The organism is Shewanella sp. 5S214 (assembly GCF_041439795.1).
GTDB classification, from domain to species: domain Bacteria; phylum Pseudomonadota; class Gammaproteobacteria; order Enterobacterales; family Shewanellaceae; genus Shewanella; species Shewanella vesiculosa.
Genome location: NZ_JBGOOV010000004.1, coordinates 1 through 57,671, shown reverse-complemented (window position 1 = coordinate 57,671; position 57,671 = coordinate 1). Strand labels below are relative to the sequence as shown.

At 42.1% G+C, this 57,671-nt stretch carries 48 protein-coding genes; 16 read left to right on the top strand and 32 right to left on the bottom strand.

Features of this window, described 5'->3' with window-relative positions; translation table 11 throughout:
• Positions 1-97 precede the first annotated feature (97 nt).
• Positions 98-745, bottom strand: a complete 648-nt coding sequence (locus tag ACED29_RS03620) for an FxsA family protein (protein WP_124015248.1) — start codon at positions 743-745, stop codon at positions 98-100.
• A gap of 202 nt (positions 746-947) precedes the next feature.
• On the opposite strand from ACED29_RS03620, the gene cutA reads away from it, so the two are divergent.
• The 6 genes from cutA (at position 948) to ACED29_RS03590 (ending at position 7,906) form a co-directional block, all read left to right on the top strand.
• Entirely contained in the window at positions 948-1,274 is a 327-nt protein-coding gene (gene cutA / locus ACED29_RS03615) for a divalent-cation tolerance protein CutA (RefSeq protein WP_124015249.1), read from the top strand.
• Entirely contained in the window at positions 1,271-3,139 is a 1,869-nt protein-coding gene (locus ACED29_RS03610; protein WP_371697056.1) for a protein-disulfide reductase DsbD, read from the top strand. The genes cutA and ACED29_RS03610 overlap by 4 nt, the downstream gene beginning before the upstream one ends.
• A 306-nt stretch (positions 3,140-3,445) precedes the next feature.
• On the top strand, positions 3,446-5,116 hold the full coding sequence (locus ACED29_RS03605; protein WP_182723628.1) for a cation:proton antiporter family protein: 1,671 nt from the start codon (positions 3,446-3,448) through the stop codon (positions 5,114-5,116).
• Between the two features lie 184 nt (positions 5,117-5,300).
• The gene (gene galK / locus ACED29_RS03600; protein WP_182723629.1) at positions 5,301-6,443 is read left to right on the top strand and encodes a galactokinase; all 1,143 of its coding nucleotides are present in this window, start codon (positions 5,301-5,303) and stop codon (positions 6,441-6,443) included.
• Between the two features lie 25 nt (positions 6,444-6,468).
• Positions 6,469-7,503 carry an aldose epimerase family protein gene (locus ACED29_RS03595; protein ID WP_371697055.1) on the top strand — a complete coding sequence of 345 codons (1,035 nt, stop codon included), beginning with the start codon at positions 6,469-6,471 and terminating at the stop codon, positions 7,501-7,503.
• On the top strand, positions 7,493-7,906 hold the full coding sequence (locus tag ACED29_RS03590) for a DUF2391 family protein (protein ID WP_124015254.1): 414 nt from the start codon (positions 7,493-7,495) through the stop codon (positions 7,904-7,906). Before ACED29_RS03595 ends, ACED29_RS03590 begins: the two co-directional genes overlap by 11 nt.
• 118 nt (positions 7,907-8,024) lie before the next feature.
• On the opposite strand, the gene ACED29_RS03585 is transcribed toward ACED29_RS03590, so the two are convergent.
• Positions 8,025-8,462: a hypothetical protein gene (locus tag ACED29_RS03585; protein WP_182723631.1), complete on the bottom strand. Its 438-nt coding sequence runs from the start codon at positions 8,460-8,462 to the stop codon at positions 8,025-8,027.
• Positions 8,463-8,834: 372 nt separating this feature from the next.
• Positions 8,835-9,839, bottom strand: coding sequence for an NAD(P)H-quinone oxidoreductase (locus ACED29_RS03580; RefSeq protein WP_371697054.1), 1,005 nt, complete (start codon positions 9,837-9,839; stop codon positions 8,835-8,837).
• 196 nt (positions 9,840-10,035) lie between these two features.
• On the opposite strand from ACED29_RS03580, the gene ACED29_RS03575 reads away from it, so the two are divergent.
• From ACED29_RS03575 to ACED29_RS03565, 3 genes are all read left to right on the top strand, one after another.
• Positions 10,036-10,827 carry an ABC transporter substrate-binding protein gene (locus ACED29_RS03575; protein WP_182696852.1) on the top strand — a complete coding sequence of 264 codons (792 nt, stop codon included), beginning with the start codon at positions 10,036-10,038 and terminating at the stop codon, positions 10,825-10,827.
• Between the two features lie 169 nt (positions 10,828-10,996).
• Complete coding sequence (locus ACED29_RS03570) at positions 10,997-13,453, top strand: M1 family metallopeptidase (protein ID WP_371697053.1); 2,457 nt, start codon at positions 10,997-10,999, stop codon at positions 13,451-13,453.
• Entirely contained in the window at positions 13,453-13,968 is a 516-nt protein-coding gene (locus ACED29_RS03565; RefSeq protein WP_124015259.1) for a DUF6702 family protein, read from the top strand. The genes ACED29_RS03570 and ACED29_RS03565 overlap by 1 nt, the downstream gene beginning before the upstream one ends.
• A gap of 63 nt (positions 13,969-14,031) precedes the next feature.
• Here ACED29_RS03565 and dauA read toward each other — a convergent pair whose 3' ends face one another.
• The 12 genes from dauA to ACED29_RS03505 all read right to left on the bottom strand — a co-directional run bounded on the left by dauA (position 14,032) and on the right by ACED29_RS03505 (position 31,381).
• Positions 14,032-15,753 (bottom strand): C4-dicarboxylic acid transporter DauA, encoded by a 1,722-nt coding sequence (gene dauA, locus ACED29_RS03560; protein WP_124015260.1) that lies wholly within the window; start codon positions 15,751-15,753, stop codon positions 14,032-14,034.
• Positions 15,754-16,023: 270 nt separating this feature from the next.
• Positions 16,024-17,280: a histidine kinase dimerization/phospho-acceptor domain-containing protein gene (locus tag ACED29_RS03555; protein ID WP_371697052.1), complete on the bottom strand. Its 1,257-nt coding sequence runs from the start codon at positions 17,278-17,280 to the stop codon at positions 16,024-16,026.
• A 12-nt stretch (positions 17,281-17,292) separates the two neighbouring features.
• Entirely contained in the window at positions 17,293-17,976 is a 684-nt protein-coding gene (locus ACED29_RS03550) for a response regulator transcription factor (RefSeq protein WP_182755505.1), read from the bottom strand.
• 17 nt (positions 17,977-17,993) lie between these two features.
• Positions 17,994-21,155 (bottom strand): efflux RND transporter permease subunit, encoded by a 3,162-nt coding sequence (locus tag ACED29_RS03545; protein ID WP_371697051.1) that lies wholly within the window; start codon positions 21,153-21,155, stop codon positions 17,994-17,996.
• A gap of 3 nt (positions 21,156-21,158) precedes the next feature.
• Entirely contained in the window at positions 21,159-22,367 is a 1,209-nt protein-coding gene (locus ACED29_RS03540) for an efflux RND transporter periplasmic adaptor subunit (RefSeq protein WP_371697050.1), read from the bottom strand.
• On the bottom strand, positions 22,357-23,760 hold the full coding sequence (locus tag ACED29_RS03535; RefSeq protein WP_371697049.1) for a TolC family protein: 1,404 nt from the start codon (positions 23,758-23,760) through the stop codon (positions 22,357-22,359). Before ACED29_RS03535 ends, ACED29_RS03540 begins: the two co-directional genes overlap by 11 nt.
• 200 nt (positions 23,761-23,960) lie before the next feature.
• Complete coding sequence (locus ACED29_RS03530; RefSeq protein WP_182696858.1) at positions 23,961-24,413, bottom strand: hypothetical protein; 453 nt, start codon at positions 24,411-24,413, stop codon at positions 23,961-23,963.
• Between the two features lie 10 nt (positions 24,414-24,423).
• The gene (locus tag ACED29_RS03525; protein WP_371697048.1) at positions 24,424-25,080 is read right to left on the bottom strand and encodes a molecular chaperone; all 657 of its coding nucleotides are present in this window, start codon (positions 25,078-25,080) and stop codon (positions 24,424-24,426) included.
• Between the two features lie 75 nt (positions 25,081-25,155).
• A complete protein-coding gene (locus tag ACED29_RS03520) occupies positions 25,156-25,833 on the bottom strand; it encodes a DMSO/selenate family reductase complex B subunit (protein ID WP_162024027.1) in 678 nt (225 codons plus the stop codon).
• A 15-nt stretch (positions 25,834-25,848) separates the two neighbouring features.
• On the bottom strand, positions 25,849-28,395 hold the full coding sequence (locus ACED29_RS03515) for a DMSO/selenate family reductase complex A subunit (RefSeq protein ID WP_182696860.1): 2,547 nt from the start codon (positions 28,393-28,395) through the stop codon (positions 25,849-25,851).
• 32 nt (positions 28,396-28,427) lie between these two features.
• Positions 28,428-30,422 carry an MtrB/PioB family decaheme-associated outer membrane protein gene (locus tag ACED29_RS03510; RefSeq protein ID WP_371697047.1) on the bottom strand — a complete coding sequence of 665 codons (1,995 nt, stop codon included), beginning with the start codon at positions 30,420-30,422 and terminating at the stop codon, positions 28,428-28,430.
• A gap of 14 nt (positions 30,423-30,436) precedes the next feature.
• The gene (locus tag ACED29_RS03505) at positions 30,437-31,381 is read right to left on the bottom strand and encodes a DmsE family decaheme c-type cytochrome (RefSeq protein WP_371697046.1); all 945 of its coding nucleotides are present in this window, start codon (positions 31,379-31,381) and stop codon (positions 30,437-30,439) included.
• 454 nt (positions 31,382-31,835) lie between these two features.
• Here ACED29_RS03505 and ACED29_RS03500 point away from each other — a divergent pair, with 454 nt between their 5' ends.
• Positions 31,836-32,630: a Crp/Fnr family transcriptional regulator gene (locus ACED29_RS03500; protein WP_182696863.1), complete on the top strand. Its 795-nt coding sequence runs from the start codon at positions 31,836-31,838 to the stop codon at positions 32,628-32,630.
• Between the two features lie 130 nt (positions 32,631-32,760).
• Here ACED29_RS03500 and ACED29_RS03495 read toward each other — a convergent pair whose 3' ends face one another.
• The gene (locus tag ACED29_RS03495) at positions 32,761-34,140 is read right to left on the bottom strand and encodes a sigma-54-dependent transcriptional regulator (RefSeq protein WP_371697045.1); all 1,380 of its coding nucleotides are present in this window, start codon (positions 34,138-34,140) and stop codon (positions 32,761-32,763) included.
• Positions 34,137-36,104: an ATP-binding protein gene (locus tag ACED29_RS03490; protein WP_371697044.1), complete on the bottom strand. Its 1,968-nt coding sequence runs from the start codon at positions 36,102-36,104 to the stop codon at positions 34,137-34,139. Before ACED29_RS03490 ends, ACED29_RS03495 begins: the two co-directional genes overlap by 4 nt.
• Positions 36,105-36,505: 401 nt before the next feature.
• Here ACED29_RS03490 and ACED29_RS03485 point away from each other — a divergent pair, with 401 nt between their 5' ends.
• The gene (locus ACED29_RS03485; RefSeq protein WP_124015267.1) at positions 36,506-38,296 is read left to right on the top strand and encodes a flavocytochrome c; all 1,791 of its coding nucleotides are present in this window, start codon (positions 36,506-36,508) and stop codon (positions 38,294-38,296) included.
• Positions 38,297-38,585: 289 nt separating this feature from the next.
• Entirely contained in the window at positions 38,586-38,993 is a 408-nt protein-coding gene (locus ACED29_RS03480) for a VOC family protein (protein ID WP_124015268.1), read from the top strand.
• Between the two features lie 204 nt (positions 38,994-39,197).
• On the opposite strand, the gene ACED29_RS03475 is transcribed toward ACED29_RS03480, so the two are convergent.
• The 3 genes from ACED29_RS03475 to ACED29_RS03465 all read right to left on the bottom strand — a co-directional run bounded on the left by ACED29_RS03475 (position 39,198) and on the right by ACED29_RS03465 (position 42,620).
• Complete coding sequence (locus ACED29_RS03475) at positions 39,198-40,451, bottom strand: OprD family outer membrane porin (protein WP_371697043.1); 1,254 nt, start codon at positions 40,449-40,451, stop codon at positions 39,198-39,200.
• Positions 40,452-40,516: 65 nt separating this feature from the next.
• A complete protein-coding gene (locus tag ACED29_RS03470) occupies positions 40,517-40,873 on the bottom strand; it encodes a cytochrome c3 family protein (protein WP_124015270.1) in 357 nt (118 codons plus the stop codon).
• Between the two features lie 67 nt (positions 40,874-40,940).
• Positions 40,941-42,620, bottom strand: a complete 1,680-nt coding sequence (locus ACED29_RS03465) for an FAD-binding protein (protein ID WP_371697042.1) — start codon at positions 42,618-42,620, stop codon at positions 40,941-40,943.
• Between the two features lie 481 nt (positions 42,621-43,101).
• Here ACED29_RS03465 and ACED29_RS03460 point away from each other — a divergent pair, with 481 nt between their 5' ends.
• A complete protein-coding gene (locus ACED29_RS03460; RefSeq protein ID WP_310736175.1) occupies positions 43,102-43,821 on the top strand; it encodes a FadR/GntR family transcriptional regulator in 720 nt (239 codons plus the stop codon).
• A gap of 335 nt (positions 43,822-44,156) precedes the next feature.
• Entirely contained in the window at positions 44,157-45,893 is a 1,737-nt protein-coding gene (locus tag ACED29_RS03455; RefSeq protein ID WP_182723517.1) for a tannase/feruloyl esterase family alpha/beta hydrolase, read from the top strand.
• Between the two features lie 145 nt (positions 45,894-46,038).
• Here the strand turns inward: ACED29_RS03455 and ACED29_RS03450 are convergent, their stop codons facing one another.
• Positions 46,039-46,785 carry a DUF1499 domain-containing protein gene (locus ACED29_RS03450; RefSeq protein WP_347690354.1) on the bottom strand — a complete coding sequence of 249 codons (747 nt, stop codon included), beginning with the start codon at positions 46,783-46,785 and terminating at the stop codon, positions 46,039-46,041.
• A gap of 149 nt (positions 46,786-46,934) precedes the next feature.
• Positions 46,935-48,515: a nitric oxide reductase transcriptional regulator NorR gene (norR, locus tag ACED29_RS03445; protein ID WP_371697041.1), complete on the bottom strand. Its 1,581-nt coding sequence runs from the start codon at positions 48,513-48,515 to the stop codon at positions 46,935-46,937.
• 186 nt (positions 48,516-48,701) lie between these two features.
• On the opposite strand from norR, the gene hmpA reads away from it, so the two are divergent.
• Positions 48,702-49,883: an NO-inducible flavohemoprotein gene (hmpA, locus tag ACED29_RS03440; protein ID WP_371697040.1), complete on the top strand. Its 1,182-nt coding sequence runs from the start codon at positions 48,702-48,704 to the stop codon at positions 49,881-49,883.
• Between the two features lie 157 nt (positions 49,884-50,040).
• On the opposite strand, the gene ACED29_RS03435 is transcribed toward hmpA, so the two are convergent.
• The 9 genes from ACED29_RS03435 to ACED29_RS03395 form a co-directional block, all read right to left on the bottom strand.
• The gene (locus tag ACED29_RS03435; RefSeq protein WP_182696870.1) at positions 50,041-51,198 is read right to left on the bottom strand and encodes a PP2C family protein-serine/threonine phosphatase; all 1,158 of its coding nucleotides are present in this window, start codon (positions 51,196-51,198) and stop codon (positions 50,041-50,043) included.
• A gap of 10 nt (positions 51,199-51,208) precedes the next feature.
• A complete protein-coding gene (locus ACED29_RS03430; protein ID WP_182723520.1) occupies positions 51,209-51,784 on the bottom strand; it encodes a phospholipid-binding protein MlaC in 576 nt (191 codons plus the stop codon).
• On the bottom strand, positions 51,784-52,233 hold the full coding sequence (gene mlaD / locus ACED29_RS03425; RefSeq protein WP_182723521.1) for an outer membrane lipid asymmetry maintenance protein MlaD: 450 nt from the start codon (positions 52,231-52,233) through the stop codon (positions 51,784-51,786). The genes ACED29_RS03430 and mlaD overlap by 1 nt, the downstream gene beginning before the upstream one ends.
• A 12-nt stretch (positions 52,234-52,245) precedes the next feature.
• Entirely contained in the window at positions 52,246-53,040 is a 795-nt protein-coding gene (locus tag ACED29_RS03420; RefSeq protein ID WP_182696872.1) for an ABC transporter permease, read from the bottom strand.
• A complete protein-coding gene (locus tag ACED29_RS03415; protein WP_182723522.1) occupies positions 53,040-53,837 on the bottom strand; it encodes an ABC transporter ATP-binding protein in 798 nt (265 codons plus the stop codon). Before ACED29_RS03415 ends, ACED29_RS03420 begins: the two co-directional genes overlap by 1 nt.
• Positions 53,830-54,159, bottom strand: a complete 330-nt coding sequence (locus tag ACED29_RS03410) for an STAS domain-containing protein (protein ID WP_124015282.1) — start codon at positions 54,157-54,159, stop codon at positions 53,830-53,832. Before ACED29_RS03410 ends, ACED29_RS03415 begins: the two co-directional genes overlap by 8 nt.
• A 6-nt stretch (positions 54,160-54,165) precedes the next feature.
• Positions 54,166-54,567, bottom strand: coding sequence for an ATP-binding protein (locus tag ACED29_RS03405; protein ID WP_124015283.1), 402 nt, complete (start codon positions 54,565-54,567; stop codon positions 54,166-54,168).
• Positions 54,568-54,570: 3 nt separating this feature from the next.
• The gene (locus tag ACED29_RS03400) at positions 54,571-55,344 is read right to left on the bottom strand and encodes a VacJ family lipoprotein (protein WP_182696874.1); all 774 of its coding nucleotides are present in this window, start codon (positions 55,342-55,344) and stop codon (positions 54,571-54,573) included.
• Between the two features lie 294 nt (positions 55,345-55,638).
• Positions 55,639-55,857, bottom strand: a complete 219-nt coding sequence (locus tag ACED29_RS03395; protein ID WP_124015285.1) for a DUF6500 family protein — start codon at positions 55,855-55,857, stop codon at positions 55,639-55,641.
• 317 nt (positions 55,858-56,174) lie between these two features.
• Between ACED29_RS03395 and ACED29_RS03390 the strand changes: the two genes are divergently transcribed.
• Positions 56,175-56,921 (top strand): phosphatase, encoded by a 747-nt coding sequence (locus ACED29_RS03390; protein ID WP_182741185.1) that lies wholly within the window; start codon positions 56,175-56,177, stop codon positions 56,919-56,921.
• A 136-nt stretch (positions 56,922-57,057) separates the two neighbouring features.
• Here ACED29_RS03390 and ssb read toward each other — a convergent pair.
• The coding region (ssb, locus tag ACED29_RS03385; protein WP_371697039.1) for a single-stranded DNA-binding protein at positions 57,058-57,671 on the bottom strand (614 nt) is incomplete at its 5' end.

The following is a 57,671-nucleotide window of genomic DNA, read 5'->3' as shown; positions in this document are numbered from 1 at the left end:
CAATCGGCTGCTTATTCTTATCTGTCATCAAAACGCGGTATTCCGTCAACCAACACTGCAGATAACGTTGATCAAAAATTAAATTCGCTTAGTGCGATTAAGACGGTTTATGGTCGTCTTTTGGCTTAATCGGCTCAACATCAATAATATCGTCATCCTGATTGTGATCCGTTTTGGCATGCTTATCTTGAGGCGGGTTTTCACTCACATCAACATCATGTTGCTCATGCTCAATTTGATGGCTACGTGGGCGATCATTTTTATGCTCAAAATCACCGTCGAAGGTATTACCCTGTTGATCAAATGGCTTTTGCCCCGCAAAAGGACCCGATTGTCCGAAAGGACTTTGGCCACCAAAACCAGGTTTAAAACCACCATTGGCGACCACACGCAATTGCATACGCTTATATAAAAACGCGGCAATGGGAGAGCGGGTTAATGGGGTTAATAGAATTAAACCAATAAAGTCGGTCACAAAACCTGGAATAAGCAATAACACCCCGGCGGCGGCAAGCATCATGCCTTCAACAATTTCTTGTCCGGGTGCTTCACCACGAGCTAATTTTTGTTGCACGCTCATTAACGTGCTTAACCCTTGGCTACGTACCAATGACACACCAACAACGGCAGTAAAAAGTACCAAGGCGACGGTAGTCCATGAGCCAATTGAACTGGCAACTTCAATGAGTACATTGAGCTCTATAACGGGTACTAAAACAAATATTAACAATAAAATAAAAAACATATTGGCCTCTAATGATCGCTTTTTGATAGAGTGGCGACCGATAAAATAACTGTTGCCGATGAAACTTAAATGGGGGTGAACGGGTCTATTTTCAAGACGCGTCACGAATATCATCTCAGTTTAATGAAAATGATGCTAAAACATCGTACTGTAATGCGTTGCAGTATAACGCCTTTAACTTAAGTAAACTTTAAGACAACTTATGTATAAACCTGAACAGCTACTTATTTTAACCTCTTGCCCAAATGCTGAGGTTGCTGCAGGTATTGCGACAAAATTAGTCGAAGCGAAATTGGCAGCATGCGTACAAATAGGCCAAGCCGTTGAGTCAATTTATCGCTGGGACAATAAAATTTGTCAGTCAAATGAAGTACCAATACAAATAAAATGTATGGCATCTGATTATCATTCAATTGAACAACTCGTGATCAAAATGCATCCTTATGAAGTACCAGAATTCATTGCCACTCCGATTATCGGTGGTTTTGGCCCTTATTTACAATGGATAAAAGACAACTCACCATCATGAAAAAAATCGTCGCACTATGCCTAACATCTCTGTTACTGATGTCATCAATCCTCCTCGCGCCAGTGGCACACAGCGCGAATGCCCTGGGGAATAAATTCAGCTTTTTAAGCAGTGAACCTGAATTAATGAAGGTCAACGATGCTTTTGTGTTTGACTACCAGCAACAAGGTAATCAGCTCAAAATCAACTTTGTGATTGCTGAGGGTTATTATCTATACCGCGACAAGCTGCAGTTTTCTGTCGATGGTGCAGTTATTGGTGATGTTGAATTACCTCATGGTAAAAACCACCATGACGAATATTTTGGCGACCAAGAGGTGTTTTACTCGTTCGTTGAAATTCCGATTGCATTTAAAGAAGCCCAAGAAGGTGCGGTGTTTCATGTCACCTTTATGGGTTGTGCTGAAGGTACTTTGTGTTACCCACCGACCAAGCGTGATGTGACCTTATCAGCCATTGAAGCGAATGATGGCAAGATAGTCAGCAAAAAAGTGATTGGCGCCCCTGATGACACGCAATCAGCAAAGGTAACCAATGCAACTGATGCTCCAGCAACCCCTATCACTGAGCAAGACACGTTAAACCAAATGCTGCAAAACGATAGCCTGTTGTGGACCTTAGTGATTTTCTTTGGTTTAGGTATCGGCTTAGCATTAACACCATGCGTGTTCCCTATGTACCCTATTTTATCGGGCATTATTGTTGGCCAAGGCCAAAAATTGTCAACGGCCAAAGCCTTCACCCTCTCTATGGCCTATGTACAAGGCATGGCGATTACTTACTCCTTACTCGGACTAGTTGTTGCCTCTGCTGGACTTAAGTTTCAAGCAGCCTTGCAACACCCTGCAATTTTGATTTTCTTAGCAGTGATGTTTGTATTGCTGAGTTTGTCGATGTTTGGCATGTACGATTTAAAACTGCCATCTAAATGGCAGGAAAAAATGAACTCAATGTCGAACAACCAAAAAGGTGGCAACCTGATTGGCGTGTTCATGATGGGCGTGATTTCAGGCTTAGTCGCCTCACCTTGCACCACAGCGCCATTATCTGGCGTGCTTATTTACGTGGCGCAGTCTGGCGACCTACTACAAGGCTTTTTAGCCCTATATGTCCTGAGTATGGGCATGGGCTTACCGTTATTAGTTATTGGCACTTCCGGTGGTAAAATTTTACCTCGCGCAGGGGCTTGGATGGACATTATTAAAACCATCTTTGGCTTCTTGCTGATTTCAGTGTCTATCGTGATGATTGGCCGTATTTGGCCAGGTTTAGTATCCGATTTACTCTGGTCTGTATGGGCAATCAGCTTAATTGCTTACTTAATGCATCAAAATAGATTGTCAGAGTTTAACTGGAAACAAAGCACCCGTGGAGTACTGCTATTGTTGGCGTTAATGGCAAGCTTCTCTTATGGTTTCCAAGCAATGATGGCTGGCTTTGGCCATACCTCTGTGCAGATGAACCAAGCGGGTGTTGAAGGTAAAACCAAAACCGAAGCGAATCACTTTATCCGCATTAAATCGCTAGACGATTTAGAAGTAGAATTAGATAAAGCCAGTATTAGCGGCAAAACGGTAATGTTAGATTTATATGCCGACTGGTGTGTGGCTTGTAAAGAGTTTGAAGCTATTACCTTTAAAAATGCTGATGTAGAAGCACGGATGAAGCAAATGGTGTTATTACAAGCGGACGTGACTGCCAGTGATGATATTGATATTGAGCTGCTAGAGCATTATGGCGTATTGGGTTTACCGACATTATTAATGTTCAATACCGACGGCAAACAACGTGAAGATTTACGGGTAACCGGATTTATGGGACCAAAAGACTTTGCAGCCCATTTAGATATCCTTTTAGCAAAATAAATCGCCTGAGTAATATCGCGCATTAACGCAATGTGCGATATCTACACGGCAAATATAATGCATTCACTTTATTGACTAAATAAGTTACCTAACAGGCTATGTTGCTCATCATACTTAGCTGTAAGTAGGGTATTAAGTGCAGTTATAAAGATAATCTGTTAGTAAAATCTTTGCCTAGAACACAATATAAAACAGTATCTTTAATCACTAAAGATGCTGTTTTTTGCTTTTGTGGTATTAAAGTCACCGTAAGTTAACCTTTTTCTTATACAATATAATTTTTATATTCCTCATCTAAGGAGTTTTATGGAACCCGCTATCCTTATTATCACTCTGCTTTGCGGTATGTTGGTTAGCCGTGTTGGTTTACCGCCACTCATAGGTTATCTTGCTGCTGGTTTTGTATTATTTACCTTAGGAATTAAAGACACTAGCTTGCCTATTTTGCAACAGCTTGCCGACCTAGGCGTTACCTTACTGCTGTTTTCCATTGGCCTTAAACTTGATCTAAAGAGTCTTTTTAAAGCCGAAGTATGGGCTGGTTCAAGTTTGCATTTAATCGGTTCAATTCTGTTTTTTGTGCCTGTACTTAAGGTATTAGGCTTTTTAGGCATTGAGCAACTAGATGGGTTTAGCTTTAATCAACTGATGCTAGTTGCGTTTGCTCTGAGTTTTTCAAGTACTGTATTTGCGGTAAAAGTACTTGAAGACAGCGGTGATATGCAGTCTCTATATGGTCGAGTAGCGATTGGTATCTTAATTATGCAAGATATCTTCGCGGTAATATTTTTAACCATTTCCAAAGGTAACATTCCATCTGTTTGGGCCTTTGCCTTGTTGTTACTCCCATTAGCAAAGCCACTGATATACAAAGTGTTTGACCGAGTAGGCCACGGTGAAATGTTAGTGTTATTTGGCCTAGTCATGGCCTTAGTTGTGGGCGCATGGCTATTTGAAGCCGTAGGTTTAAAGCCAGATTTAGGCGCTCTAATTGTGGGGATTTTACTCGCAGGACATGCTAAATCATCTGAATTAGCTAAATCGATTTATTTCTTTAAAGAGCTATTCTTAGTCGCATTTTTCTTAACCATTGGTTTAAACGGTTTGCCGACACTGGCAGATATCGGCTTAGCCGCTATTTTAGTGGTGTTAATCCCGGTTAAGATTGTTATGTTTATCTACTTGCTAACCCGCTTTAAATTACGTTCGCGCACCTCGTTATTAGCCTCATTTAACTTAGGTAACTACAGTGAGTTTGGTTTAATTGTAGCTGCTGTTGCGGCGCAAAAAGGTTGGTTACCACCGCAATGGCTGATTATTATTGCGGTCGCCTTAAGCATTAGTTTCTTATTTGCAGCACCGCTGAATAACAGCGTCGCGAAGATTTATTTACGTTATCAAACCAGACTAATGAAACTAGAACGCCATCCTTTGCACCCTGAAGATCGCCAGATTCCAATTGGTAATCCACGCTTCTTAATTTTAGGTATGGGCCGAATTGGTTCAGGTGCTTATGATGAATTACGTTCAAAATACATAGGCGAAATATTAGGTATTGAGCATAAACAAGAGCTGGTCGACTTTCATCGCAATCAAGGTCGTAATGTCGTTCAAGGGGATGCTGGCGATACCGATTTTTGGGAAAAGCTCGAACGAGCTCCTAATTTAGAGTTGGTTTTACTGGCAATGCCAAATCACGTCGGTAACTTGTTTGCCGTTCAACAACTAAAAAGATTAAATTACGAAGGTAAAATCAGTGCCATTGTACAATACACAGAAGACGCCGATTCGTTAAAAGACTCAGGTGTGAATACTGTGTACAACTTGTATGAAGCAGCAGGTAGAGGTTTTGTTGACCATGTGATTAAAGAGCTACTTGATTCGCCATCAGTCATCGCATCTGAATCCGCCGGCGAAATAACCAATGAGAATCACGCTATAGCGGCAGATGAGCAGCCCGTTAAGTCAACATCATAAAATCTGTCCCTAAGTTGCGATCCATTTAAAACGCCTAGAAATATCTCTAGGCGTTTTTGTTTTCCACAACGTATTTTCAATTTTGCGTCGGATAAACAAATCACAGTTACAGATCGAGTAAAGTCATGCTATAACTCCACTAATAAGACTTTTTCTTGTCACCCTTTGTTGGATTTTTTGAAGTATGTCAAACCCTGCTCAACGCGCGACTAAATTATTCGTGCAAACTTTTGGCACTAAGCCCGATGATTTATACCAAGCGCCCGGGCGAGTTAACATTATGGGCGAACATACCGACTATAACGAAGGCCTCGCATTACCTGCCGCCATTAATTTTCATACTGTTATTGCTGTAAAGCATCGCGATGATGATTTATTTCGCGCGGTCAGTACCGCTTTTCCGGGGCACATTAAACAATGGTACTTTGGCGAAGAAGGAACCGTAGCTGCTGGCGATGATTGGAGCCATTATTTAAAGGGCGTTACAGCCGCAATGAACCAATCAGGTTTACAGGCAAAAGGCTTAGACTTAGCGATTGTCGGTGATGTGCCGCTTGGGGCAGGTTTATCATCTTCAGCAGCACTGGAAATCGCGTTTGGTACTGCTATCAGTAATGCCAGCCAATTACATTTATCACCTATTGCTATTGCCCAATTAGCACAGCGCGGTGAAAGCCAATTTATGCAATTAAATTGCGGCATGATGGACCAAATTATCAGTGCGATGGCTGAGCCCGATCATGCCTTATTGATTGATTGCTTAGAACTAGAAAGCGAAGCTGTGCTATTGCCTGAAGAATTAAGCTTGATTGTGATTGATATAAAACAAGATCGTCATGTTTTTACACAGCAGTTTGAACAGCGCAAACAAGAATGCAGTCAGATCACTGCGATACTTGGCCTCGATTCTCTTCGCGATTTATCACTCGCCCAACTGAATCTAAATAAAGAGGTATTGAGTGATGAGCAGTTTCGCCGTGCTCGCCATGTGATCACTGAAAACCAACGCACCAGTAATGCAGCCCGAGCATTACAACAGAATAATATTGCTCGTTTTAGTGAGTTAATGGCGCAGTCTCAAGTTTCAATGCGTGATGACTTTGAGATTATTACCCCTGAAATCGATTGCTTGGTGACTATGGTTGCATCGCTGATCGGCGAACAAGGCGGTGTGCGGATGAGCGATGGCTGTGTATTAGCTCTGGTTAATCATGATCTCACCGATGAGGTGATTAATGTGGTTGAAAAGCAATATTTTGAGCAAACAGGTATCGAAGCAACAATATACTTGTGTTCAGCAAGTGGCGGTGCAGGACGCATCAGTTAATATTTTACAAAAGTGGGAAGCATAAATGGTACGTTTTAGTGTATTGGAACCTTGGCAAGATCCCCGTGGTGGAGAGATTGAACGGGTAAGAATCGATAATGGCATCATCGCACTCGAAGTATTAAGTTTAGGCGGCATTATTCGATCATTATGGACTCCCGATCGCAATGGTGAACGTAAAAATATTGTCTTAGGTTGCGACAGCGCCGAAGATTATTTAGCCCAACAAGCACATTTAGGTGCGATTGCAGGACGTTATAGCAATCGTATTGCCAATGGTAAAACTCAATATAATGGCCAACAATACTCACTGAGTATTAACCAAGCGACTAACTGTTTACATGGTGGCGCGGAGGGGTTTAATCGCAAATTATGGCAGCTTGGGCCATTAAGTGATGGCATGCGCTTAACCTTAAAAAGCCCTGACGGCGACATGGGCTTTCCAGGTAATTGCACCGTACAGCTCGATTACCGCTTAGCGGGTAACAATGTGTACATTGAAATGCTGGCCAGCACAGATAAAGCCTGCCCCATCAGTTTAACCCAGCATAGCTACTTTAATTTAGACGGTAATCGTAGCGACACCAATGCTCAACATACTCTGCAAGTGGATGCTAAACATTACCTCACAATGAATGATGTTGGCATACCTACATCAATGCAAGCTACCGCAGGCAGCGATTTAGACATGGCTGTACCTACACCAATGTCGGTGCAGACCGAGCGCGCAGCATTAGCCGCCACTAAAGGTTTTGATCATTGTTATGTGTTAGATAACCCAGGGGCAGACTTGCAACGTTTTGGTTGCTTAGCTAGCCCAAATAGCGGCCGCAGTATGACGGTTTATACTAACCAACCCGGCGTACAAGTTTACGGGGCTAATTTTTTGCAAGGCACTATTGGTAAAAAACAACGTCTACTTTGCGATCACCAAGCCGTGTGTATTGAACCGCAGATGCTACCTGATTCACCTAATCAACCAGACTTAGCTGGTGATGTGTGGGTAAAACCGGGACACGTTTATCATCACATCACTCGATATCAGTTTGATGCAGAATAATCCGCCTGTTAAATCTAATTTTAATGCTGAAGACATTGGCCAAATTGCCATAGGGGCTTTTGCCCTGTCGGTGCCGATTGCATTTTCTGAAGAAGCTTGGCATTTATCAGCCAGCTTACCAAGCTTAAATTTGGTCTTGATCGTGGTACTGTCGCTAGCGTTTATTGCCTTATTTGCCTACCAGAGTGTATTTCAGGCCAATATTATTAAGCGCAGACAAGCATTTCTATTACGAGTTGTTGCTGCCTATATATTGACGTTATTAGTCGTGGGAATAGTGCTTTTAGCATTAGATAAATTGCCGTTATGGGACGATCCCATTTTAGCATTTAAGCGGATGATATTAATTGCGATGCCCGCATCGATGGGCGCAATTATTGTTGATAGTTTTGACAAAGAATAAACGTCATAAGCAATAAAAAATTATTGCTTATGACGTTGTCAATCTATGACCAATATAAACCAGTAATGCGGCTAATCACACAATACATTAAGTCTAAAACTTAATGTATTGCACAGAATTAATCGTCTAAGCTATCACCTATTTCATCAAAGCTGTCATCATCATCATCTGAGTCATCAAATTCTGGAATGTCATCATCTGAATCAATAACTTCATCTGGTTCTGGCACTGGTTTAGCCTTACGAGGAGGCGCTGTGTCTGGTACTTTTGACAAGTCGATACGTGATTGATGCTTTAACATAAACTCAGCACGTGCCGCTTTCCAAGCATCATTAAACTCAGCGATTGCCGCTTTTGTTTGCTCATCATCTAAGTCATGTAAATTCACTTTAACGATGTCTTCTACATACTCAACAATCGTATTACGAATTGTATTGTAAAAGTAGATGCGCCCTGGAGACGCTTGTGGCAGTTGGTTATCATGAACAACAATAGTATTACCTTTTGATGTTCTTAATTCACCAAACCAAACCTGTTTTTTTGCTGTGTTATACATATATGCTAACGCCCTTAAATCAACACATATCCTAAAAATGATGCAGCTTGATGGCTAATAAAACAGCCAATCTACAACACGATTATTTGTTCTGTATTTACGTGGGTATTTAAACAGAATATTTCTGAGAATCAATGCCTAAAACGATGATTTTTTCAAGTAATCGCATAAAAATGTCCGTCGTAGTCGATTTTTAACACTTTACTGTCTTTTTTCTCACAAAATAATCGTCCACAAAGGCAATTAGCCACTTTTAGGCTAACCACTTTGTCTTGACGACTTTAGCTTAAAAAAATCAAGCTTCAAGTTTTTTTAGCAAAATATATGCTGATAAATATTCCGAATGGATCGGCACACACATAACGCCGCGGCTTAGGCTTGTAGATTTAATACAATCTTGCCTTTATGTTGCCCAGATTCCATACGCTGATGTGCCTCGACGACTTGAGCAAAAGCAAATACGCTATCAACAGGAATACTCATTTCACCACTGTTTAATAATGGCCATACATATTGCGCTAAGCCTTGAGCAATTTGCGCTTTATTTTGCACGCTTTGTGGTCGTAATGTTGAACCTGTCCACACTACCCGTTTTGCCATAATGCGAAAAATATCTACATTTGCCTGAGGACCCCGTTGCATCGCGACGGACACCATACGCCCATCAGTGGCTATGGCTTTGAGATTTTCATTAATAAAGTCGCCACCAGCAATGTCCATAATCACATTGACCCCTAAGCCATCCGTTGCCGCCAAGATAAGTTCGACAAAATGCTCTTCATTATAATTAATGGCCACACTGGCCCCTTGATCCAAACAATATTGGCATTTTTCAGCGCTACCAGAAGTCGCAAATACCTTAGCACCTAAGCGACTGGCCATTTGGATTGCGGTCGTGCCGATACCGCCAGATCCACCATGGATCAGTACGGTTTCACCTGCTTTAAGCCCGCCACGAATAAATAAGTTACCCCACACAGTAAAAAAGGTTTCTGGCAGAGCTGCCGCTTGTACGTAACTGTAACCGGTAGGAATAGGTAAACAATGGGCGGCATAAGTGTTAACCAGCTCGGCATAACCACCACCAGGCACTAACGCACACACTTTGTCGCCGACCTGCCACTGAGTTACATCATCTGCCACGGCAACAATTTCACCGGCCACTTCTAAACCTAGGATTGGGCTAGCATCTGCTGGCGGTGGATAAGCCCCCACACGCTGTTTAATGTCTGGGCCATTCACTCCAGCAGCATGTACCTTAATCGTCACTTGACCCGCGGATGGCATCGCAAGAGTTGATTGTGCCATGGTCATCACGCTTGGTTCGCCAGGTTGCTCAACCATCACATGAGTAAATTGTCTATCTAATGTCGCCATAAAAATGTTCTCTCGGTTAATTGCAGTTAAAAAGTAACCAATGTTAACTATCTGTTATTGGCACACTGTAGCTGTTCACAATATGAACATATTTGTTAGTAAATACTTAAATAGTATCTTTTTTAATCAAAAAAAGATTGCCTCTTCACTTTAAACAATTACTATACGCGCCCGTTCATCCCATGGAGCACAATACTTGCTAAAGTACCTGTTCATTTTACTGTCTGTTTTCAGTATTCACGCCCATGCCGCGCCAATTCGTATTGCCTCAGATATTTGGTGCCCATATGCCTGTGATACTAACACTGGTTATGTTGTGGAATTGACTCGTCGCGCTTTTGAAATTCAAAATCAACCTGTTGAATTTATGATAGCCCCTTTTAAACGAGTCATGCTTGAACTTCAAAGGAACAATGTCGATGCTGTCATTGGATTGTCTAAAAAAGCGATAGGCAACTATCAATTACTGAGTAATGACGTGATTGTGGGCTATAAAAGTAACGACTTTTATACTCTAGTTGACAGCACTGAGTCATTTGAGCAAATATCCGACCTCAATAATACCCAACAGGTTGCCGTTGTCACTGGCTACCAATATGGCAAAGAACTGGATACATGGCTTAACTCCCACCCGAGCACCTATTTTGCCTCGGGTAATGACCCTATCGCGATGAACATTATTCGCCTTATAAAAGGCCGCCACTCGGTGATTATCGACAACAAAAATGTCATTGAGTACACCGCAAGTCAACTAAACTTAAATCAACAACTTCGTTATGCAGGCACTATAGGTAAACCGGTTCCTTTATATATTGGTTTTAACCCGCAAAATAAAGCCTATGTGAGCGCTTTTGACCGCGGCATACAGATGCTAAAAGCCAATGGCGAATATAAGCAAATTATGGATAAATACAAAATATTACCGGAAGTCACCTCAGCCGACGCCCGCTATAAAAACCTGCAAAAGTTTTTACCTATCCTTGATTAAACTCGCTGTTTTTATGCCAGAGGGAATTGGCATCAGCAAGGTGCAAAACTTAGTAACACTCTTCTCACTGCATAACCTTGTCATTTTCGTTACACTGCGCCAACAAAAAAATAATAAATCATCATTTTGGGATTAATGGCATCAGCTTGCTGAAGTCATAGGAGTATTTATGCGCGTGTATCTTCACCTGCTGATATTGGCATTGACCAGTTCAGCAATCTTCACCAGTTCGGCTTCAGAAATTGTCCAGAGTAAAGGTCGGTTCGACGACAAATTTCGACAACTTGAAGAGAGCCTTCCCACACCAAATGATTATCGCAATGCTGCTGGCGAACCAGGTAAAGAATATTGGCAACAACAAGTAGATTATAAAATCAATGTCACATTAGATGAACAAAAGCGTGCTATTCAAGGTGAGCAAGTCATTACCTATCATAATAATTCTCCGTATACGCTTAAATATTTGTGGTTCCAATTAGAACAAAATCGTTTTAAATCTGACTCGATTGCTGAACGAAGCAGCGCCTTTTATGGGGTTGATGGGAGCGTTAGGGCTGAGAACACTTATGGCGATAGCGCATTTGCAAAGATCAGCCTGCAAGATCTTCGTCGCCAACAATTTTTAGCCGACAACAATTTGGGTTACCAAATTGCGGCGGTAACCGGTGCCAATAAAAAACCACTGAAATACACCATAGTTGGCGCTCAAATGCGGGTCGATTTACCGACGCCCCTAAAGAGCAAGCAATCGACGCAACTGCGCATTAATTACGGCTACAATATTTTAGAAGAAGATGCCGTAGGTGCACGCTCTGGATATGAGCATTTTCCAGACGATAATCGTGAAGGTGGCAATGACATCTTCTTATTAGCGCAGTGGTTTCCGCGAGTCGCCAGTTATTCAGATTACGAAGCATGGCATAACAAAGAATTCTTAGGCAGCGGCGAGTTTACGCTCGAGTTTGGTAATTACGATGTGAGCATGACAGTACCTAGTGACCATATTGTGGCCGCTACCGGCGTGCTCCAAAACAGTAAAAGCGTGCTGTCATCTGAACAACTCAAGCGTTTAGATAGCGCCAAAAAAGCTGACAAACCTGTATTTATTGTCTCTAAAGACGAAGCTCTAGCCAATGAATCAAGTACAGCCAAAGGCACTAAAACTTGGCATTTTAAAGCCGAAAATGTGCGCGACTTTGCTTGGGCATCATCACGTAAATTTATCTGGGACGCTCAAGGCTACCAACAAAAAAACAGCCAAAACCCACATGTAATGGCGATGTCGTTTTATCCTAAAGAGGGTGGCGAGCTGTGGCAGCAATATTCAACAGCGGCAGTGATTCATACACTTGAAGTCTATTCACGCTTTACCTTCGATTATCCCTACCCTGCAGCGATCAGTGTTAATGGTCCCGTTGGCGGCATGGAATACCCGATGATCAGCTTTAATGGCCCACGTACTATTTGGCATGAAGATGGCAGTCGCACATACACCTTGGCTGAAAAACAATTCTTAATCGGCGTGGTGATCCACGAAGTCGGTCATAACTATTTTCCGATGATAGTCAACTCGGACGAGCGTCAATGGACTTGGATGGATGAAGGCATAAACAGCTTTTTAGACGGCATTGCCACCCGCGAATGGGATCCTAATTTATCTTGGGGACGTGAGCCAACTGATGTTATTGAATACATGAAGTCTAATGTCCAAGTTCCGATTATGACTCAGTCAGACAGTGTGTTGCAGCTTGGTCCTAATGCCTACATTAAACCTGCTGTTGCATTAAACATTTTGCGTGAAGTGATATTAGGCCGTGAGCTATTTGATTTTGCCTTTCAAGAGTACAGCCGTCGTTGGATGAATAAGCGCCCGACACCAAGCGACTTTTTCCGCACCATGGAAGAAGCCTCTGGGGTTGATTTAGATTGGTTTTTCCGTGGCTGGTTTTACACCACAGATCATGTCGATATCTCGCTAGATCGTATTTATAAACTGCGCTTAGACAGCAATAATCCTGATATTGATTTTGATCGTCGTCGCCAAGATTATAACGATAAACCTATGCCTTATTCGGTTGAACGTAATCAACAAAGTGGCCAAAAAACCTGGGTAGAACTTAATCCAGGTAATACCGATTATCATGACCAACATGATCAATTCAGCGTCACCAATAAAGATCGTAACAAGTACAACAAAAAACACGCCGAACTGGATCCGTGGGAGCAACAAGTCTTGGCGCGGGCATTGAAAGAAGATAAAAACTACTATGTGTTTAACTTCTCCAATCTTGGTGGTTTAGTGATGCCAATTTTGCTCGAACTCACGTTTGAAAATGGTGATACCGAGTCATTGGTGCTGCCAGCTGAAATTTGGCGCCGCTCACCGTTTGAAGTCAGTAAACTGATTGTGACCGACAAAGATAATGTATTAGTGTCTGCTGTGGTTGATCGTCGCGGCGAAACTGCCGATGTGGATATTGAAAATAACTATTATCCTCGTCAAATTATCCCATCACGCATTGAAGCCTTTAAAGAGGAAGAGCGTAAAGGTAATAAGTATCGCGATATCATGCATGACAATAAAGAAGCCCTGAAAGATCCTGAAATTAAAGTGAAGAAAAAGTAATGCGTCAATTGGTTCTAATATTACTGAGTGTTATTGGCTTAAGTTTATTGGCTGGCCAAGCCCATGGCCACCAGCAAAAAGAAGCCTACACCAGTATTGTGTTTAATCAGCGCAGCGGTATGCTGGAAATTCAGCATCGATTTTACTTGCACGACGCTGAGCATGCAGCTCAGCAAGTCATTGATAGCAATGCCGATTTGATTAGCGATCCCGTGAGTCGTGAAGCTTTTGCATATTACGCTATATCGACATTTTCGATGCAGGATCAGCAGCAACATCCGTTAACCCTGACCTATGTGGGCACTGAGTTACAGGGTAAGTATTTGTGGGTTTATCAGGAAACACCGATCACCACTAATATGGAGGGTTTTTATCTTAAGATGACGACCCTACAAGAATTGTGGTCAGAACAAACTAACCACATTAATGTTGAGCGCAATAAACACGTAACCTCAGCAAGACTGCATATTGCAGATTCTTGGCATTACATTGAAGTGGCAAAAGCCAGCGAATAAACACTGATAGCTCGAGCCAATATCCAGCGCCCTATTGATGTTCAGTAGGGCGCTTTTTTATTTCTATCTGACCACATCATCGAGTGCATCGGCCAAGGTTGAGTAAGTAACACACTGCACGCCATCTGGCTTAAAGCCTGCTTTAGCTAAGGTTTTAAGTGGCTGAAATTGAAAATCCGCGAGCAATACTCGGGTATTGTGGTGCTTACATTTCGCAATATACTTGTACAATGCAGAAACACCACCAGAATCTAAGATAGACACCCCATCGAAATACAACACCACCCCATCTTGATCAGCGCTCAAATGCGCCAACTCACCAAAGACACTGTCCGCGGCAGCAAAAAATAACGGGCCATTGATTTTAAAGACTTTCCAACGCGGCGGTAATTCAACATGAATATGCTTTTTCTGCTCGCTAATGTCTTGCACCTTGGTCATATCAGCCACTTGTTTCATGAACAACAACGACGCCAAAATGATCCCCGCACTGATCGCAATCACCATGTCGAAGAAGATGGTCAATAACAAGCACACCAGCAATACCAGCACCTCGCTTGCGGGCGCTTTTTTTATAAGATGCACAATCTTAGGGGCTTCGCTCATGTTCCAAGCCACCATAATGAGTAATGCCGACATGCCCGCCATGGGGATATACGCCAAAATAGTACTCAGCGATAACAAAGACACTAATACCACCAGTGCATGGATCATCGCTGCTACCGGACTCACCGCGCCAGCTTTATAATTAGCCGCTGAACGAGCAATGGCCGCTGTAGCAGTAATACCGCCAAAAAATGGCGCGATAATGTTACCGATACCTTGGCCGAGCAGTTCGCTATTAGCACTGTGCTTTTTACCCGACATGCCGTCGAGCACCACAGCACACAGTAATGATTCAATTGCCCCCAACATGGCAATCGCAAATGCCGCAGATAATAAATCGCTAGCCAATTGCCAACTGAGTTCAATAGGTAATTCGCCCGACTGGGTCCGCAGCCAAGGCCATTGAAAATCAGGCAACATGGATGGAATACCGGCGCCAATTGAACCATCGGCGAAAGTAAAACTAAAAGTAGAACCAATCGTCGCAACAGGAAAGCCTTGCTGATTGAGCACTAGCGCCACCAGACTGGCAACCACCACAGCCGGAAGATGTGCTGGCACAGGTAACTTGAGCTTAGGCCACAAAATAAACATCACTAACGCACTTAACCCCACCACCAGTGTAGGCAATGACAATGTCGGTAATTCTTGCGTTAATACGGCAACTTTACCGACAAAATTTTCAGGCATGTCACTGATGCTTAGACCGAAAAAATCTTTAACTTGCAGCACAGCAATCACTACCGCAATACCGCCGGTAAAACCTAAGGTGACTGACTCAGGGATATATTGGATATAGCGACCTAGGCGTAACAACGCCATAGCGATGAGTATCACTCCAGACAAAATACTCGCTAGCAATAATCCAGACAGACCATATTGATGCACTATGGGGTAAAGGATCACCACAAACGCCGCAGTCGGGCCAGATACACTATAACGTGAGCCACCGGTCAGCGGGATAATAAACCCGGCAATAATGGCGGTATATAATCCGTATTGCGGTGCAACACCAATAGCAATTGCCAGTGCCATCGCCAGTGGAATGGCAATAATGCCAACCGTTAAACCAGCTAACAAATCTTTAGAGAATGCATTGGCTTTGTAGGGAGCGTCTTTTAACGACTCTCTGAGCGCATGCCCAATACGAAGAGAAAATAAATGTGTGAGGTATTTCATTGCAGCGATCCCATAACCTAGTACGGCGTCAAGATACCCCTCATTATAGGCCGATTACTTTGCAGTACAATCGAATTAAGTTAACACCTAATGATAATGTAATTATAATCACATTATAACGATTAGTTTTATCTGAATTGACGTAATCACAAATGACCCGCAAAAAAGCCAGCGATGGTGTCGCTGGCTTTGGCTAGGTAGATATTCATAGTGATTGGTAGTGTAAACAATGGCTACCTTCCCCCTGTAGCCTAATGTTAAAAAGCAATTTTAACGGCTAAAATCGATAGACACTTTGTGGCCGCGATTAGTATCTAGATTTTGATAATCCCAGTCATATTGCGTAATGAGTCTAGTGGTTAACTCAAGCCCTAAACCAAAACCGAGCTCTTCAAAGCTATCAGCATAAGAGTCACACTGATTAGCGATACTCACCAATGTGGACGATTGACGAATGGTTACGCTGCCCTCAATGGTGTGCTGTAAAGCATTACGGATGATGTTGGTGATAATAATTCGACAGAGAGTATCAGGCAGTTGATGAGTAGAGTCATCGGTTTCAATACTAATTTCAATATTCTTGCCGTGGATTAAATACTTTAACTCTTGCACAAGCTGACGAATAAGCTGACCCAAATTAACGTCGTTCAAGGGTAAGCTTTTACCTTCGCGCCGGGTTAACCACAATAAGGTTTCGGTGAGATCTGTCATGGTGAGCCCTGCACGTTCAATACGGTTAAGCACTTGGGCTTGCTTTTCTGCGCTAACTCCTTTGCTTATCAGCTTTTGCAGTAATTCAGTATTAGTCCGAATAACCGCTATTGGGGTGCGTAACTCATGGCTGGCATAGCCTAAAAATTGTTGCTCACGATCTAAGCTTTCCTGCACAGTGCCTAAACTCGTTTTAACAATATCGGCTAAGGTATTTAATTCGCTAAAATGAAAGTCGGGTATTGGCTGAGCTAATTGCTGGCTATTTAATCCTTTTGCCCAAGTTCTTAAACGCTTCATTGGCCGCGCCACTTTTCGCATCATTAACATCAACACGATAGTAAACATCACAATACCTAAAATTGCAGTCGCTAATATCACCACAAAAAAGGGAATGCCTTTAGGAGGAGACATAGTGCCAGCTTTACTGTCAAAAATACTGGAGACATATCGCACCTCATTGCCTTTAAGCACTTTTATAACAAAAAAGCCTTTTACAGGGGGCGTAATGGGCGAGCCGCCAATAATGTTTTTATACAAGACGTTAAACTCGTTAGGCTCAGACTTAATATTTTGTTGGATCTCTTCGGGTAGGTCTTGCCAACGTGAAGCCACCGTAAAAAAATGTGATGTTTTCGGCTGACCATCGATAACCTGTTGATCTTGTGCTTGAGCGTACATGGTAGATTGTAAGATTTGGTCCATACCAGAAATAAAATAGTGCACACTGAGCATCGATAAAATTAAAATGGTACTAATACCAGTAAACAACATGACCAGTAGTACAAAAATTCGCAGGCTCGGAGTTAATTTCATGTAATGGCTATCCTACTGGTTATCTTTAATGGCAAAGCCATGACCACTAACGGTATGCAGCAACTTGAGTTCCTGGTTGCCATCAAGGTGTTTACGTAAATTAAACATGTGTACTTTTAAACTATTACTGTCTGGTTGGTCATCTCCCCACACACTTTGCATCAGTTTTTCACGCGACACAGGGTTAGGGCTCGCTCGTATTAACACGTCTAAAATTTTAAACGCTGTCGGCGATAGCTTTAAGCCTACTCCATTGCGAAATGCCTGCTTCTGCTGCAAATCGAGGACCAAATCGGCCACGGTCAGGCGCATAGCTTGACCACTTCGGCGACGGGATAATACTCGAATGCGTACAATGAGCTCTTCCATTGCAAACGGCTTAATGAGGTAATCATCAGCACCTTTGGCAAAGCCGTCGAGCTTATCGTTAAGCGTGTCGCGCGCGGTAAGCATGAGTACTGGTACATCGATACCTTGCAGCCGCAAAGATTCACACACTTGCAAACCGTTCATTTTAGGTAAGTTCAAATCCAATATCACTGCATCATAGCGATTGAGTAAAATCAGATTCAGCCCTGCACTGCCATTGGCAGAATGGTCACAAAGAATACCTTCTAGCTCTAGGTAATCGATCACCGCCGTAGCTAAATCAAGATCGTCTTCAACCAATAACAACTGCAACTTGTCGGTGAACATCGAATATATTCCTCGGTTTACGACGCCACTGAGCTAGTCTTATGATGATTTGGGCGCAGTTTAGCCATAACGTGATTGATAAATGCTTTTGACTCACATTGAATGAGCAACAAAGATGGCGTCAAAATCAAGGTGATGACGGTAGCAAATAAAATACCATAACCCAGCGCTGCCGCAGCAGGTATTAAAAACTGTGCTTGTGATGAGGTTTCGCCTAACAAAGGTGCTAAACCAGCAAAGGTCGTCACTGAGGTAAGCAATACCGCACGAAGCCGGCTGGTACATGACTCAACAATAGCATCGTGTACCGACAAACCCTCTTCTTTAATCAACTCGTTATAGCGCGATACCAGCAATAGACTGTCGTTTACCACCACGCCACTTAAGGCCAAAATACCATTTAACGATAAAATACTAATGGTTAAGTCATTCCACCAATGGCCTAAAATGGCGCCAACAATACCAAACGGAATCGCGGTCATGATAATCACCGGTTGTATGTATGATTTTAACGGGATGGCTAGCAAGGCATAAATGGCAATTAACGCCAGCACAAACATCGACCCTATCGAACTTGTGGTTTCAGCTTGTTGCTCAGCTTCACCGGCAAAATTGAAACTCACACCGGGGTATTGCACTGCTAACTGCGGCACTAACGTCTGCTTTAGCTGACTAACAAGCTCGTTTGAGGCAATTTTATCTTTGTCTAGTACAGCACTGATGTATACCGCCCGTTGACTGTCAATACGGGTAATGTTCGACGGTTGGTAATCATTAAAAATCTGCGCCACGTGGCTTAATGGCACAATAGTACCGTCGCTAGTTCGAACATTGGCAAGCTTAATATCTTCGATGGTTTGACGATCTTCATCAGGGTAACGTACTCGTACTTTTACCTCATCTTTGCCACGTTGAAAACGCTGTACTACACCACCGCCAAATGACTGCAATATCTGGCTCGATAAGGTTTCGGTGTCAAATCCCAGGGCCCGACCTTGCGCGGTTAATTCAAAACGATATTGCGGCTCGCCTATGTCTAAATTGTTATCGATACCACTGACGCCATCCATGGTTTCTAGCTGCGCTTTTATCGCTTGGCCAACAGCAAAGACGGAATCGGTATCGCTGGCTTTAATTTCCACTTTAAAATTATCAAGCATTTCTTGCTTCGACAATATTTTCAGCTTTTTTATGCCTTCCATTTGGCCAACAAGCTCAAGCCATTTTTGGCTAAATTCTTTGAGGCTATAAGGACTGTCTGGCGCTAACTCAACCTGAACTTGGCCCGAGTCACTGCTGCTTGCCATCACATGCAAGCTGGTTAAATAGCTGTCCTTATTATGCTGTTGTTCGGCCACCAGCTGAGCATCGACTTGTTTTGCAGCAGTTTCTAAGGTCATTAAATTTTTATAGGTCTGGCCAAAACTGGCGTCATTTTGCATCGAAAAGTCGGCAACGACAGTGTCGCCAGCAATATCAGGAAAAAATGCCACTCGCACGCTGCCCGTTATCGGCATACCTGCAACCACAATAAACAGTGCGATAAACAGCAATACCACCGCATAACGAAACCGTAATGCAAACTCAATAAGTGGCTGATAAATCACTCGACTAAACCACTGCAAGCCACTATCGGCAGCATGTTGGATATGATTAAACCATGATTTCTTGGCACTTTTTTGAGTATTAATATGCGCTAAATGTGACGGTAGAATAAATTTAGATTCAACCAACGACAACATCAAACAAATGGCGACGACAGTACCAAACTGGGCATAAATCTGCCCTAAATTACCTTCAACATTAGCTAAGGCAACAAAAGCGACTACTGTGGTTAACACACCAAATATCGTTGGGGTTGCCACTTTTAAAGTACCTTTGATAGTGTTGTCGATGTTGTCGCCGTATTTTTGCCGAGTGCTATAAACACTCTCGCCCACCACCACTGCATCATCGACGACAATCCCCAGCGCCATAATAAATCCAAAAGTGGTCATTTCATTTAGGCTTAAGCCAGCAAAAGTATTGCTCATAAAAAACAAGGTGCCGAAGAACACAAACGGTAACCCTGCAGCAACCCAAAACGCCACTCGCAAGTTTAAAAATAACGCTAAAATAATGAATACCAAAGCGATACCACTCAAGGCATTTTTAACCAATAAGCTTAAGCGTTCGATAATCAGCGTGCTTTTGTCATGCCAAGTAGCAATACTGACGTTGTCGGGTAATACATTAGAACTGCGCCATTTTTCGACGACTTGCTTAGCTTGCTCAACAATATCAACAATATCGCCATTTTCGTCCATCACAATTTCAATCGCGCTTGAGTTAGCTTGGTTATAACGCGACAACACAAAGGTATCGTCGGCAAAACCGTCTTTAATAGTCGCAATATCACCTAAGGTTATCAGCGAACCTTGACTGTTGGTGATCACCGGAATCGCCATAAAATCGTCTAATTGGTAAGCTTGCTGTGATACTTTTAGCCGCACGGTTTTGTCGTCGTTATATAGGCTAGTCGAAATGGATGCTGACGATTCGGCATTCACAGCACTGGCCACGGAGGCAAACGTCAGTCCATAGGCTTGCAACTTAGCTTCATCAATTTCTATAGAAATCATCGGTTCGGCTTTGGCTTTAATCTCGAGATCGTGAATGGCTGACTGACTTAATAAATCCGATTTAAGTTGTTCGGCTAATGCCTGCAACGTCGCGCGGTCGGCATCGCCGTAGATCTCAATCCACAAGGCATGATCTTGCATGCGCATTTTATCAATAACGGGTTTTTCAGCTTCACTAGGAAAGTTATAAATCGCATCGACATTGGTTTTAATATCAGTGAGTAAAGTGTCTAAATCATAAGCGCTGGTTTTCTCAATTATCACACTACTGCCATTGGCGTTGGATGTTGACGTTATCCGTTTTATGCCCGGCACGGTTTCTAATGCATCTTCAATTTTAATTGCTATGCCTTCTTCAGCCAGCACTGGGTCGCCACTGTCGTAAGTCACCGACACTGTCACCCTGTCGGGTTCTAAACTCGGAAAGGCCTCTTTGCGTAAGCTGCCTAAGGAGAAAAGACCCACGATTATCATGGCAATTAACAGCAAGTTAGCCGCTACTGAATTTCTAGCAAACCAGGCTATCGCCCCTGAGTGTGTAGATTGAGATCCCGACATGGCTTAAACCTCTAACTTAGCAAGCACCTTAGTGCCCACTTTAAAGCTGCTTAAAGGGCGCTTAACAATTTGGATTAAGCTCGGTCGACCTCTTTGCTCACTAACAATAGGCAATACATACACAAAACCGTCTTTTTCAAAGGCGATATTGGCAGCTGATTTAGCCAATTGACTGCTATCATTGATAAACCAAATATCACCTTGTTGTGAAATAGCCGACGACGGTAATTGCCATAAATCACTTAATGATTTGCCGTTGATTTGTGCTTTAACAAAGGTGCCTGGATACAAGTGAGTTTGTTGCGTGAGTGGATTGTCGACCACCACAATTAATGAACGTTGACGACTAGTTTGGGTTAAATGCTGTTCAACACGCTCAATATAACCTTGCCACTGGTTACGACCATCGGCGCTGTACAAGGTGACATCCCAAGGGGTTTTAGCAAGCTGTGCATTGTCAAACTCTGGCAGGTTTTGCCACTGTAAATCTGACAATGGCACATTAATTTCAACGTCTGCAACGCTGTATAAAGTGCCCAGTTGGGTGCCGGTTTGTACATAACTTCCGGGCTGAATATCACGACTCACCACTAGCGCATCAAATGGCGCAGTAATCTTGGTATAGGCCACATCTTGCTTAGCTTTTTTAAGGATTAACTTGGCATTTTCTAATGCGGCAGTCGCTTGGGCCAATTGTGGAGTTCTGAGCACTAACGGTGATTCAGGCTCACCAGAAAAACCTGAACGTAACCATTCTGATTTGGCTTGCTCACCTTGGCGTTGTTCCTCGAGTAAATCGAGCTCAGCCTGGGCGACATCGGTTTGCGCTTGCGTTAATGCTTGCTGATAACTGATATCATTAATTTGGCCTAATACTGTGCCTTTTTTAATCACCAGACCGGATTCAAATTGACGATGTACACTGTCAATCTTACCGCTTACTTCGGCGCTTAACGTAAGTTCATAACGTGGTCTTGCTTCACCAAAACCGATGACTTCAGCTTGATATTGTTGTCCATTGACAGCCACTACCCCCACTTGAGGTAATAATGAGATTGCTGCTGTACTCGCCACTGGGTTAATAGGTTGCTCTGTAGTAGATGCTTGTTGGTTAGGCGCAGGCGGTAATTGCGAGACGGTATAACCTAAGGCAGCAAAAATACTGCCCAATGATAATACGGTGACAATAACGTTTAGACGATTAAGCTTCATGTAATACCCCTAAGCCCAACGCTAGGCCTAAATCAATACGGTTTATAAGACGGTTATAAATGGTGTTAGCAAGTTGCGCTTCAACATCAAAGGTTTGCTGTTGCACGGTTAGTAAATCAAAAATGTCGACTAAGCCTTGACGATACTTTTGCTCGTAACTGACAAAACTGCGCTCGGCGCTGAGTTGCGCTTCAATTAAATGCTGTTGTTGTTTGGCGAGGGAGTATTCTTGGCCCACAGTGTTTTCCACTTCGTTAACCGCATTTAATAGGGTTTCTTGATAGACCCAATAGCGCTGCTCTGTGGTTAATTGGGCTAACTCAGCTTGTGATGATAATTTGCCACCTTGGAACAAGGGCGCAGATAATTGCCCAAGCACACTCCATAAAGGTCCGGTGAGTAATGCATCAGTTGGCGACTGCGCCATGTCGGTCAAACTGGCTGATAAACTGATCGACGGCAGCATAGCCTTATAGGCGGCATCGGTACGTAATGCTTCGGCTTCAATATTGTAAAATGCAGTTTTAATATCAGGACGTTGACTTAGATTTTGTTGCCCTAGTGAGTTAATGGGATTCAGCACTGCAGGAAATTCCGCAGTAATGTTTACCGCTAAATCGTTGCCGGTCCATTGCCCTGTAAGCAAGGTCAAATCACGCTTGCTTTGGGCAAGCTGTTGTTGATAATCGGCTAAGGTAGCTTGTGTACTGGCGACACTAGTATTGGCATTATCGAGATCTTCTAAACTGCCTAAGCCAACACGATAACGCGCTAAAATAAGTGCTTTATTGTTGTCTAATACCGTTAAACGCTGGGTTTCAATCGCCACAAGTTGTTGTTTAAGGCTAATGTCTAACCAACCTCGCATCACGTTGGCAGCGACTAAGTCTTGCGCGCTTTGTAGGCTGGCTTGCGTGCTGGCAATGTCTTTTAATGCAGCGTTGCTGCTGTCAGCAACTTTTTGCCATAAATCCAGCTCCCAACTCACGGTAATATCAGTGGTATAACTGTCATCGCTGTCTTCGGTTGAAGTGCCGCTAAAGCTGGCATCTACTGACGGCAAACGGTTAGCAGAAGTAATACCGTGTTGGGCATAGGCCATTTTCAATGCCACTACGCTTTGTTGCAAACTAGGGTTATTCTGCAAAGCAGCAGATATAAAGCTTTGCAATTCAGGTACATTAACTAAGTCAGTTAAACGCGCTATCGATTGTGTCGGCACATCTGGTGTCTTTGAGGCCAGCAGCAACTGCTCAATTAAACGTTGGCTAGTATCCGCCTCTGCTTGACTGGCTCGGTCAGCGTAATTGACATTATCGACACTGCTGCAGCCCAACAGGCTCGTCACCATCAGTGCCAGCATCGCTTTTCGTAGCGCCGGTTTTACCATCATCAACTGCATCCCCAAACCTGTGTATTACACAATAATGGCACTAGCATACTGATGGAGGGGTTAAGGCGAGGTTAAGGTGTGGGGGGATGGAACTTGGGGATAATATTGAAAGCGGATAAATAAAACCAAACAGACAATATAAAGATTTATCTTCATTGTCATCTCTGCCAATAAAATTAACGCTGCTATCTGGTTACCTTCTATTTCATATTTTTAATCGTATTTCTACTTTCTAGCTCAATTGAATACACCTGACTATAAATTTTTTTAATTAGATCAATCAAATCACCACTACTTTGACCATCTCGTTTTTGACTAACCCATACATTAGACAAGGTAAGAATGAGTCTTTCCGCTTGGTTTAAACTACTTTTTTGAGATACTTTTATAAATAAAAGTTGGCAACTGATAATTAAACATTTAACAACCAACTCATTTTCTAGTGGACTTTCAGTATCTTGTTTTTCTTTTGTTAACCATTGAGGTTCACCCTCACTGTACACTAACGCAGCAATCAAGTTAGCCACAGTCTTTATATCTGTGGCACCATTAAACAACTGCATTATTTCATCTGAGCGTTGAAAACTTAATAATAAGCTATAACCAAGATCGGCCTTATGCCACTGCTGTACTAATGCTTGAAGAAATGCCATAGATATTAACCTATCGATAAATTGCTATTCGTTTGGGGTTAAGTTCAAATGTTTGTTCCAGATACAAAAGGTATTCTTTAGCCAAAATAGAGAACGCTTTGTAATAATCTGTTTCAGCATGGGAATAGGCTAGATCTAAACATCGGTAAGCCCAAGGAAGTAAATGCTTTTCTAACAGCTCATTAATTGTTTTTTGATAAAGTGGATTTGTTGGATCTTCAGTCGCCTTGTTTAATAAGAAAGATAATACCGCAAATATTAACCCAATATGATCTAGAGGTTCGTTGGTTCTCATGTCTATATTGATGTCATTAACTGCATAAAACTGTTTTAACGTAACGGTACTAAAGTCATTAAGTAACTGTGAAGAGCTGGTATAAGCAGACCCCCACGGTGCAGCAAAAGGTGTTCCTGGGCCGTAAAAAAGCATGCCGTAATCTAGCTTAAGCCTAATCAACTCAGCTTCATCACCGGTCCATTGAGCAAGATAAGCTTTTAGGTGCGTTAATCCTTTAATGTTGGTATCGGTTACTAACAGCTGAGGCCAATTTTCAACAATATCTTGATCTTTAAAGGTATTGATCAAATCCAACTCAGGATAAATAGTCAGCACAGAATGCAATACATTGGCAATGGCTTGTAAATCTTGAAGCTTTTCAATGTTCATATCGTTCATATTTGCTTATAAATTTAAGTAGGATGGAAGGGTGTAATACGCTGATTACACCCTCTATTCAATAATTTATACTTCTCGAACGTTTAAGATCCGCCCCGTACTTGCACCAACAGGTTGGGCCTTCTTTGACGCTTTAACAATTAAGTTAGGCGAGGTAATCGATTCAGAAGGAAGTGGCGCAAAGTGACCATCACCGTTACCGTATTTAGCTCGTAGGTTTTCCATCGTATCAAAGTCCAACGCTCGTAAAGGGCATGACTCTACACAAATCGGTTTCTTACCTTCTGCTAATCTATCGAAACAACCGTCACACTTGGTCATGACTTTGCGTTCAATATCAATCTGCGGCGCATCATATGGGCAAGCTCTTGAACAGCTTTCACAGCCAATACATAACGACTCTTGAACCAGTACCAGTCCGTCTTCTTTTCTTTTATGCATAGCGCCAGTCGGACAAGCTTTGACACACACAGGTTCATTACAATGGTTACAACCAACAGAGGCATAATAAGCAAATACATTTTGATTATAACTTTCGTCGCCATTTTGATCCCATGAACCACCACCGTATTCATAAACCCGACGCCATAACATACCAGGCATTGCCGATACGCCTTGATTAGTGACATCATCCTTACTGCGTGTTTTGCCAACCATTCGATCTTTACAGGCTATATGGCAGGTTTTACAGCCAGTGCATTTGCTGCTATCGAAATAAAATCCTAATTGAGTTTCTTGTGTCATTTTAATTTACCCCTATCAAGCCTTGACTACCTGAACACGATTGGTGTGCTGTGGATTTCCCTTTGATACTGGAGAAGGATGATATTTTGTCAGTGTATTAATACAGCCTCCAATATCCACAACATGGCCAGATGGACCCACTTTGCCACTCGCATCTGGTTTATACCAAGCACCTTGCCCTAAAGAGCACACACCAGGAGTAACTCTAGGAGTGAGTTTTACAGGCAGTTCAATTGTTCCTCTACCGTTATAAACATGAACCATATCGCCATCAGCTAATCCACGAGAAGAGGCATCTTTCGGGTTCATCCAAACTGCATCTTCTACGGCTTCCCGTAACCATGGGACATTATGGTAACTTGAGTGAGTTCGACCTTTAGTGTGGTAACCACATAACTGTAATGGGTAGCCAGCATCAATAGTGTCTTGATCTTGATAGCCGTCCCAAGTCACCACATATTGCGGTAATGGAGTAATTTGGTCTCCAGTAGGCAAAGACCAAGTGGCCGCTTTACGTGCAAGTGATAATGAGAAAATCTCAAATTTTCCAGAAATTGTCGGTCTAGGGTTCGCTATTGGATCTTGAATATAAGACTCAAATGCAACCACTGATGAAGACATGTATTTACGGAAAACCCCAATTTTCTGTGCCTCCTCATAGGTATCGGGCATATCAACATCGGCATTCATCGCCTTGGTTTGTTGATAAAGCTTTTCACACCATTGTTGGCCGTTAAGCCCTTCGGTGTATTCAGCTCCATAACCCATAGCATTCGCAATCCCAGCACAAATTTCATACATAGATTGTGATTCGCCTAGTGGCTTCAATGAGGTGCTCATGAAGGTTGCATACGCCATTTGACCCGATGCATATGAATCGTTGGCATAATCGACTGATTCTAACCATGTACTGTCTGGCAATAAGTAATCGGCAAACTTAGCAGAAGGTGTCATCCAACAATCACTGACAATAATCAGTTCACACATACTGTCATCTTGGAGGATTTGCGCGGTGCCATTACTGTCTGAATGTTGATTGACTAAAGCATTACCGGCACAGTTAATAATTGCCTTAATGTTGGTGCCCAATGTAGCAGGATTATTATCGACTCGTTCTTGACTGCCGCTAGAAGTGAAACGAACACCATCAGTAGTTCCACTGAACTCTTCACCACGAACAACGGCATCTGACCATGTGAAAACAGGGATAGTAACCTCTACAGGGTTACTGCCAGTAGGCATACCCGAAACACCAAAACTATAACTTGACGGCATGGCACCGCTATTTACACCCGCACGGCCTATTTTTCCGGTCATAATGGCTAGGGTATACACGGCGCGAGTCGCTTGATCGCCATTTGCATGACGACTAATACCCGCACCAGCAGAAATATATGGCGCTTCAGCGGCCATAATAGCAGTGGCTAGTTGTTCTATTTTATTCGCTGGAACGCCACAGACTACGGCGGCCCAAGCTGGTGTTTTCGCACCTTCTTGCTCAAATATGCCTTGGCCCATAATATAATCATGGTAGTTTTGTGCTGGGTCGATAAATTCAGCGTGTGAAGCAATAAACGGATCAGCATTTAGCGTAACAGACGCCTTAGTGTTCACTAACGATGCTTCGTCATAACCCACTGCATATTTGTCTAAAAATGGTTTGGCATGTTGATCAACCCAACCACTATTTATCATTTGATAAATAACCGCTTCAATTAATGCGGCGTCAGTACCAGGACGAATAGCAAGCCACTCATCTTCATTACCCCGCATTGAATCTGTGTATCTGGGTTCAACCATCCACACTTTAATATTCTTTTTATTACTTTCTAAAGATTTAACAAAGTCATAGCCTTCGCCACTACCACTCATGCGTATCTCATTTGGATTAAAACCAAACCCAATAAATAAATCTGAGTTAACGATTTCGCTTAACGAACTACCACCAATGCTATCCCATTGATCGCCATAAGTGGCCATACACGCTGGATACACACCGGCCCATGAATAATCCCAATGGTGGTCTAGAAAACCGCCATTTAAATTCAATAGGCGACCCCAAGTAGCGGTATTCGATGAGAAACCATAATAAGCACCTGTACCGTAATGCATGTAAATTGATTCAGGGCCGTAGTTATCTTTAATAGCTTGTAATTTCGTGCCTATTTCTGAATAAGCTTGTTCCCAACTGATAGGGACAAATTTTGCCTCACCTCTTTTGCCGACTCGTTTCATTGGAGAACGTAGTCGATCAGTTGCATAGGTTCTTTGACGAAGTGAGCGTCCACGAGGACATGCTCGAGCTTGATGGTTTACACCATATTCATCAGTTGTTTCATGGTCAGTTTCAATTCGGGTGATAACACCATCTTTACTGAATACTTTAATAGGGCAATTTGAACCGCAATTGACTAAGCATGCAGACCAGTTAAGCTGTTCAAGCGAACTTTCAGGTACTTCTGGCGGTACTACATTGATTTCTTTCGCACTATCTTCACACCCAGTGATAGTTGCTGCAGCGCCAATTGCTGCACTCATTTTTAAGAAATTTCTACGTTCCATTTCTATATCCTCGCGTAGTATTTACGATACGTTTAATGCAATTTGTAGCTAAATGACAACATCACTTGGTGTGCGTTATAGTCATGGTTTATATCTTGAAGTGTTATTAGTCCGGGTATACTTACAATCCCAGTAGATGCAGCATCAGTATCGTAATAGCGTTCGTATCGATAGCTGAGTTTGAGTGCCATTTGTGAGTTTAATGCATAATCAGCATAGACACTGGCACTGTGGTTATAACTGTAATAGTCACCGTATGGTTGACTATCATCAACAATCACATTGGTATTACTGGTTGAATTAGCAAATAGATAATCCATACCTATAATTAATTTATCTTGCATTAAGCCACTATAATTAAGCCCTGCACCAATATTAATAAACTCATCTTCTATATCTGAGTACCAATATGAATTGCCAACTTGACTACCGGCTTGCGATGAGTTGATCCATTGCTGCCCAATAAATCCATAAGTATCAATATACTGATTAATATGAAAACTGACATTGACATCATAACCATAATCTTCTGAATCTAATAAACCGACATCCGTATCTTTATATTCATCCTTGGCATATCGAGAGGTAATATCGACATTAATCCAATCATTAGGTGTATGCGTTAACTTTAATTCATAGGCATTACGGGTTCGATCTGCCAAATAATACTTTCTTAAGACTGCATTATCTTCTGAGGCTGTTAATATATCTGACTCATATTTAGAACCATCTCTACTAGCATACTCAGACTTTACATTAATATTAAACATTTCAAACTTACGGATATTTAATTTCGTCCATAAGGTGTCATTTTGAGTTGTTTCACGTTCACTATAATTGCGAGTGATTTCTTTACTGTCATAACCTGCCTGTAAACGATAACCACTGGCAATTCGATAGCTCGCATTTATGCCATAATTTTTACGTTCGTAATCTAAAGGGGTATTTTGTCTAAATGCACCCGTTAAACTATTAAAGTTATATTGAGCAAACTCTGCAGTCGAACTCTGATTATCTCGCTTGTTATAATCGATGTTGCCACCTAAGCGAAGTCGATTATTCATCATTGATGTCACTGCAAAACGGCCATCAGTGGTATTAACCTGACCGTCCCAGCTTTGCAGTGGATTACCACTCATTTGAATTAAGTTTTCATCTTGGATCATGCGACCCGTTGCAACTCGTCCACTCATCACGGTCTGATCAAAGCGGTAATTGCCAGAAAGTGATATTTGATGCGCTTGGCTGTCTGGAGAGGCGGCATAAACATCGTTTAAATAAGGCAGACTTAAGTCGCTTATTTTATTATTGTAAATGCTTCCTGAATAACTCAATTCGCTCATCCAATTATCGCCATTAAGACCTATCCCAGCATCCCATTGATAAGTCGTCGCGTTCACCGGCAAGCCAATATTGATAGGGCTAGGCGTCACGATACTGCTTGAGCTGTGACCAGTTTTCTCTTCTTGGCTGTAACTGACAAAGCTATTGTAAGCATCTTGGCTAAATACCACGCCAATGCCTAATTTCTCTCGTTCTAGCGCTAAGTTAAACGTATTAACATCAGTACTTGGAGTCAGCATTCCATCGTTATGCCACAACTGACTATTTACATCATCAGCTTTAATCGTTTTGATTGCAGCGTAATCTAATACCACCTCATATAAGCCTGAATCCCCAATTTGTAAACTAGCAAAGCTATTATCGAAACCCAATTGGTGAGCAGTTATTTGGGCTTGATAGCCAGATTTGTTCAGGAACAAAATATCACTGCTTAACGAACCAATAGCGCCATCTTCTGAAGTGCCTAATGCGTTACCGGCATGCATATCATCAATGTCGTTATAGCCAAAAGCCACATCGATCTTACCGCTATAATCTGTATTCTCGCCACAACGGTTACATTCATAATTACTGGTTTTTACATGACTAGTATTAGCATTACTCACCCCAAAATTCGCTGCGAAACTGTGTCCAGATACCGCCACTAATATCGATACAGTAATAAGATTGATTTTAAATGACATAATCTTGCTCTCCATTAGCGTTGCAGCAAGCTGCCTGAGGGATGATTTGAACCATGTATTTGACTGTGGCAATTCAAACAACTTTTACCGCCACCAAAGGCATCAATACCTGACTCAGCGACCACTCGACTAGCGTGTCCATCATTGGCATGACATTGCTGACACAATTGCGGAGCGCGTTGCTTAACGAGTGATTCATTGACACTGCCATGAGGGTTATGACAAGTGACACAATTTTCTGTTACTGGTGCATGTTCCCATAAGAAAGGCCCACGTTTTTCAGCATGACAGCCATAACAAGTATCATTAACTGTGGGGTTAACTAACGCATTTTCACTCATTGAGCCATGAGCTGAGTGGCAATCAACACATGTCATGCTGTTCCACTTTAAAGGGTGTGAAGAGCGCTTATTCATGTCGCCTTTTTGGCTGGTATGACAGCTAACACAAGTGTCATTAACAGTGAGCTTATCCATAACAGGGTCTTTGGCTGCATGGATTTTGTGACAATCTACACAGGCAACTTCTTCAAGATTATGGGTACTGTTGTGCCAGCTCATCTGCTGTGCATCGTTATGACACCCTTCACAAACACTGTTTTGAGAACTTACCGGCAACTTACTTTTTGCACCAAAAGCAATCATCGGCTCCTTACCACCTCGATTATGATTGCCTTGTGGACCATGACATGCTTCACATTGCAAGCCTGCCATCGGAGATGCGTCTGAAATGACTTTGCCGTGCGTACCCTTAAATAAGTCCATCACCTGTTCATTTTTCTTATGACACATAAGGCAAGAATCTGCCCCTTTAGGAGAATAATTTCCGTCAGTAAATTTTTGTTGCAGTGTAGTGTCTAATTGTTCTGCGGTTAAATCGTCCCACGGTAATGCAAGAGCACTTTGCATTACTAAGAGTCCACAACCAATGAGCATGGCAAGTTGATAGAGAGATCTCATTGTTAAATACCTCCTTAAATCTGAATTTTTTACTTTCATGTCACTACCTGTGAAATAATTACTTTTTAACGTCAGTTACTATGTTTGTTCTAGAAAATATAATCGAAAGCTTATTTGTTGTTATCAAGGTTTAAACCAAAGAACACTAACTGGCTGGCCCCTACTTAACATTCCGTTATCATCTGCGAACTTCTTGAGCTAATTTAATCAAACCATCCGCCTAAATACCTACATATAGGTATAAACAATCGTAAGTAACATGTGATTGACTTAACAGAAAATAAAACTAATTTAAATTACCAACATTCATCACAACTTAAAAAAAGATGTGAGAAATATCGCATAATATAAATATGCATAGAATTGAAACTAGTTAATTTATATTTCGGTTTATACTGTCAGATATTCAATTAGTAAATCATGTAATGAAAATTAAACGTTAAGGTATGTTGGTATGGCTCTAGTTATGTCTTTAAGTTCTGAAATGAAAGGGAAATCTACTATATTTTTTCCAGATGCAGTTAAACCCGACATAATGAGTTTTATTAAAGAAAATGGCGAAAAAAAAACCTTAAGTAAAGGTGAGCTAATACCTAAAAGTATTTTGCTTAATAATTTTATTTATTTAAACACCGGACTATTATTTTATATAAAAAGAACAAACAACTATACCAAACCTAAATTTGTTAATGTCATCATCCCGAATAGACTAACTGATTATCATTTACTATTAGAAAACAATTGTACTTGTTGTAAAAGTATTAAAGTAGCTCGAGATAGTGAGATAATAGTTGTCGATAAATCTTTGATTAAAAACTTAATAAAGAATGACATTGAGCTCTTTACACGTTTTATGTTTGATGCCAACTATTTTACCGAAAGACAAACCGCATTGGCTATTTTCTTATTAACATCGTCACCTGAAGATAAACTCATTAAGTTTCTATTCGATATTTTGGTCGCTTTTAAGACAGAGTTTTCATCAATGTGGCTTACTATTGATATTAAACTAACACGAGAAGAGATTGCTGACATACTGCATATTAGCGTCATAAAGCTAGACTTGATGCTGGGGAGCCTAAAGAAAAAAGGCATGCTAGCCAAAGAAAAAGGAATGTTTAGTATTAATACAGCATTATTTAATGAACTTTCTCCTTGCCCTTTAGGTAGAGAAGACGCCCAAGGATGCAAATCGAATAACATGCTAAAATTTAAAACAAAGAATATGATTGAAATCAATAATCAATAGCGAGACGCTAGAATTCAGTGATTCGAAACGTCGAGTGCAGCGTTAACACAAAAGTTTCGGCTAGAAACACATTAACAAGACCTGCACTCAGTCGCCGCTATATGTTAACTAAACTACATAATGTTCAGCTTTAATGTCCCTTCAACCGCCTGCTCAGCGCACTTTGACTAATGCCCAGTATTTGCGCTGCTGCGGTTTGGTTATTGGCAGTGCGGCTCATGGCTTCGTCCATTAATGCTTGGTTCATCTGCGCTATCGTGGGCAGTTGTTTGGGAAAAATAATGCGGTCTTGCGGCGCTGCCGTTAATGACTTGTGTTCATTAATCGCTTCCATAAAAGCAGAGGTATTAAGCGCTATGCCATCACTTCGGCTCACAGCATCAAAAACCATGCCTTTGAGTTCATGAAGGTTACCAGGAAAATCATAACTGGCGAGTTTGGGCGCTAAATCGGGAGGCTGAATAGGCGCAGGTAGATTCATTTCAGCGGCAGCAAGGGCGATGAAATGATTGATTAACATAGCAATGTCTAACTGCCGTTCTGCTAACGGTGGTAATTTAATTTTATGAGCCCGTAAGCGGTAGAGTAAATCGCTTCTAAACTCACCAGCTTGGTGTAGTTTGAGTAAGTCATCTTGAGTCGATACCACAAACTTACATTTAACCGGATAAGCGGTGTCGCTGCCTAAAGGGTAATATTGTTTAGTGTCTAACAACGCTAATAGCTTAACTTGAGCATCCAGAGGCAACGCGCCTATTTCATTCAAATACAGCACCCCACTTCCGACTTGATGCAATAGGCCTGCAACCGCTTCAAGCTCGCCATTATGGTGATGATACAGCTGGCCACTCATTTTTTGCTCAAAGGACTCGCTACTAATACCGGCAAGATTAATGCTAATAAAAGGTTCATTCGGGTTATAAAGCACATGGCAAGATTTGGCGAACTCGCTTTTGCCAGTGCCGCTTTCACCATAAATTAGCAAGGGTTCAGGGCTACAAGATACGGCTTCAAGATAACGAAATTGATCTAATAACTGTGGCTCGCAAGTTAAAATATTATTGAACGCTTGCGGGTTATCTAAAGTACGACTTAAGAATTTTTCTTTGATATACAGGTAGTTTCTTTCAAGCCCAACCACTTCTAGCGCTCGGCGTACCGTACGCGCGAGATTATCGACATTGTCTGTTTTGATAAAGTAGTCATAAGCGCCATTTTTAATACAGCGCACTGCAGTATCAACCTCATTCACCCCAGTCACAATAATCACCCGAGTATTGGGAAAGTCACTGCGGATCATCGCTAATAGCTCTTCGCCAGAGTGAAATGGCATAGTAAGATCGACCAGTACTAGCGCATAATCACCCACTTGTAAGCGGCTGTGTACTTGACGGCTATCTAGACAAGTATCTATGTCAGCCTCAGGAACGAGACGGTTAAGGGTTATCGCCAGTGTGCGTAACCAGGCGGCTTCGTCGTCGATTAACAGAATATTTCTGGCCAGTTTCATGTGTGTTGTTCCAATGCAAAAATCAGACTAATTTGCGTGCCTTTGCCTAAACTCGACTGCATCTGCATTTCGCCTTGATGCTCTTTAATTATTTTACTGCATACCGATAAACCCAAACCACTACCGCCCTCGTTGCGACGGGTGGTAAAAAAGGGCTCGGTAATACGTTTGAGCGTGGCGCTATTCATGCCGCAACCGTTATCGATAATGCTCAATATTGCCGTATTGCCAGCAATGCGAGTTTCTATAATAATCTCGCCATGTTGTTCAGTGCAGGCATGACAAGCATTTTGAATAAGGTTGATTAATACCTGATGTAACTGTTGCGCATCGCCCTTAATTATAGGACTAGGTTGACATAACCTCATGCTGATCTGATGGACCTTGGTTTGATTGGCAGTCAGACGCTGGGCAACTTGAACCACGTCATTTAGGCATACTCGAGCATATTGATCGGCAATATGCGGCATGGCATAACGTTTTAAGTCATTAACAATTCGGCTGATACGTTTGGCGCCCTCTTCAATAGAGCCGCAACTGTACTGAAGCTCTTCAATGGCAACATCTGGGGGTAATCCTGCAATAAGCCAAAAAGGATTTTGTTGCTGATAGTGCCTTGCTGCTGGGGTTAAGTCTTTTAAGGCCGCGGTAAATAATGATACCGCATGCACAATCAGGCCGGTTGGATTATTGATTTCATGAGCAATTCCCGCAGACAACTCCCCTAGTGACGCTAAACGGCTAACTTCTTCATTTGCTTGCCTCAATCTATGCTGCTCAGTGGTTTCCTCAAGTAGAATCACCACTTGTTTTTCTGCAATAGGATGGATTTGTAATTGCCAAAACTGCTGTTGATAGCGCATTTCTGCAATCAAGGGGGTTTGGCTAGAGAGTACCTCGAGCACCGCCGTTTTAAGAACAAATGCATGGTTATCGATATAGTAAAATGCTGCTGAATCTAACAAATGAATGTTGTTATCGTTACTCCATAAATGCTGCAAGTCTTGGTTTACTATGGTTACGCCATTGGGGATACCATCGAGAACAGATTGGAACTGTTTAGATAATTCAGATATCTCAGCTTCAATGCGCCTGCGCTGAATGAGTTCGGCATCAAGGGCTTTAGTATGACGGCGTAAACTAGCGCTTATCAATCCGGTGAAAATCATCCCGATAGCAGAAATAATCGCCACTAAAATGGCTAGAGCAAACATGCGCTTTTCAGAAGAGGTTAAATCCACTTTTTCACGCCCGGTACCAAACCATTTATTAACCAGTCTGTCGTATTCGCCTGATAATTTTAACTGCCTAAGGGCTTCATTAATTTGATACATGAGTTCAGTTTTCGACTCATTAGCGACAAAATTAAACGCGCCATAAATGAGTGCATCACTCGAACTGCGCACCGATGGATACAGCGGAAGTAAACGCCGCGCAACAAAGCTTTCAGCAATCACCACGTCGACTTGATTTTTAATCAGTAATTGAAAACCTGTTTCATACAAATCAACATCCACGCGGTCGAAATTTTGCAGATGATCAGATAAAAAAACATCAACAAAAGCGCCTTTTTTAATGGCCACCCGCTTACCAATCAAATCTGCCCAACTGTTAATTAAACCCTTACCCTGCAAAGTATAAGCTTTAGCGTGGGTAGCATAGATAGGATCAGATTGAGCTAACTTGCGATCCATGTTCACCGGGCTCACCACAACAATCACGTCAATATCGCTGTTAGGGTTATACACATCTTGAACTAATTGCTGAAAACTCTTACGCCGCACAAGAATGCGCTTGTTAGTAAGCTGACCAATTCTATCCATCAACTCAATGTTAAATCCTTGATCCACTCCGTTATTACGCCACTCTAATGGCGCTGTTTTTGAATGCACACCTAGCACAATGCTGTCTTGCGCGAATGCAGGAAAAGTGAGGGTAATAACTAATAGTAATAGGATCTTCATACTGCGATGTTAACTATTTCGCTCATTTGAAACTGTGCCGCATTCCGCGAATTAGTAAATCATTATGTACCTTTTACCTAAATATTAATTTGATGTGATCTAGCGCCACATAAACTATGCAAAAGTGCATACACGCCCTTAAAGCTATGCATCTTTGCATAGCACCTTTTCATGCTTGTGATTGAGTTGTCATTTCTGTCACTGCTGGTGTTTATCTTATTGCTGGTTTTAGTGGCATGGATAAAGATTAAGGTAAGCAGAAGTAACCGCTGAACAACTTAACACCTAATTTTAGACCGAACTTTTAAAGTGAAGTGATCTCACTTCAGCCACACTAAAACAATAACTGGCTTTTATACCTAATCAACTAAGCATCATTAGGTTTAGAAGGAGGAGCAAAAATGAAAAAAATGAAACTTGCAGTCTGCCTTGCCACGCTAATGGGCACAGCAGGCCTAATGGGCAACGCTGTTGCGGCTGATAACTTAGCTGAATTCCATGAGCAAAACCAAGAGTGTGATAGCTGTCATACTCCAGATGGCGAGCTATCAAACGACAGCTTAACCTATGAAAATGCCCAATGTGTTTCTTGCCATGGCACTTTAGCTGAAGTGGCTGAAACCACAAAACATGAACATTACAATGCCCATGCTTCACATTTTCCCGGTGAAGTGGCTTGTACCTCATGTCACAGCGCGCACGAAAAATCGATGGTGTACTGTGATTCTTGCCACAGCTTCGATTTCAATATGCCATATGCTAAAAAATGGAAACGTGACGAACCCACTATTGCTGAACTGGCCAAAGATAAAGCAGAACGTCAGGCTGCTCTTGCTAGTGCACCTCACGATACGGTTGATGTAGTGGTTGTCGGTTCTGGTGGCGCAGGTTTCTCTGCGGCAATATCGGCAACAGATAATGGTGCGAAAGTCATTCTGATTGAAAAAGAGCCTGTTATCGGCGGTAACGCTAAATTGGCTGCAGGTGGTATGAACGCTGCTTGGACTGATCAACAAAAAGCCAAAGAAATTAAAGATAGCCCTGAGCTAATGTTCAAAGACACCATGAAAGGCGGCCGTGATATAAACGATCCAGCATTAGTTGAAGTCTTAAGCTCACACTCTAAAGGCTCAGTTGATTGGATGACCAAAATGGGCGCCGATTTAACCGATGTTGGCATGATGGGTGGTGCATCGGTTAAGCGTGCACACCGTCCAACTGGTGGCGCAGGTGTGGGTGCTCATGTTGTTCAAGTGCTTTATGATAATGCCGTAAAACGCAATATCGACTTACGCATGAACACTCGTGGCATTGAAGTACTTAAAGATGACAGCGGCAAAGTGAAAGGTATTCTGGTTAAGGGAATGTATAAAGGTTACTACTGGGTGAAAGCCGATGCAGTCATCTTAGCAACGGGTGGTTTCGCTAAAAATAACGAACGTGTCGCTAAGCTTGATCCTTCATTAAAAGGCTTTATCTCTACTAACCAACCTGGTGCTGTAGGTGATGGTCTGGATGTGGCTGAAAATGCCGGTGGCGCTTTGAAAGACATGGAATACATCCAAGCTCATCCAACACTATCAGTAAAAGGTGGCGTAATGGTCACTGAAGCGGTACGTGGTAATGGTGCGATTTTGGTTAACCGTGAAGGTAAGCGTTTCGTCAACGAAATTACCACTCGTGATAAAGCATCTGCGGCAATCTTAGCGCAAACGGGTAAATCAGCTTATTTGATTTTTGATGACTCTGTACGTAAATCACTGTCTAAAATCGATAAGTATATTGGTTTAGGTGTTGCACCATCGGCAGACAGCTTAGTTAAATTAGGCAAGATGGAAGGTATTGACGGTAAAGCGTTAACCGAAACAGTTGCACGTTATAATAGCTTAGTGAGCAGCGGTAAAGACACTGATTTTGAGCGTCCAAATCTACCTCGTGCACTAAACGAAGGTAACTACTATGCAATCGAAGTGACACCTGGGGTTCACCACACTATGGGTGGCGTGATGATCGACACCAAAACTGAAGTCATGAATGCTCAGAAACAGGTTATACCTGGCTTGTATGGCGCTGGTGAAGTCACTGGTGGTGTTCATGGTGCTAACCGCTTAGGTGGCAATGCAATTTCAGGCATCATCACCTTCGGTCGCTTAGCAGGTGAAGAAGCGGCAAAATATTCTAAAAAGAACTAATCGATTTAGAATTAACTGACTCGCTAGTATCAGTAAGCCACAGTTCATTACTGTGGCTTTTTTTATGCGTCAATATCTCCAAACCTAACCAATTAACGCGTCAATAGCGGGCCTGTTGCAAGTCTTCTCATGTAAAAAATAACGCAGTTAGCAAGGCAAAGGGCTGTTTGCGAGGCATTTGTTATCCCGAGTTCAGGTTAATTAATGCATAATCGATGGCACAGTAAATTTTGCATTAACTCACTAGCTAATATACAACGCTAACTTACAAAGCTATCAAAGGATAATAATGAAACAGTCTATAGTTCACATCGCGCTAGTGGTGAATGATTACGATGAAGCCATCGATTTTTATGTCAATAAATTGAAGTTTGAATTGATTGAAGACACCTATCAAGCAGAACAAGACAAACGCTGGGTTGTAGTCGCACCTCCGGGTTCAAACGGGGTATCTTTGCTGTTAGCGCGGGCATCAAAACCAGAGCAACATGATTTTATTGGTAACCAAGCTGGCGGACGGGTATTTCTTTTTTTGAATACCGATGACTTTTGGCGCGACTATAACCGCATGCAACTTGATGGGATTAAGTTTGTGCGCCCGCCTCAAGAGCAAGACTATGGCACTGTGGCGGTATTTGAAGATCTTTATGGCAATCTTTGGGATTTACTGCAGTTAAATGATAAACATCCGAAATAGATAATTAATCCATTCATAATTCCAGCAAAATTATAACGACACACTTGATTCCTACACCAAGGGAATCAGCGTAAATCATTTTATGCTGACAACCTAAACCACATATTGTGCAAGCTAACTGACATAAAAAAGCCAGTTGGATATTCCAACTGGCTTAACAAAACGTCACTCTATTTTAGAGCTAGTCTATATGCTGTGACCCAATTACAAAGCAAATTTATAGTAGACGTAAAAACGAGTGTCAGTTAGGTCATCGCCTGTAGAGTAATTAACAATGGCATGTCTGGCTCGCACACTTAGACCATTTAAAAACTGAGAAAGATCATAAGTAACAGACAAGTCGGTTTCATCAATGTCTTTGCTTGAGTCACCATCAATCTGATAACTAGCCCAGTTAAGATATGTGCTCACACCACTGAGAGCTGAATCAGGTGCAAAGTTGTATGCTAGCTGAGCACCGTAACCTTCTTCATTAGCACGCGAAGACTGAACCACCTGCTGAATGATCACTTTTTCATCACCAAATGGGGCAACAATATCGCCATCACCGGTTTTTACGTACTTAATCGTGGCATCAAACCCACTCCATTTCATCCCTAAATGGAACCCAGCCTGGTAAGTATCAAACTGTGCAGCGCTCTGATCTAGCTTACCTGTAGAGTCTTGTTTTAAATAAGACGGAATGAAGTACCAGTTGGCAGCGCCCATTTTACCGCTCATGTCCAATTTAACATGATACTGATTGTAAACGTCTTCCATGGAGTAGTACCACAGACTGGTTTTGGCTTTGACCGCATTTAACGGCAGATTGTAATCTAAACCTAAGGCGTAAATAGGGTTGTCTTCAACATCGATGAAAACGCCCTTACGTGCAAATTCACCCCGGATACCATCAGCCACACTGGCAAACTCTTCGTTGGTCCAGCCCATGTAATCAGTGATATACAGCGCTGACACGCCCAAGTTCTCAATTGAGGTATTCTTAATACTGGCACCGCGATAGGTGAACGGGATTGCTCTTAATGGGAACGGGTTCATCATGGGAGTACGTAACTCTTGCGCACCAACCACTATTTTAGTGTCGTACCAGTTGCCGCTAACAAAGTATTCTTGCAAACGGTTAACAGATGTACGTTCAACCTTAGCGCCAGGCGCTCCACCACCAACAAGGCCATACAGACCATCATCGTTTGCATCCCAAATTGGGTTAGCTGAAGCAAATGAACTGCCAAAGCTTATACCGTTAGCTTCTCCGGATCGCAGGTAGAAAAGGCCACCGAATGATGTATCACGTCGATCAGTACTATCGCCATCAAAGTTACGTTGGAAGTCAAATAATTGAAATTGACCATTCACACTGCCGTCATTAAATAAATTGGCCATTGGCTCGGCCGCAAAGGCTGGGCTTGCTGCTAGGCATGCCACAACCAAAGGTAGTAGTTTTGTTTTCATCATCATTTTTCTCATCCTAATTATTGTTAACTTTTCTTATGGTCGAGATATTAAGGTGCCAAATGGCCGACTTATGGCACAACAAAGTCAAAACGAAGGTGGCAACTGCCACAGTAGTTCTCTGACTTTTGGTGTACGCTGTGACATTTAAGGCAGTCAGTTTCAGTGCCAAAATGACGATTTTCATGTGGATTTGTTGGTTTCACATTCTTGGTTTTGGCTGCTAGCTTTTGGGTGTTATGACATGTCACGCATTTAGACATAGTCACAGGTTCACGAATTTCAGCTTTACCGTGGCAGCTAGCACATTTGAGTCCTTTAGCCGCATGAGTTTGATCCAATAAGGTGTTATTGTTTGCCATTGCACCGCTTGCGAAAAAGCTCAATGCAAGACAAAGCATGATGTTGCGCAGTGTTAATTTCTTCATTGTGTTATTCCATTATTCATTGGGAAGGTTGCCAAGTGTCAGGCATCCATTTAACTGGGTGTTCGTTTTATAGCTTGGCCACATACCTACCTGCTAAGTAGCCAAACGTATAACAACGTCCTAGTGACAATCCGAATACAGTCAGTGGGTAATCAACGCCACCATAGAAGCCACCACCTAAGTTACCGATAACGAATAAGCCGCCAATTTTGTTGCCATCAGCATCAAGCGCTTGATGATTTTTATCGACTAGCATTCCTGAACAAAGGGTTGAGATACGCATGCGGCGGTGAATGCCATAGAAAGGGGCTTTAACAACAGGAAGCATTTTTGATGAAGGCTTACCAAAATCGTCATCTTTACCGGTTTTGCAAAGCTCGTTATAGCGCTTAACATTGGCAACGAAGGTTTTAGGGTCACATTCCAGTTTTACTGCAAGCTCTTCCAAGGTATTGGCTGAGTAGGTATTTGTCTGAGATGCAAACACGCCGACCTTAGGCGCTGGATCTTCAGGCATATAGATTTTCATTTCTTCAGGTGAGTACAGTTTTCCAGGCCAGTTAGCAGCTTGGTCCATGTAATTAGAATCAAAGACTTGAGAGTAGTTACCCGCATTTTCTGCATCACGTAGGTAGTTATTCATCAATGACATTTCAACCGTTTCATTGACGAAACGATTACCTTTGCGGTTAACAGCAAGGAATGGCATATCACACATTGAAGCTGGACCGGCGTCAAAATCGTGCAACATTTTGGTATGACCGATAGGTTCGATTACGCCACCGGCCCAGTAAGCCATAGAGAAACCATCGCCAGTACGATCCATTTGCTTGCGTTCAAAATGCTTCAAATCAGGAATGAAGAAGTTACACATTGCTTCGTTATTCTGATAATCACCAGACGACAAAATCACACCTTTTTTAGCAAGGTATTTGTGGTATTTGCCATCACGGTCTTTGGCAATAACACCAATAACTTTGCCAGATTCATCTTGGATTAGTTGTTGTGCAGGCATGTTGAAGAAGAATTTAACACCCGCTTTTTCAGCTACTTTAGCTAAATCACGCATGCCGTCACCTGTGGTATATGGCTTAGGGCCACAAAATGAGGTCACAAAATTGAGCTTATGTTCAGTGACACCACGGATACCATGTTGCACTTTAGTGCCTTGGTCTACGATTTGCGCGCCACCTTTTTTAGCACGATCGATAACCCAAGAAACTGCCTCACCAGAGTTATACGCCCATTCTCTAACAAGTTCAGGGTGACAACGGTGAGCACTGTCGCTCATTAAACGGCTAACCATGGCTTCGACACCAGCCTTATCGCTGTTGGCCAAATCAATACCAGAACCTGTGTTACCTTGAGAAACGACAATCGCTTGCTTTTGTAATACCGCAACTTTAGCGCCATTCTCAGCCGCTGATAGTGCCGCAGGAACACCTGAAGCACCCGCACCAACCACAACCACGTCGAACGTTTGTGTCGATACGATCAGTCTGTCAGAAATCGGTTTCGGCTTAGGCATAAACTCTAACGTTGCGCCGCCATCTGAACTTTTAGCTGCGTTTTGGCAGGCGTCATCTGTTGCAGCAGAAGCAATTCCGCTACTTAGACCGGTAAATGCAACTGCGCCAGTACCCACTGCAGCACGAGTTAAAAAGCTACGTCGTGAAATACCATTTTGCAGGACATTCGCGGTGTATTGATCGATTGCTTCCGGCTTCTTTGAATCATTATTACTCATTGTCATACTCCTTTTGCCCTCACTGTCACAATGGGGCCAACAGCATTAACTGCGATATTGGACCCGCTCATAACCGTACAGAGCTACTGTGTTCTACTTGCATCAAAAGTAGGGTTCGCTCAGAAAGTGGGGAAAAGTCTTAATATGATAATAGTTAATGTTAACCCCAAATTTGATACGTTAAATGTATGACATATGATATTACCCATAAAGGGATAGTTATTGTATCTTTGGAGTAGCTCTCAAAAAAAAGTGATTTTGTGACTTTCTAACAACAAAAATATAATAGGCATTACCGATGAGAGAAATTCAACAGATGAATATCAACAGAAAGCAAATAATCGAATTTGAGTCATATACTTACAAGCAGTTGTGACGCATAAATAAGAGCGGGAAAACAAGGATATTTCATCAGCATAACTATTAAGCATATGTATGAGCATGATAGAATATAAACCAGAACAAATTTAGGACACTGAACTTGGTTAACTTTACCTCCGTCAAACACATGAAAGCTTCCGATGAAATAGGAAACCAACTAAAGAATGCTATTTTTGAAGGTAAGTATTTAGCTGGTGATAAACTACCATCCGAACGAGAACTCATTGAATTGTTTCAAATAAGTCGCACTGTAGTGCGAGAAGCAATTAAAGGACTTGAAGCGAGTGGCCTTGTAGAAATTAAACAAGGTGCGATGGGTGGCGCTTTCGTAAAACTGATGACATTTGAACGACTGACTAATGTGTGTCAGGAATTGTTCATCATGGAAAAAATGTCATTCGCCGAAGTCTGCGAGGCAAGATTACAAATTGAGCCTATGGTGGCTAAATTAGCAGCGCAAAATTGCACCCCTGAACTGGCAGAAAAATTACGTGAGGCCTCTCGCTGTGAAGAACACATATTAGACTATTCTGATACCGTTTATTCACGCCAGAAAGTGCATTATATTTTAGCTGATATGTCAGGAAATCGTTTTCTCGCGGCTATCGTCAAATCTCTGTTGCAAGTTATCAGTAATGCAACTTCAAAATTTGAACCTAGCCATGACAAAGTCCATCCAGTAGGCCTGCATGATGCAATTATTGCAGCGGTTATCGCACAAGATGGTCAACAAGCTGAGGCAGAAATGCGCACACACTTACAAGCATTTACCCTAAGGCTCAACGCTGTAGAAAAAGATTATAGAGACACTGAAAAATAAGCATTATTATACTGTACAGTCTTGATTATACGCAGGTTCATGTTTATTCATGAGCCTGTTTTTATACCCATAGTAAAACAAAGCTCAACAAGATTTGCAGCCTCTGTACAAAACACCTCAGCCAACCCAAATGACATTATCACATTGCTAGCAAAGTATTTATCTTAGTTAAAAGCTACTTAAATTTCTGTTTTGTCAAACCAACTGCGATCTATTTCCCAACAATGTAGAAACTGAGACCCATTAGTCATTAAATTCTTATCAGTATTTACCCTGCAAATCATATGTTATACGTTTGACATATTACCATTCAAGTATAGACAATGAGGATTAATATGAAAACGGAAAATCTATGGATTCCCTTAGCTTTAGCACCTTTGTGTATTGCTCTTTACGGCTGCAATAGTGACTCATCTACGGAAGGCATTCCACAACTTGAGGCCGCCATACCTGCAAGTATCACCAGTTGTGCCACACTCGCAACTGAGTTCAATTATGCCGACACTACAATTATCAGTGCAGAACTTATCCCCGCGGGTGATGTGGAATATGACGCAGGCGAAATTTACCCGTCTCCTTCACATTGTTTAATCACAGGGAAAATGAACGAAAGAACTGGCATAGGGATGGATGGTGATGCCGAGTACGCTATTGGTTTTGAAATGCGTTTACCGTCAGACTGGAATGGCCGTTTTTATTACCAAGCCAATGGCGGCTTAGATGGTAAAGTGCAAAAAGCCGTTGGTCGTTTCCTTACATCTGCAAGCAAGGATTCTGGTGCGCTAAACAAAGGCTTTGCAGTCATCAGTTCCGACACCGGACACGCATCAGCAACACCCATGTTTGGGCTAGATCCTCAGGCACGCTTAGATTATGGCTACAATGCGGTTGCCGAACTCACGCCAATGGCTAAATCTTTAATTGAAACCGCGTATGGTAAACAGCCTGATCGTTCTTACTTTGGAGGTTGCTCAAATGGTGGACGCCATACCATGGTTGCCGCAACACGCTATGCCGATTTATATGATGGTTTCTTAGTAGGTAACCCAGGGTTCAACTTACCCAAAGCAGCTGTTTCACAGCTTTATGGTATTCAGCAATATTCAAGCCTAGTAGATATTGACGTCGAAAATGTGCTCGCATCTTTACAAAATGGCTTCACCCAAGAAGAGTTTGCACTCGTTTCAAGTAAAGTCGCACAGCAATGTGACGCATTAGATGGCGCAAGCGACGGAATGGTACAAGATACTTATGGTTGCCAAGATGCATTTGATTTAGATCGAGATGTGCCAACCTGTCCAGCTGACCGAGATGGCACATGTTTAACTGCTGCGCAGAAGTCAGTAATGACAAACATTATGTCTGGGCCACGTAATAGTAATACAGATGCGGCCATTTATTCAGACTTCCCCTATGATGCGGGCATGGGCACCAATGATTATTATAACTGGGAATTTTTCATGGCGATGATGAGAGATCCAGGCGCGGTGGCATTTATATTCTCAACCGCACCAACCCCTTATAATGGTTCAACGGAACTCGGTGCATATGAATTTGTGATGCCTTTTGATATGGATACCGATGTTGAGCGTATTTATGCGATTGATGATACTTACACCCAGTCAGGTATGACATTCATGACACCACCAAATCCAACTGATCTGACTGTATTGAGAGATCGTGGCGCTAAGATAATGGTCGTTCATGGTACTTCTGACGCAGTATTTTCACCTAACGATACAGTTAACTGGTACAAAGGCTTGCAGAACGTCAATGAAAATCAAGCCGACGAGTTTGCTCGCTTATATTTAGTCCCTGGTATGAACCATTGCGGTAAGGGGTTAGCTACAGACCGCTTTGACATGCTTGACTCTCTCGTTGCATGGGTAGAACAAGGGCAAGCACCTGAGAGCATAAATGCTTCTGTTCGTTCTGAAAATACTGAGTTACCCGCTAATTGGTCTAAAACACGGACAAGACCATTATGCCCTTTCCCACAAGTGGCAACCTATAGCGGTACAGGTAACATGGAAGATGCAGTTAACTTTATCTGCGTGACTCCTGAGCAATAGAAACAATAAGCCACATAATGACGCACTAGATTGTGGAACAAGATATCCATCACTGTAACGCATTTGGGCACCTATTTATTTAATAGCTAACAAGTAAAAAGGAGCATTCTATGCTCCTTTTACTTGTTAAAACCTGCGACTTAATTTATTCAGCAAACCGCAGGCTAAATTCTTGAATGCGTTGTGCATTGACACCGCGATCGCCGATTCCAACCCGCGATACACTGCGTAAATCAATACGGCTACCCTGCTCTAATACAGACACTACCACAACAATATCGTCTGCGAAGTTAAAAAATGGGGTTCTTGAGGTACTTTCAAAACGACGTGCCTTTGGGTCTTGAGCGACAATAGTCCAACCCATTGACTCCGCAACCATAAGTGCCTTTTGATAAGCCGCATCAGCGGTTAAGTCTGACACTATAGGGTTAATATTAGGAAAAGCTTGCAGTTGCTGCGCAGCGATTTCGGGGCCACCATAAACTAAGCTGTTTTTAGCGCCTTCACGACTGTCAGTTAAAAATTCGAATTGCGGTGGCGATTGGGTATTAGTGGTTATATCGTGAATAGGTGGGTATTTAACTGGCTCAATAACCAATGCCACAATACTCGGCGCCAATATGCCTAATCCAAGCACTAACGCTATGGTCGAATTGATAAGCCCTTTACCTTTAGCACGACTGTTTTGCTTAATGGTAAAGCTGGTAATTAATGCCACTAACCCAATCACGACGACAACATATCCCAGCAAGTTATTGTAATTACGGCTGGCCATGAAGCCGACTATGGGATCCCATAATCCTATTGTCGATCCAAATACCATTAATACGGCAAGTGCTACTGCAACCAATGCCACCACTAACGCAATATTACTTAAACTGCTTTTTTGCATCACATTCATCCTTTAGGTAATCCTAATTTATCTCACTCAACTTACATTGACCTGAATTTGTGCTAATAAATTTCTCAAACAACAAAAAATATTCTGACTCAATAAGATAAGCTCGAACCGTTTACTGACTTAACCAGTGTTGTTTCGCTTTACTCACCCGTATTAGGATCAAGCGCTAAACGACGCATGGTACGAATTAAATTACTTCTATCTAGCTTTAAGGACCTTGCAACTGCAGCTAAGTTACCTCGCTCAGTCAAGAATACTGTTTGTATGACTTGCCGCTGATACTCATCGGTGGCATCACGCAGTCCTTGGGTTATCACTTGGGATAACGTAGCCGTTGAATCATTGGTGGATTGACTCTCCATCGCGGTTTGCTGTGGTGCTTCAGAATGACTCGCCATAAACTCTGACCCCAGATGCACAGGGCTAATACTAATAATACTAGCATGACGACCTTGTTCACTAATGGCCCTTAAGGCAGCGCGACTAAGCAAGTGCTCTAACTCACGCACATTGCCAGGCCAATGATATTGGGCTAATTGATTAATCGCGCTTTGTTGCAACCTCAGTTTCGCGACTCCAAGTTGATGTTGGCTTTTTTCTAAAAAATAGCCTGCCAATAAAATAACGTCTTTACCGCGATCACGTAAGGCTGGCACTGGCAGTGGATAAACACTTAAACGATGATACAAGTCAGCTCTAAACCTACCTTCTTTAACTTCTAGCTGCAAATTACGATTAGTTGCAGCAATAATTCTGACATCCACCACAATAATATTGTCGCTACCAACACGCTGAATTTCACCATTTTGCAATGCACGCAATAACTTAGCTTGTACCGCTAACGGTAATTCACCCACTTCATCTAAAAATAATGTGCCGCCATCGGCCAGTTCAAAGCGGCCCCGACGATCGCTTACCGCACCAGAATAAGCACCTTTTACATGACCAAAGAGTTCACTTTCAACGATGCTTTCTGGCAGTGCTGCACAGTTAATTTGTACTAACGGTTGCTCGCTGCGACGTGATTGTTGATGAATGCTTTTGGCAACTAACTCTTTACCCACACCAGTTTCCCCGGTAATTAATACCGATAGATCGCTGGCGGCAACAGTATTTATCTCTGACAATAAATCCGTAATTGCGCCACTGTTACCAATAATACTTGACGGCCCTGCAGTCGCTAACATGCACTGTGCCACTTGATGATTACGTTCAACTTGAATTTCTAACGCTTCAATATGTTCACTGGTACTAATCGCAGCGGCCACAGCAGCAATATAAGCGCGGGTTTCGGTTGGATTAAGCGAATCAAAACTACCTGCTTGCATAGCGTCCAAGGTTAAAACGCCCCAGGCTTTACCATCGATATAAATGGTGCTGCCCATGCAGTCATGCACGTGCAATTGTTCACTGCCATCATCGACTAAACCGTCATAGGGATCGGGCAGTGTTGAGTCGGCATCGAAGCGGGTAATGTGTGGGTTAGTTAAAATTTGCTGCAAGCGTGGATGGTGGTTAATCGAAAATTGTCGCGCTAACGCTTCTTGCTTTAAGCCCACCACAGCTACAGGCACCAAATGATCCTGTTTAAGCTTCAGTAAGGCTACAACATCGCACGGAATGGCGCGTTGAATCGCTAAAATCAGCCGCAAGTAACGCTCCGATTTTATCAAGTCACGATTTAAGTCTTCTACAATGTCGATAAAGGGAACAATATTCATAATAAGTCAAATAAACCTAATTTAGGTTAATTTGACACACTTATTGATCTAGGTCAATTTAACCTTTATAAAATTTATATGTTTAAAATCAGTGTGATAAATGTTGGCACGTTCTGTGTAATGTCAAGGTATACAAGGTAATTGATTGAAGCTTATCGTTATTTACTCCCCAAAAAGGAATCATGAATGTTAGACACTGCAACTGTTCAAATTATTAAGGCCACTGTCCCCGCGTTACAACTTTACGCCAATGACATTACCAGCCATTTCTATCCATTACTGTTTGCCCAGCATCCTGAAGTATTGCCTTATTTCAATCAAACTAACCAAGCTAAAGGCACTCAACCTAAAGCACTGGCTAACGCTGTGATTGCTTATGGTGCCAATATTGATGAGCTAGGTAATTTAAGCGCTGCGGTCAGTAAAATTGTCCAAAAGCATACCGCACTAGGTATATTGCCGCATCAATATGATGCGGTTGGCAGCTGTTTATTACAGGCCATTAAAGCCGTACTCGGCGATGCTGCAACAGACGAAGTGATTGATGCTTGGGCCAAAGCTTACGGTCAGTTAGCCAACATATTAATTGCGGCTGAAGAGTCAATTTATACACAGAACGAACAGAAAACTGGTGGCTGGCGCGGCGAGCGTGAGTTTATTTTAATAAAACGTGTAGTTGAAAGTTCAGTGATTACCTCATTCTACTTTCAACCATTTGATGATAAAGGTTTGCCAAGTTTTGAAGCCGGTCAATTTCTAACCTTAGTATTTGATGATATCGATGGCGTATCAATGCGTCGTAACTACAGTTTATCTGACGCGGCAGGCAAAGATTACTTAAGAATTAGCGTCAAGCGTGAACCTAATGGTGTGGTATCAAATCACTTACATAACCACATTCAGTTAGGTGATAAAGTCAAATTACGTGCCCCAAGTGGCGATTTCACTTTACGCAATAATACCAAACCGTTAATTTTACTCACCGGCGGTGTGGGCATTACGCCTGCGATTAGTATGCTCAATACTGAAGCTGGTTCAGGCCGCGATATTCGCTTTATTCATGCAGCTCTTAATAGTGATGTTCATGCGTTTAAACACCATGTTGATCAACTTGCCTCAATCCATGATCACATCAAGCCGCTGTATGTTTACAGCCAACCAGGACAATATTGCCAACCTCATGCGACAGGCTTCATCGATGCATCATTGATTGCAGAGCAACTGCCTGCAGACCGCGATGTAGAATTTTACCTACTTGGCCCGACTGGCTTTATGAAAGCAGCATTAGCTATCGCCACCAGCCTAGGTATACCAGAAAACCAAATTCATTATGAATTCTTTGGCCCAACTGAAGCATTAAGCGCTTAATCAGCCAACAAACCCGTAAGATAGAAAAAGCCCTGAGCGTTAACTCAGGGCTTTTTAATTATTAATAAAAAAGATTAAACCTGTGACTGGAGATGCCCTAAAACGGGATATCATCATCCCAATCTTCATCTTCTCAATGATTAAATACTCTATTAACTTAAATAAACTGGATAGCACACATGGTTAAGTCATCCTGAAACTCTGAAAAACCGCAAAATAGTTTCATTTGCTGTTCAAGATACTCCAGCATAGCTTCGGGTTCATCGGGGGCGGCACTAATGGCTTTTTCTAAGCGATCAAAGCCGAATAGCTCTTTTTGGGCATTTTGAGTTTCGATGACAACATCAGTATAAACAAACAAGATATCACCAACATCCACGCTAACCCTGTAGGTATCCCAATTTTGCTCACGCAGTACACCTATCGGTATCCCGCCCTGATCTAGAGCAACCAGCCGATTGGCTTTTTTCAAGTACGCATGCGGATGGCCAGCATTGGCATAAATGAGTTCTTTGTCTTTACAATTATAACGAAGCACTGTGGCAGTTAAAAAACTGCCGCGGGGCTTTTTAGTGAAAAAGTGTTGATTGATATAATTGAGTACTTCTGAAGAGCTACTGGATAAGTTCTTCGGCTCAAAGGTGCGTAAAATCGCATCTATCATTGCTGTCTCTACGGCAGCGGCTGGGCCATGCCCCGATACGTCGGCAATAATCATTCCTATATCACCTTGAATGTCAGGACGACTTTTGCCGAGATCGACAATATCTAAATAATCGCCACCAGCGCCTTTCATTGCTTTGTAGGTGTAGGCCATTTTAACGGAGCTGAGTTCAATACCTTTGTCTGGCAACATTAGCTGTTGTAAGCGGGTAATCTCTTCTATCTCATCGCGGATCCATACTTGAGCGGCATTGAGCTGTGAAGATGCCTCAGAGAATTGAAAACTTTTTAGCTGGTATAAAAGCTTGAAATACAATGCACTAACATGATGCGACTCTACATTGGCAGGCAAATCGAGCAAAATGATACAGTCAAATAAGCTCGAATCTTTACCAAAAGGCAGTGCCCAAGACGTCTTGCCATCATCATTTAATGGCAATATCTCAATGGTACTGTGCTGTAACGACAATGCTTGAAACTGTTTATACAGGTTAGTGTAATGTTGATCACACAAGGATGAAAAATTACAGCTAATTTGGCCATTTTTCTTAATGAGATAATAATTAAACTCAGTTAACGTCAGCGCCAAGGTGGTTTTAAACCACAAGGTTTCATCAATGATATTATTAGCTAATGCTCTGTCTATACTCAAAGGGAAGACCTTACTTTTGGGCTAATTTAGCAGCAAGGGCTTCATTTAAACCAGAAACACCACTTTTCTTTAAGGTACTTTGATAGTCTTTACTAAAGGTACGGATCATTGATAAACCTTCCGCTACAAAGTCGTAAATTTTCCATTCATCATTGCGCTGATAAAGCTGGTAAGACACTGGAATGATATTGTCTTTGGTATGTATGTCGGTATCTACCGTTGCATAGACTTTTTTCTTGATAGTCTCGCCAGTGTAAGCAACGGTTTCATTATCATATTTTTCTAACAATACAATATAAGTATCGACTAGCACGCCTTTTAACAACACCATAAATTGACGCTTTTCGCTGTCGCTGGCTTCTCTCCAATACTTACCTAATACGCGTTGCGCAGACGCTTGAATATCCACATGCTTTTCAATCACATCACTGAGCGATTGTTTTTTTTGTTCAACCGACAAAGCACTATCAGAAGCAATACTAATGATATCTGACACACCCAATTTAACCCGATCTGTCGGTCCTTGTGCTGCTAAAGCTACAGACGACATCACTAACATTATGATTAAAGCTATTATCGATTTCATTATTTATCCTGACTAAACATATATTTACTAACTAATTCTTCGATGCTAATTGATGATTCTGTATCAATAAACTCATCACCATCTTCCATATTGATGTCTGATCCACCGCTGGATATTTTAAGAAACCTATCACCGATAATCCCAGATGTACGAATAGACGCGACGGAATCATCTGGCACGATAATGCTGTTATCTAATGACACTGTAACCACAGATTCATACGCTTTAGGGTCGTACTTAATCGATTTAATTAACCCAACCCTTACACCGGACATTTCAACAAAAGCCCCCTCTTTTAAACCTGAAGAGTTTTCAAATTTAGCGACTAAGGTATATTGACCGCTATTAGAAATCGATGCCCCGCCAATGGTAACAGACATAAATACCAAGGCTCCAATCCCGCACAGCACAAACAGGCCGACGAGAAAATTGACGTAATTGTTTTTCATTGTTACCTCGAGTTATAGTGCTAATGAGCTAACGATGTAGTCACTAAATAGCATAATAATTGCACTCATTACCACTGCCTGAGTGGTGCCATTACTGACGCCTTCAGCGCCCATATTTTTTTGATTCAGGTGTAAGTAAAAGCCGTAATACAAAGGTATCCACATAATAAATAAACCAAATACCAACGACTTTATTTGACCAACCAGCACATCTTTAAAGCTAATCGTATCCAGCACACCTTGAATATATGCACCGGGGTTTTCGCCTTGGATGTGAACGCCAACGATATAACCACCGCTTATCCCAACCAGGTCGAACACTGCCGTTAGGATAGGCACACAAATTAACGCGGCAAGTAAACGTGGCAACATAACATAGCGATAGCTGTTAATCGCCATGCAATCAAGCGCATCAAACTGCTGCTCATTGCGCATAATACCAATTTCAGAGCAGGTAGCAGAGCCTACTCGCGCAATCAGCATCAATGCGGTCATTACCGGGCCCAGTTCTTTAATCAAACTCAAGGCCACTGCCGAACCCAACAAATCCACCGATCCAAAGCGCACTAAGGTGTCGTAAAATTGCAGCGCCACCACCATGCCAGTAAATAATGCTGCGACAATAATGACGATTAAAGACCGATTACCGATAAAGTATATTTGCTTGAGCACTTGTTTAAATGACACCAGCCCAGTAAATAGGCTGCTGACAATGCGCAGTAAAAACATTGTCGCTAGGCCTAAACTGTCGATATTTTTTCGTGTTGCGGCGCCCAGATTACTGATCGCATTAAATAAGGCGGTCATTAAATATTGTCCTTATCTAACAGTCGATTGAAGTAAACCTCGCCATCGTCTCGGTAAGTATTAGGTTGGCGGTTAATCATATTTTGAATACGTTCATCTGGCGAATTTTTAATCTCGTCAACCGTGCCATTTGCCACGACTTCGCCGTTAAACAAAACCACCACACGATCGGCAATTTTAAACACACTTTCAAGCTCATGAGTCACCACCACTATGGTCATGTTCATAGCATCTCTTAAGGTTAAAATAAGCTCATCCAACTCTACTGCGGTAGTCGGATCTAGTCCTGCCGACGGTTCATCAAAAAATAGTAACTTAGGGTCCATGATAACCGCTCTAGCTAAGCCGGCACGCTTTAACATGCCACCCGATAATTCAGAGGGCATCATATGACCAGTGCCGGCCATATTCATGAGTTCAAGCTTCATCCGCACCATAATATCGATAGTTTGGGTGTCTAAAGAAGTATTCTGCTCTAAGGGTAACCTGACATTATCGGCCACAGTCAACGAGCTCAGCAGTGCGCCACCTTGAAAAGCGACACCCATTTTTTGACGTAAATGACGTAATTGTTTACTTTTAGCCGTAAAAATATTCACACCATCAATCATGATAGTGCCAGAAACCGGTGTTTTAAGCCCAAGCATATGATTGAGTAAAGTACTTTTACCTGAGCCAGAACCGCCCATCACCACCAGAATCTCTCCGGGGTTGACCTCTAAATTGACATCCTTAAGTACTTGGGTGTCACCATACTGGGCAAACAAATGCTCTACGGTAATAATAGGCTTAACCATTGTGAGTTACAGCACCTACTGAATCCGCTAAGTTAAACACTGTGTTTAAGCGGGTTAATTGCAATACTTGAAGCGGCGAACCATTAGCACCAACAATATGAAACTCAGTATGGTTTTCTTTGGCCTCATTAAACGCCTCAACTAATGACGCCATTCCTGAGCTATCGATATATTGCAGATGGGTAAAATCGACAATAACGTTATTTTTACTCTTAATTAATTTGATGATGTCGAGTTTAATGCTGCGTGAATTGCTCAGATCGACTTCACCATAAAGCTTAACGACTTGATAATTATTTTGTTGCTCAATTTCAATATTCATTTCATATCACTCAAATTTAACCGTCAATTCTAACCAATTACCTTTACCTTTATGTGGGAGCAATCTTACGGTTTCTGCCACATAATGGATCAAGCAAAGGCCTAGGCCACCCGGTTCACATAAATTATTTTCTGGCGGTATTAATTGTTTATCAGTAATCTGCGAACACACATCTTTAATCACAAATCGCGCGTGTTCATGGTCACTGCTGATCTCTATCTCTAAACAGCCTTTTTTCGACATGTGGTAACCATGGCGAATCACATTGGCGCAAGCCTCATCAACGGCTAATACGATTTCATTAACTTTATCTTCGCGAAAGGGAAAGTCTTGGCAAGCATGTTCCACAAATTGGCGAATATTTTTTAATTCACTTGTACAAGATGAAAACGTTTTGATGTTTGACATGGGCTAGTCCGTATTTTTTATATCAGTTTGATCGCCTATTTTTTTATCTACTGGAGCTTCATCTAATAGCTCATCATCTAATAGTTCGTCATCGAACTCTAGATCAAATTCTTCTGTATCAGCCTCATCTACTTTTCCGTCACTGACTAAGTGCGCATCTCGCTGTAGATAGACATCTTTAACATAGCCATAAGGATCTAATGACTTATCTAAGATAGGTTCATATTGCTGAAATTCAATCCTACTGTCTAACCCTTCAAGCACAAATTTCCCCGCTCTTTGCTCAAATGTCAGAATAGACAAGGGATAGACAAAAATATCAACAAAATCACCGACGGTATTACGTGCCGTGCTGGCCCCATAAACAGGCCACATAATGAATGGTCCATTACCTATCCCCCAAACACCAAAGGTTTGTGCGAATGTTTCTTCTTTTTTAGCCAGTCCCATGTCTGTAGCAGGATCAAAAATACCGACTAAGCCGATTGTTGTGTTGACGACAAAACGTAACACACTACTGCCACTGTCAGTCACTTTCCATTGCAAGAGGTTATTTAATGCGTAAAGCGGTTCACTGAGATTTGATAAAAGGTTAGTCACACCTTGTCGGATAGGCTGAGGAACGTTTTCATAGCCTTGGGCTGCTGGTTTTAACGCATATTTATCCATAACCTGGTAATTAAAATCCCAGCTTTTTCGATTAACCGCTTCGAACGGATCGCCCGGTGTTGAGGTACTAGCACACCCACTTAACAAGAGTAAAGTGCCTATAATCACAACTAATCGCCCCATCAATTCCACTCATAACTCCAGCTTTTAAATTGAAAAAATCTGCTACCTATATTGGTAGTGAGCATTATATTTAGCTCAGCTAATTGTGCTCAAGATTGAAAATATAACATTAAAACCATGCAAACGATAAATACAATTTGATTGATCGTTCAAAAATAATTTATTCGATCATTGAGTTCACAATATGCAACCGCTCATCAATCAAGGCATCAGTAGGCTTACTATCGAGATGGCTTATTGAATTAATGATGACCCATAGCGTATAAGTGCTGCAGATGATTACAAGCCATTATTCACCATATGTTTAATTTTATGGGCTTTGACAAAATGGTCTAATTGATGGGTTTCAATCCACCATGTTGCCGCTTCCATCAATAGTGCCGGATTATCATTTTTATTAGCAAAGAAAGCGTAAAATGACAAACCGACGTTATCGCCTTTCAAGGCCATTTTCTTATCACACACTTCGATGATTTTTGCTCTTAGTTCGGCTCTCATTATGTCCTCTTCACTTAAAATTAACTGACTAAAAATAGCCTATATCTTATTAATATCTGATACACAGATAGTGCTATGTTTAGCACATCGCCTTAGAGTAACCAATACAATAATCAACAGAACTATGCTAAAAAAGTAATCAACGCTAAACAATAAATAAACTGTTAAATCATCGTTATACTTGTCGTCGAAGTATTAATATAACGTTTCATTTAATGAGAGGGTTTACTATTTTAGCTGGAGTGATCATAGAGAACAGTCACGTAACGGAGTAGACTGAATGTCTACATTCTTTAATTTGGACAATGAGACTCGCCATGAAATTCCTTGTTGATACTCACGCTCATACTATAGCGTCGTCTCACGCCTATAGTACCTTATACGATTACCTGTCTGTTGCGAAAACCAAAGGGCTTAAGTTATTCGCCATTACCGATCATGGTCCAGATATGGCTGACGCTCCCCATTTTTGGCACTTTGTGAATATGAAAGTGTTACCTCGAATTGTTGATGGCATTGGTGTACTGCGCGGCATTGAAGCTAATATCAAAAATGAGCATGGCGAAATTGACTTTTTTGGCGATTATTTAAAAGAACTCGATATTGTATTGGCAGGTTTTCATGAACCCGTTTTTCCACCATCAACCAAAGAGGCTCACACCACGGCGCTAATCAATGCGATTGCAAGCGGTAATGTCGACATCATTACTCATCCTGGCAATCCCGCGTATCCCATCGATATTCAGCGTGTTGCTGCGGCCGCAGCAAAATATAACGTGGCACTAGAGATAAACAACTCCTCTTTTTTAGCCTCAAGAAAAGGCAGTGCACCAAATTGTATTGAAATTGCTAATGCCGTAAAAGAAGCCGGTGGACTGCTGGTTATGGGCTCTGATTCTCATGTCGCGTTTAGCTTAGGCGAGTTTGAAAAAGCTGTTGAGGTCATTGAAACAGTCGCGTTTCCAATTGAACGCTTACTAAACCGAAGCCCTGAAGCGTTGTTGAGCTTTCTGACGGCTAGAGGTCATAAGTCACTTGACGAATACTCTGCTTTAATCGACTAGCTGGTCCTATTCCAAACGGCACTGTGACATTGCCCCTCAAAATACTGTGACAGGCGCATTTATCTTAGTTATCTGACATAAAAAGGCCTGCAAAAGCAGGCCTTAAAGGTTTAGTTAACACGATAAATCATGTGTCCTAGAACGGGATATCGTCATCCCAACCTTCATCTAAATCTGGGGTAAAATTTTGCTGTGGCTGTGGAGCTGGACGCTGTGCAGGGGCATTTTGTGGTTGGAAATTACCCTGTGGTGCCGCTGGCTTTGGTGCGTAAGCTGGTGCAGCTTGTTGTGCTGGCGCAGCCTGTTGCTGATAACCGCCTTGCTGACCGGCATTTGGCTGAGCTTGGTAAGCTGCATTACCTGTGGCAGGTGCTGCTTGATTGTATTGTGCTTGTGGCGGACGAGCTTGAGGAGCCGGTGCAGGACGAGACTGTTGTTGTCCCATGTTTTGTCCCGAGCTTTGACCTTGTACCTGATATTGACCACCACCGCTGTTATCACCAGAGTTGCGGCTGTCTAACATTTGCATTTCCATGGCGTTAATTTCAGTCTTGTAACGGTCTTGACCGGTAGCCTGATCTTGCCATTTACTGGTTTGCAATTTGCCTTCTAAATAAACTTTAGAACCTTTTTTTAAGTACTCGCCAGCAATTTCTGCAAGACGGCGATACATCACAATGTTATGCCACTCAGTACGTTCTTGCATTTGACCTTGCTGGTCTTTCCACGACTCACTTGTCGCTATAGTAA

What these genes read in the sequence shown, in the direction of transcription:
- ACED29_RS03620 (WP_124015248.1), bottom strand. Translation starts at nt 745, where the DNA reads ATGTTTTTTATTTTATTGTTAATATTTGTTTTAGTACCCGTTATAGAG.
- cutA (WP_124015249.1), top strand. Translation starts at nt 948, where the DNA reads ATGTATAAACCTGAACAGCTACTTATTTTAACCTCTTGCCCAAATGCT.
- ACED29_RS03610 (WP_371697056.1), top strand. Translation starts at nt 1,271, where the DNA reads ATGAAAAAAATCGTCGCACTATGCCTAACATCTCTGTTACTGATGTCA.
- ACED29_RS03605 (WP_182723628.1), top strand. Translation starts at nt 3,446, where the DNA reads ATGGAACCCGCTATCCTTATTATCACTCTGCTTTGCGGTATGTTGGTT.
- galK (WP_182723629.1), top strand. Translation starts at nt 5,301, where the DNA reads ATGTCAAACCCTGCTCAACGCGCGACTAAATTATTCGTGCAAACTTTT.
- ACED29_RS03595 (WP_371697055.1), top strand. Translation starts at nt 6,469, where the DNA reads ATGGTACGTTTTAGTGTATTGGAACCTTGGCAAGATCCCCGTGGTGGA.
- ACED29_RS03590 (WP_124015254.1), top strand. Translation starts at nt 7,493, where the DNA reads ATGCAGAATAATCCGCCTGTTAAATCTAATTTTAATGCTGAAGACATT.
- ACED29_RS03585 (WP_182723631.1), bottom strand. Translation starts at nt 8,462, where the DNA reads ATGTATAACACAGCAAAAAAACAGGTTTGGTTTGGTGAATTAAGAACA.
- ACED29_RS03580 (WP_371697054.1), bottom strand. Translation starts at nt 9,839, where the DNA reads ATGGCGACATTAGATAGACAATTTACTCATGTGATGGTTGAGCAACCT.
- ACED29_RS03570 (WP_371697053.1), top strand. Translation starts at nt 10,997, where the DNA reads ATGCGCGTGTATCTTCACCTGCTGATATTGGCATTGACCAGTTCAGCA.
- ACED29_RS03565 (WP_124015259.1), top strand. Translation starts at nt 13,453, where the DNA reads ATGCGTCAATTGGTTCTAATATTACTGAGTGTTATTGGCTTAAGTTTA.
- dauA (WP_124015260.1), bottom strand. Translation starts at nt 15,753, where the DNA reads ATGAAATACCTCACACATTTATTTTCTCTTCGTATTGGGCATGCGCTC.
- ACED29_RS03555 (WP_371697052.1), bottom strand. Translation starts at nt 17,280, where the DNA reads ATGAAATTAACTCCGAGCCTGCGAATTTTTGTACTACTGGTCATGTTG.
- ACED29_RS03550 (WP_182755505.1), bottom strand. Translation starts at nt 17,976, where the DNA reads ATGTTCACCGACAAGTTGCAGTTGTTATTGGTTGAAGACGATCTTGAT.
- ACED29_RS03545 (WP_371697051.1), bottom strand. Translation starts at nt 21,155, where the DNA reads ATGTCGGGATCTCAATCTACACACTCAGGGGCGATAGCCTGGTTTGCT.
- ACED29_RS03540 (WP_371697050.1), bottom strand. Translation starts at nt 22,367, where the DNA reads ATGAAGCTTAATCGTCTAAACGTTATTGTCACCGTATTATCATTGGGC.
- ACED29_RS03535 (WP_371697049.1), bottom strand. Translation starts at nt 23,760, where the DNA reads ATGATGGTAAAACCGGCGCTACGAAAAGCGATGCTGGCACTGATGGTG.
- ACED29_RS03530 (WP_182696858.1), bottom strand. Translation starts at nt 24,413, where the DNA reads ATGGCATTTCTTCAAGCATTAGTACAGCAGTGGCATAAGGCCGATCTT.
- ACED29_RS03525 (WP_371697048.1), bottom strand. Translation starts at nt 25,080, where the DNA reads ATGAACATTGAAAAGCTTCAAGATTTACAAGCCATTGCCAATGTATTG.
- ACED29_RS03520 (WP_162024027.1), bottom strand. Translation starts at nt 25,833, where the DNA reads ATGACACAAGAAACTCAATTAGGATTTTATTTCGATAGCAGCAAATGC.
- ACED29_RS03515 (WP_182696860.1), bottom strand. Translation starts at nt 28,395, where the DNA reads ATGGAACGTAGAAATTTCTTAAAAATGAGTGCAGCAATTGGCGCTGCA.
- ACED29_RS03510 (WP_371697047.1), bottom strand. Translation starts at nt 30,422, where the DNA reads ATGTCATTTAAAATCAATCTTATTACTGTATCGATATTAGTGGCGGTA.
- ACED29_RS03505 (WP_371697046.1), bottom strand. Translation starts at nt 31,381, where the DNA reads ATGAGATCTCTCTATCAACTTGCCATGCTCATTGGTTGTGGACTCTTA.
- ACED29_RS03500 (WP_182696863.1), top strand. Translation starts at nt 31,836, where the DNA reads ATGGCTCTAGTTATGTCTTTAAGTTCTGAAATGAAAGGGAAATCTACT.
- ACED29_RS03495 (WP_371697045.1), bottom strand. Translation starts at nt 34,140, where the DNA reads ATGAAACTGGCCAGAAATATTCTGTTAATCGACGACGAAGCCGCCTGG.
- ACED29_RS03490 (WP_371697044.1), bottom strand. Translation starts at nt 36,104, where the DNA reads ATGAAGATCCTATTACTATTAGTTATTACCCTCACTTTTCCTGCATTC.
- ACED29_RS03485 (WP_124015267.1), top strand. Translation starts at nt 36,506, where the DNA reads ATGAAAAAAATGAAACTTGCAGTCTGCCTTGCCACGCTAATGGGCACA.
- ACED29_RS03480 (WP_124015268.1), top strand. Translation starts at nt 38,586, where the DNA reads ATGAAACAGTCTATAGTTCACATCGCGCTAGTGGTGAATGATTACGAT.
- ACED29_RS03475 (WP_371697043.1), bottom strand. Translation starts at nt 40,451, where the DNA reads ATGATGATGAAAACAAAACTACTACCTTTGGTTGTGGCATGCCTAGCA.
- ACED29_RS03470 (WP_124015270.1), bottom strand. Translation starts at nt 40,873, where the DNA reads ATGAAGAAATTAACACTGCGCAACATCATGCTTTGTCTTGCATTGAGC.
- ACED29_RS03465 (WP_371697042.1), bottom strand. Translation starts at nt 42,620, where the DNA reads ATGAGTAATAATGATTCAAAGAAGCCGGAAGCAATCGATCAATACACC.
- ACED29_RS03455 (WP_182723517.1), top strand. Translation starts at nt 44,157, where the DNA reads ATGAAAACGGAAAATCTATGGATTCCCTTAGCTTTAGCACCTTTGTGT.
- ACED29_RS03450 (WP_347690354.1), bottom strand. Translation starts at nt 46,785, where the DNA reads ATGCAAAAAAGCAGTTTAAGTAATATTGCGTTAGTGGTGGCATTGGTT.
- norR (WP_371697041.1), bottom strand. Translation starts at nt 48,515, where the DNA reads ATGAATATTGTTCCCTTTATCGACATTGTAGAAGACTTAAATCGTGAC.
- hmpA (WP_371697040.1), top strand. Translation starts at nt 48,702, where the DNA reads ATGTTAGACACTGCAACTGTTCAAATTATTAAGGCCACTGTCCCCGCG.
- ACED29_RS03430 (WP_182723520.1), bottom strand. Translation starts at nt 51,784, where the DNA reads ATGAAATCGATAATAGCTTTAATCATAATGTTAGTGATGTCGTCTGTA.
- mlaD (WP_182723521.1), bottom strand. Translation starts at nt 52,233, where the DNA reads ATGAAAAACAATTACGTCAATTTTCTCGTCGGCCTGTTTGTGCTGTGC.
- ACED29_RS03420 (WP_182696872.1), bottom strand. Translation starts at nt 53,040, where the DNA reads ATGACCGCCTTATTTAATGCGATCAGTAATCTGGGCGCCGCAACACGA.
- ACED29_RS03415 (WP_182723522.1), bottom strand. Translation starts at nt 53,837, where the DNA reads ATGGTTAAGCCTATTATTACCGTAGAGCATTTGTTTGCCCAGTATGGT.
- ACED29_RS03410 (WP_124015282.1), bottom strand. Translation starts at nt 54,159, where the DNA reads ATGAATATTGAAATTGAGCAACAAAATAATTATCAAGTCGTTAAGCTT.
- ACED29_RS03405 (WP_124015283.1), bottom strand. Translation starts at nt 54,567, where the DNA reads ATGTCAAACATCAAAACGTTTTCATCTTGTACAAGTGAATTAAAAAAT.
- ACED29_RS03395 (WP_124015285.1), bottom strand. Translation starts at nt 55,857, where the DNA reads ATGAGAGCCGAACTAAGAGCAAAAATCATCGAAGTGTGTGATAAGAAA.
- ACED29_RS03390 (WP_182741185.1), top strand. Translation starts at nt 56,175, where the DNA reads ATGAAATTCCTTGTTGATACTCACGCTCATACTATAGCGTCGTCTCAC.